Raw genomic sequence first — 54,455 nt, 5'->3', positions numbered from 1 at the left:
CGGCGGCAGCGTCGGCCAGACCCTGCTCGACGCCGCCTCCCACGCCTACACCCTCGCGATCACCCCGGCGTTCCTGCTGGCCGGCGTCCTGGCCGTGGCCGCCGCCGCGACCACGTGGACGCTGATCCCGCGCGACCTCCAGCCGACCGAGAACCACTGACCCGGTTCGGGACGAAGCACTACGAGGCCGCGTACGCCCACAGCGCGCGCATCTGTTCCGGCGGCGTCGGGCCGGTCATCTCCAGCTGCGTCAGCAGGATGGTGGTGGCACCCGTCGACGGGACGATGTGCGCGGCCGTGCCGGACCCGCCGATCCAGCCGTAGCGGCCCAGCACGTTCCACGGGTCCTTCGGCGTGACGTCGACCGAACCGCCGAAGCCCCAGCCCTGGCCTTCCAGGAACAGCTCGGCCCCGGCCCGCTGGGCCGGGGTCAGCCAGTCGGTGGTCATCAGCCGCACCGACTCGGGGGCGAGCACCGGGCCGCCCCCGTCGAGCAGCATCCGGGCGAAGCGGAAGTAGTCGTCCGCCGTGGACACCAGCCCGCCGCCGCCGGACGGGAAGACGGGAACGGAGCTCCACTGCCCGTCGGGGGCGTCGACGAGTTCGAGGCCGCCGTCCGGGCCGGTGCGGTACAGGTGGGTGAAGCGGCCCAGCTGCCCCGCCGGCACCGCGAAACCGGTGTCCGTCATCCCCAGCGGCTCGAAGATCCGCTCCGAAAGGAACTCGGGCAGCGAACACCCCGCCACCCGCGCGATCAGCACCCCCAGAATGTCCGAGCAGGTGTTGTACAGCCAGGCCTCGCCCGGCTGGCGGAGCATCGGGATCCGGGCCAGCGCGGCCATCCAGGCGTCCGGCGCCGCCACCCTCTGCGGTTGCGGCGGACCCTGGAGCAGTTCGGAGAAGAGCGGGGCGACCGCCGGGAGCGAGAAGTCCTGGGGGAAACCCCAGCCCGCGCGGAACGTCAGCAGATCGGCCACGGTGACCGGCCGCGCCGCCGGGACCACGTCGTCGACCGGGCTCTCGGGGGTGCGTACGACCATCGGTTCGGCGATCTCCGGCAGCCAGGGGGCCACCGGGTCGACGAGCGAGAACCGGTGGTCCTCGACCAGGGCCATGACCGCCGCCGCGACCACCGGCTTGGTCATCGAGAAGATCCGGAAGATGGAGTCCCGGACCATCGGGACGCCGCCCCCGGCGTCCGCGCCGCCCACGGCGGCCACCTCCGGCTCCGAGCCGTCGCCCCGGTCCACCAGGGCCACCGCCCCCGCCAGGGTCCCGCTCTCCACGTACGGCTGGAGGATGTCTTCGAGCAAACCTGTCACGAGTCCGCCTTTTCGAGCTCTACGGGGGTGCGCGCCACGGAGTCCCACAGGGCGCAGTGGTGTTCGGCCGATGCGTCCACGGTACGGATTCCAGCGGGCCCGGGCACCAGGGACAGTACGGCGGGGGAGCGCGGCCACCGGGGCGCCGCCCCGGGCGTGTTGGGGTCCCCGGTCGCCGCGAACCGGGTCCAGTAGCCGGTCATCCGCTCCGACAGCGACCGCTGCGCGGCGCTGAGCGGCAGCCCGGTGTCGAAGAGGTAGGGCAGCTCGAAGCCGTGCGAGGCCCCGTAGGGGAAGCCCGCCACCTCGGGCAGCCCGGTGTAGTTCGGCGCGTCCCGGTCGCCGAACCGGTAGTCGTACGTCGCCACGTGCCGCGCCAGCGCCCGGCTGTCCCGCAGCTGCGGGCACAGGAACGAGGCATCGGACAGCACGGCGGCGAAGGCCAGCGCGGGCGTCCGGTACGCCGTCACGGGATAGGCCGCCTCGATCCGGTCGGCCGAAGTCCCGAACGAGGCGCGCAGCCGGGCCCGGTAGGCCCGTGGGTCGCCGACCGGGTAGGCGGCCAGGGTCTGCCCGAGGAAGATCCGCATCTCGTCCCGGTTCGCGCCCTGCACCACCGGGACCCGGGCGAACTCCCCGAGCTCCAGGGCCCGCCGGGGCTCGGTCGGCAGCGGGTCGCCCCCGTAGGACACGAGGGAGAACCGCTGCATCAGCTCGGGCGTCGCCAGCTTCCCGGGGTCCAGACCGCGCAGGCAGGCCGCCGCATCGGCGGCCGCGGGCCGGTCGCAGCCGAGCCGGGCGGCCGCCGCCGAGCCTTCGGAGAGGGTGCGTTCCTGCGGTACGAACGGCGTGTAGGCGCCGAGCCCCGGCAGGAGGGCCCGTGCGGGCATGGTGGTGGAACAGGAGCCGCTCTGCACGATCGCCCGGTGGAAGAGACCGGCCGAGGCGGGCGAGACGAGGTGCGCGCAGACGCTGAGGGCGCCGGCGGACTCGCCGAAGAGGGTGACCCGGTCCGGATCGCCCCCGAAGCGGGCGGCGTTCGCCCGGACCCAGCGCAGCGCGGCCCGCTGGTCGGCGAGCGCGAAGTCGGGGGCGCCACCGAGGGCGGGATGGGCGAAGAGGCCGAAGACGCCGAGGCGGTAGTTGACCGTGACGACCACCGCGCCGCCATCGGCGGCGAGCCGCCCCGGCCGGTACAGATCGCCCGCGCCGTTGAGGAACCCGCCTCCGTGGAACCAGACCATGACGGGGCGCCGGGGCGTGCCGTCGGGCGGGGGACCGCCGTCCGGAGCGCTGGCGCCCGGAGTGGTGCCGTCCGGAGCCGTGCCGTCCGGGGCGGTGACGTTCAGGAACAGGCAGTCCTCCGAGCCGCTCGGACCGCCCGGTCCCACCGGCGGCAGCTGGACGCAGCGGGCCCCGGGCGCGCCCGCGTCCCGTACGCCCGACCACGGCGCGGCGGGCTCCGGAAGCCGCCAGCGCAGCGGGCCGGTCGGCGGCGCGGCGTAGGGGATGCCCTCGAAGGTGCGGTACCCGGCCGCCTGCCGCCCCCGTACCGCCCCGCGATCGGTGTCGACCACGGGCCGGCCGCCGCCGTCATCGGCGGCAGCCGCCCCGACCGCGCCCGGGGCGGCGACGGGCAGGAGCACGGTCAGCGCCAGGGCCACGGTAAGGACCGGCAGGAGCGCCAGGAGCGCGGCCCGTCCCGCGCTCCGCCCGGCCGTCGCCATCAGCGCGTCCTCGTCAGCACGCCTCGTACGAAGGCCGCCTGTCCCGCGTGCTGGAGGTCGTCGGCGATCACGCTGACCAGGCGTACGCCCAGGGTCACCGGCGGATCCCACCGCTCGTCGACCACCCGGTCCAGGTCGGCGGCGCCCAGCCCCCGCAGGAACCGCAGGGTCTGCGCGTGGACGGCGTCGAAGTACCCGAGGAGCAGGTCCCCGGAGCTCACCCGCACGGTCCCGGCCTGGTGCGCGGTGTGCCCGTACCCCGTCGATCCGGCGGGCAGCGGCAGGGCGAACCGGTCGTCCCATCCCTCCGCGTGCCAGACCTGTTCCCAGCCGGCCGCGTCCGCCACGTGGTCGTCCTGGATCCGGGCCAGGTGCCAGACGAGCCAGGTGACCGAGTTCGCGCCCGCGTCGATCCGCGCGTCCAGCTGGGCGGCGCCCAGGCCTTCGACCGCCTCGTGCACCACGCCCTGGATCCGGCCGAACGCGTCGGCCAGTACCTCCGTACCCTTCATGCCCCCACCATGCACACGACAGGCGGCGGCAGCCCCCGCGGCGCCGCGGGGGACCCCCGTTTGCCCGCCCCGAATGGCGCAGCGCGGGGAGGTGGCGCTGAATGTAACAAAGCGTGCGCTTCCCATGACGCACGATGACCGGCGTGCGATGTGTAGACCCGCGCGTCGGCGAACGGAGCTTTCCATGAATGACCCGATCACGCTCGCCGCGACGGAGTACGAAGAACCGCGCGGGCTCCCCGACACCACGGAAATCTGGCCGCCGCCGGCCGAGTGCGCCGAATACGCCGAACCCGACGAGGACACGGCCGCCTCCGAGCCCGCTCCACACCTGGAAGCGGACCCCGGGCCCGGGGACCGCGACGCCCCCCGGGAAGGGTCGGGGTCGACGTCCGCACTCACCGTCCTGGAGGCCGCCGCCACCGGCCGGCCGGTCAGCGAGGTCACCGCGCTGGTCAGCCTCCTGAACGACTCCGGCCAGCACCCCAACCCCGGACACGCGGCGCTGCGCGCGGCGGCCGTGGCCCGTCCCGTCCACGAGGTCCGCGAGATGGTCACCCTGCTGGGCGAGCCCCCGCACGAGAACGTCGAGGCCGACATCACCCTGAAGGCCGCCGCCCTCGGGCGGCCCATCGAGGACGTGGCCCTGCTGGTGAGCATCCTCGGAACCGGCGAACAGGCCCCGTACCGCCCGGCGGAGAGCGGGCCGCGCGACCCGGGAGCTCCGGACGACCCGCGCGACCCGGGCCGGACCGCCGTCCACCGGCCGCCCGCTCCCGTACCGGTCCCGCCCCGGGTTCCGCCCGGGCCCCGGCCGCCGGCGAGGCCCGCCGGGGGCGCGCTGCGCCACGTGCTGCGCTGGCCGGTGGCGCTCGCGCTGCTGGTCTGCGGCGCGCTGCACGTGCCCGCCGATCCGGCGGGCCTGTTCTCCGGCGACCCCGGCGGGCCGGTCGCCCTGGCCGTCACCCTGCTCTGCCTGACCGCCGGAGCCCTGCTGGCGGTACGGGACACGGCCTGGGCCTGGCGGGCCGGAGCGGTGATCGCGATGGCCGTCACCGCGCTCCATGTGGTCGGCGGAGCCGTGGAGTTCGACCCGCTCGCCGGAGCGGTCGGCGCCTCCGTGAGCTGGGCCGGTGTCACGGCGGTGCTGAGCGCGGCGACCGGAGCGGTCCTCGCGGGTCTGGCCCTGCAGTACCGTCCGGCGGCCGGACCGGTGGACGACGCCTGACCCTGGCCCCGAGGGGTCCGGGCGGCATCCCGTGGGATCGCCGCCCGGACCCCTTCGCCGTTCCGCGGAATCGGACCGGAAGGAATCGGACCGGAAGGAGACGCACGATGGACCCGGTGGCGGCGCTGGAGCGGATCGCCTTCCTGCTGGAGCGCGCCCAGGAACCGACGTACCGGGTCCAGGCCTTCCGCACCGCCGCCGCGGCGCTCGTCCGGCTGGGGGAGGGCGAGGTGGCCGAGCGGGTGGCGGCGGGCTCGCTGGAATCCGTGAAGGGCATCGGGCCCAAGACGGCCCAGGTGGTCCGCGAAGCCCTCGCCGGGTCCGTTCCCGCGTACTTGCAGGGGCTGGAGGACAAGGTCGCGGCGCATCCCGAAGGGCCGCCGCCGAGCCCCGGGGCCCTCGCCCTGCGCGCGGCCCTGTGCGGCGACTGCCACATGCACTCGGAGTGGAGCGACGGGGGCGCCCCGATCGAGGCCATGGGCCGGGCCGCGGCCGCCCTCGGCCACGACTGGGCCGTGCTCACCGACCATTCGCCGAGCCTGAAGGTCGCCCGCGGGCTCTCGCCGGAGCGGCTGCGCGAACAGCTGCGGACCGTGGCCGAACTCAACGCCGCCTGGGCCCCGTTCCGGCTGCTCACCGGCATCGAGTGCGACATCCTGCCCGACGGCTCCCTCGACCAGGAGCCCGAACTCCTCGCGGAAGTGGACCTGGTGGTCGGCTCCGTCCACTCCAAACTCCGGATGGAAGCCCCCGCCATGACCCGGCGGCTGATCGCCGCCGTGCGCAACCCGCACCTGGACGTCCTCGGCCACTGCACCGGGCGGCTGGTCACGGGGAGGACCCGCCCCGAGTCGGAATTCGACGCCGAGGCCGTCTTCGCGGCCTGCGCCGAGTCCGGCGCCGCCGTGGAGATCAACAGCCGGCCCGAGCGGCTCGACCCGCCGCGCCGGCTGCTTCGGCTCGCCGTCGCCGCGGGCACCTACTTCGCCATCGACACCGACGCCCACGCCCCGGGCCAGCTCGACTGGCAGATCACCGGCTGCGAACGCGCCCTGGAATGCGGGGTACCGGCCGACCGGATCGTCAACACCTGGTCGGCGGCCGACCTCCTCACATGGACCCGGACCCGGGCGCAGCCCCGTCCCCGTTCCCGCCCCCGGACCCGCCGTCCGTCTCCCGGGACGCCGTGAGCGTGAACAGCGCCCCGTCCGGATCGCTCAAGGCCACCCAGCGCTCGGTCCCGCTCTCCCCGAGATCCGACACCGTGCGCCCGCCCAGCGCCTCGGCCGCCTCCACGGCCGCCTCCAGCGCGGCCACCCGGAAGTGGACGTGCCAACGGGGCCGGGTGTAGGGGCTGTAGGCGGCCGCCTCCACGGGACCGCTGTCGAGCCGGGCCACCGCCTCCCCGCCCTGGCGCAGCACGACCTGGTCCTTCTCGTACGCGACCTCGCAGCACCCGGCGCGGCCGGTGGCCCACTCCAGGACCTCCCCGTAGAAGATCGCCGACTCGAAGGCGTCGCGGGTACGGAGCTCCAGCCAGGCCGGCGCGTATCCCGCGCCCACCCGCCAGCCCGCAGACACCTGGCCCTCCCAGATCCCGAACACCGCCCCGTCCCGGTCCGCCACCAGGGCCGCGCGGCCCCCGGACTCGAAGGAGACCGGGCCCACCGCGACCGTGCCGCTGCGCTCCCGCACCCGGCTCACCGCCACGTCCGCGTCGTCGACGGCGAAGTACGGGGTCCAGGCCACCGGCACGCCCAGATCCCCGGCCAGCGCCCCGATCCCGGCCACCGGCACCCCGTCCAGCTCGGCCACCGAGAACGCGTTGCCGAGGCGCGCGGGCCGGAACCGCCAGCCCGCGACCGCACCGTAGAACCGCTGTGCCGCACCGAGATCGCGGGCCATCAGGCTCACCCAGCACGGCGCCCCGAAGACGTCCCTCGTCGAAATCTCCACCGCTTGTTTCCGCCCTTCGCCGGGGCGCGGTCCGCTCGCGCCGTCCGGACACAAGCCTTGCGCCCGGTTCCCCGGCGCGGCCCGCAGGCGCGCCACCGGGACCACCGGCCGTGGGCCACGGAAATCCCGTTGGCGGCACCCGGGCGGGCTCCTAGGCTTCGGAGCATGACGATCATCGGTTCACAGGACGTGGACACCGCGGTATCCCTCTGCACGAAGGCGCTCCAGGAAGTGGCCCATCTCGACTGGACGGTGCCGGCCGCCGGACTGGAATGGAGCTGTTACGACACCGCCGTCCACGTGGCCGAGGACTTCACCGCCTACGCCGCCCAGCTCGTGGTCGGCGCGAGGGAGGGCTACGTCCCGCTGGAGGTCCGCGCCGACGAGGGCACCACCCCCGACGGCCTCATCGAGGTGATCACGGCGACCGGAGGCTTCCTGTCCGCCGTCACCGCCGTCGCCCGTCCCGAGGCTCGGGGGTGGCATCCGTACGGGAACGCGGGCGCCGACGGCTTCGCCGCGATGGGCATCGTCGAGGTGCTGCTGCACACCCACGACATCCTCGTCGGCCTCGGAGTCCACGGCTGGGAGCCGGGCCCGGAACTGCCCCTGCTGGTCCTGGACCGGCTCTTCCCGCACGTCCCGCGCGGGAACCACGCCTGGCGGACCCTGCTGTGGGCCACCGGACGCGGCGAACTCCCCGGACTGGCCCGCAAGACGGTGTGGCGCTGGTACGGCGACCCGGTCGCGGCCGAACGCGTACTGCTCTGCCCCGTCTTCCCGGTGATCGCGGCCGACCTGGCGGCGGGCGGCACCGGCGGCTTCGACTGGGCCGAGGACGGCCCCGCCGACGGCACCCGGCGAGCCGCCGGCTCGGTGGTGAAGGCGCACGAGGAGGGAAGGTACCGGCGGGGCTGGACCCCGTACGTCATCGTCCGCGCGAGTGACCGGCGGGCCATCGGGGGCATGGGCTTCCACGCGGCCCCGGACGCCGACGGCCGCTCCGAGATGGGCTACGACCTCGTCCCCTCGGCGCGCGGCAACGGCTACGCCACGGAGGCACTGAAGGCGCTGACGGGCTGGGCCTTCCGGCAGCCGGGCCTCACCCTGCTGGTGGCCGAGGTGGACGAGGACAACGCCGCCTCCCACGCCGTGGTCCGGCGGGCCGGTTTCACGGAGACCGGCTCCGGGGAAGGCACCGTCCGGTACGCCCTGCGCTCGGCCGGGGTCTGAGCGGTCCCGGCGGTCCGGGGCGGCCCGCCCGCGCGGGCCGCCCCGGCTGAGCGGGCTGCCCTGGCTGAGCGGGCTGCCGCCCAGCCTCCGCCGCTCCGATCCGGAAAGCAGGTCCCGCCGTGGTGAGTTCCCAGGTCCCCGTGATCGATCTCGGACCGTGGCGCGGCGGCGGGGCCGAGGAGCGCCGCCGCATCGCCTCCCGGGTCGACGACGCGCTCCAGGCGGCCGGATTCCTGCTGGTGACCGGGCACGGCGTCGACCCGAAGCTGCCCGAGCGGATCCGCGAGGCGGCGCGGGAGTTCTTCCGGCTCCCGGCCGCCGCCAAGGCCCCGTACGCCGTGTCGGTCGGCGGGCGCGGCTGGCTCGGCCCCGGCGCGGAGGCCAACAGCTACGCGGAGGGCGCCGCCTCCCCGCCCGACCTCAAGGAATCGTGGTCCTGCGCGGCCGAGGACCCGACGGGGATCCCCTCCGTGGACGCGGAGTGGTTCCGGCCCAACGCCTGGCCGGCCGAGGTCCCTGCGCTGCGACCGCTCGCGGCGGAGTACCTGGCCGCGATGCGCGGGCTCTGCGACGAGCTGCTGGAACTGCTGGCCGCCGCGCTGCGCCTGGATCCGGACCACTTCACCCGGCACACGGGCCACCCGACCTGGGGTTTCAACGTCAACTGGTACCCCGGAACCGAGCTCGTCGGCCCCCCGCTCCCCGGCCAGTTCCGGATCGGCGCGCACACCGACTTCGGCACCGTCACCGTCCTGGACCGCCAGCAGGGCGCGGGCGGGCTCCAGATCCACACCGACGCCGAGGGCTGGCAGGACGCCCCGTACGATCCGGCCGCGCTCACGGTGAACATCGGCGACCTGATGGCGCGCTGGACGGGCGACCGGTGGCGGGCCGGCCGCCACCGGGTGCTGCCCCCGCCCGCCGACGCACCGGCCGAGGAGCTGATCTCGCTGGTCTACTTCTACGAGTGCGACCCCCATGTCCGCGTGGAGTCCCTGCCGGCTCCCATCGGCCGGATCACGCACGATCCGGTCGACTCGCACGCCTACCTGAGGGCGAAGCTCGACGCGATCACCGTGCCGGGAGAGGCGGAGGCCTAGGCACGGCCCACCCCGATTACCCGATGACGGGAGCGTTCGGCAGGATGTGCACATGACCGAGATCCGCACCCCCCGCCTCCTCCTCCGCCGCTGGTCCGACGACGACCTCGTCCCCCTGTCGGAGATCACCGCCGACCCGGAAGTGATGCGCTGGATCGGTGACGGAGAGACCCTCGACCTGGAGGAGACCGCCGAGCTCATCGAGGCCTGGGAGGACGAGTGGGACGAGGAGGGCTTCGGGATCTTCGCCGTCGAGCTGCTGGCCTCCGGCGAGCTGATCGGCGCCGTCGGCCTGTCCATGCCGTGGTGGCTCCCCGAGGTCCTGCCGGCCGCGGAGATCACCTGGCGCCTCGGCCGTTCCTTCTGGGGCCAGGGCTACGCCTCCGAGGCCGCGCACGCCACGCTGGAGTTCGCCCTCCAGGACCGGGGTCTCGACCGGGTCGTCGCCGTCAACCGGGCGGGCAACGACGAGTCGGAGAACGTGATCCGCAAGCTGGGCATGACGGCCGAGAAGGACGTCTCGGCCCCGGAAACCGGCGCGCTGCTCAACATCCACGGGATCGACCTCACGGAGTACGAGGCCTGAGCCCGGCCCCCATCCGGCACGCCGCCCCCACCCGCACACCCCCGCGCCGCCCGCGTCAGCCGATCGGCTGACCCGGCTGTCGGCCGCCGAGCGGAGCGCGTGGCCCGTCCCGCGCGGTGAGGATGGGTACGGGGGAGCGGGCGCACCACCGGCCCCGCCCCCGGAACCGAGAGGGGCAGCCATGCCGGAGCACGACCGCCAGAGCCGGCGACGGGGCTCGCGTCCGCTCGCGCAGCAGCGCGCACGAGGAACCCGTGGCGCCCTCGCGGCCCTCGCCGCGGTGCTGCTCCTCGGCGCCTGCGCCCAGACCGGCGCGGCGCCGGCACCGGCCGCGGCGTCGGCGTCGGCCGCCTCCCCGCTCCCGAAGGCCTCGGCCACCCCCGAAGGCACCCTGCTGGTGGCCGACTTCGGGGCCGACACCGTTACCTTCGTGGACCCGGAGCGCGGCTCCGTCGGCTCCGTCCCCGTCGGCAGGGCCCCGTACGGCCTGGCCGTCGGCGCGGACGGCCGGGCCTGGGTGGCCACGGCCGAGGGGGTCGCCGTCGTGGACACCCGTACGCGGACCAGGACGGCCCGCATCCCCTACCGCACCACCGGCACGGGACCCGTCACCGGCGGCGAGTACCGGGGCGGCGGCATGGGCATCGCGCTGTCGCCCGACGGCGCGCACGCGTACGTGGGCGTCAACGTTCCCGGGACCACCGGTGTGCTGGAGGTCATCGACACGGCGAAGGTCGAGGTGTCCGCCGTGGTCCCGGTGGGCCGGCGGCCCTTCGACGTGGACGTGTCGCGCGACGGCTCCGAGGTGTACGTCACCGGCCACGATTCCTTCGACGTCACCGTCGTTCCCACCGGTTCGATGCGGCCGCGCCGGATCGAAGTGGCCCCGTACGGGACCGGGGGCGGGCTCGGGTCCTGGCTGAAACCGCACTACGCCGCCGTGCGGCCGACGGACGGAATGCTGCTGTTCCCCTTCGAGGGCGAGCGGCTGGCCGTCGTGGATCCGCGTACGGGCCGCACCACGATCGAGAAGCTGACGGCCGACACCCACCAGCACGGGACCACGGTCACCGCGGACGGCCGGCTCCTGGTGGTCGGCACGGGCGCCGTGGAGCCGGGGAAGGGCAAGGGGCCCTCGCTCACGGTCCGTTCCCCGGACGGCTCGGAGCGCGTGTACCCGCTGGACGGGCCGCACGAGGACGTGGCCGTGTCCCGGGACGGGCGCACGGCCTACGTCACCGGGGGCTACACGCGCGACGGTTACTGGAACGGCATCACGGTCGTGGACCTGGACGGCGGGAGCAGCCACCGGCTCGCGGCGGGCTCCCGGCCGCTGGGCATCGCAGTGCTGTGAGCGGCCCCAGAGGTGTCAGCCCGCGCAGGTGTCCAGCATGGTCGACAGCATCTTCTTCTCAGGGTCCGTGACGGTCAGGCCGTACGTGGACTTCACCGTCGTCCACGCCCGCCCGTACTGACACCAGGCCGCCTTCGACGGCGGCTGCCACAGGTCGGGGCTCTGGTCGCCCTTCGACCGGTTCGAGGACGCGCTGACCGCCAGCAGCTGGGGACGGGTCAGATCGTTGGCGAACGCCTTGCGCTTGTCGGCGTCCCAGCCCGCGGCGCCGGAGCGCCAGCCTTCGGCGAGGGGCACCATGTGGTCGATGTCCATCTTCGAGGCCTCGGTGACCACGACGTCGTCGTAGAGGCTCTTCCACGTGCCGGACACCGCCTTGCACTCGGAGTCCCGGGCGACCTTGACGCCGTCGCGCTGGAGGACGACCTCGCGGGTGTCGCACTTGTTCCCCTGGTCCACCCAGTGCGTGAACTTGTCCCGGCTGTAACCGGACATGGTCCCGGGCGGGGCCACCTTCAGCGCGGCCAGCTGGGTCCGGGCGACGGACACGGAGACCATGCCGGGCAGTACGTCCCCCGAGGCGGGCTTCCCGCCGCCGGGGGCGGGGGACGGGACGCGGGACTTGGCGGACGCGGAGGCGCCCGGCTTCGCGTCCTTGGCCGGGCCACCGGTTCCCGTACCGGAACCGGAACACGCGGCCGTGCCGAGCAGCAGAGAGACCGCCAGCACCACACCGGACAGCCGTATCTGACGTCCCATAACCCCACCCCGAACCTGCCGCGCACGATGTCCCGGGAAGCCTACCCATTTCGGACGGTCCGCGAAGCCATGCGGCGCGCCGGACGGAGACAGTGAATCCGCCCTCGGGCAGAGCCGGATGGCCTGCGCGCGATCGGGTCCGGCGCAATCCCCCTGACGGGTGAACGGAGTTGGGATCCGGCGTGCGGGCGCTGTCATCATGCGAGCCTCCGCCGATCCGGGAGGAAGGAAAGCCGATGATGTCGTGGTCCGTGCGACCCGTCGTCGCCGCGGCCGCCGCGGCCGCCGTGGTCATGCTGGGCACCGCCGTCTGGGGGGCGTGGGAGACCTATGACGCGCCCGAGCTGGCGGCCGGGGACCGGCCGTGCACCGACCCGTGGACGAAGCCGGAGTACATCGTGCGCGCGGCGCGCGACGTGGTCGTCGCCACCGTCTCCGGCCGGACCCCGTACCCGGACGGCCAACTGCTCTCGCTGCACGTGGAGAAGACCCTCAAGGGCGTCGTTCCCGCCGAGGTCAGGGTCGGCCAGCCCGCCGGCCTGTCACCGGAGGCCGAGCCGCTGATCCAGCCCTTGGAGCCGGGCAGGCGCTACGTGGTCTCCCTGGTTCCGGCCGAGGCCTACGGCGACGGGCTGGTCTGGGGCGCCGTACGCACCGACGACGACGCCGAGCCCGACGGGGACGCCGGAGGAGCCACCGGGACCGAGGAGATCTGGCGCGAGGCGGTGGGCCGCTCCGAGGAACCGCCGGTCTGCGAGGACGTACTGGTCGTCGGCTGACCCCACACCTACGCGTTAGGGGCGCCCGCGCGGCCGCGCAGCCAGGCATCGAGCACGGCGAAGTCCGCCTCCCCGAGACCGGCCCGGGGATCCACCCGGTGCAGGAGGGTGGCGGGCGCGCACCCAGAGCCGGTCACGGCCCCGGATCCGGCCGGACGGCGGTTGCCGGAGGGAACCGCGGCTACCGTGGATCCCTCTTGAGGGGCAAAGGGGGGATGGCCATGACGAAGACTGCGGTATCCCGGACGGGGCGGACGGCTCTGGCCGGGCTGGCGGCGCTGCTGTGCGCCACGCTCGCGGCGTGCGGCACCGTACGGGCGGGGGAGGCGGCGGGGCCGGCCCCGGCGGCGAAGCCCAGTCCGGAGATCTGCGATCTGGACCGGACGGCGGGCGGCGGCGGGGGAACCGGGACGGCCACCGGCAAGGCCGCCGCAACGGCCACCCCGGACATCCCGACGGAGGAACAGACCGGCAGCAGCTACGCGGGCCCGCCCACGGATCAGCAGACGGGACCCCCCGATCCGCCGACCGACCAGGAGACCGGTGCCTACGCCGGACCTCCGACCGACCGGGACACGGGACCCCCCGACCCGCCGACCGACCGGGACACCGGTACGCCGGACCCGCCCACCGATCACGACACCGGCACCCCGGGCCCGCCCACCGACGGGAGCCCCGCGCCCTCCAAGCGCCCCGGCATCACGAACGGCGCCGGCCCCTGCGGCGCGGCCGGCTGGTTCGACATGACGGCGGACTTCGCCGCCTACTTCCCGGCGCACAGCGGGAAGTGGGCCGACGGCATGCCGCCGGACGCCATCGGCGAGGTCCGTGTCCGGAAGGTGCGCGGGGCCTGTCTGGCGGAGCTGTCCATCACCAGCGCGAACGTGGGCAAGGGCCAGGCCGAGGACGCGCGCGCCTTTGCAGGGGTCTTCGCGGCCTGGCGCCACGAGGTGTACGGGGACAATGGCGAGCTCACCGTCCGTGACTTCGCGACGTCCTCCGTCATCGTGACCGAGTCCTGGTGAGACTGCAGTGAGACCCCGGTGAGACCCCGGTGAAACCCATAGTCCGGCTTGGGTAAGCCATAAGGCAGGGTTATAGGGTCATAAGCCGGGGGTGGGTGCTGGGTTAGGCTCGCCTCAGTTTAGGGTTCCCTTGATCGAGTTGTTTCGTCGTTCGAAGGGAACCCAGCCATGCCTCGCCCCCTGCGGGTAGCAATCGTCGGTGCCGGCCCCGCCGGCATCTACGCAGCCGACGCCCTGCTGAAGTCCGAGGCGGCCACCGACCCGGGTGTGTCCATCGACATCTTCGAGCGGATGCCGGCTCCCTTCGGCCTGATCCGCTACGGCGTCGCCCCCGACCACCCGCGCATCAAGGGCATCATCACCGCCCTCCACCAGGTGCTCGACAAGCCGCAGGTCCGCCTCTTCGGCAACGTCGACTACCCGAACGACATCAGCCTCGACGAGCTGCACTCCTTCTACGACGCCGTGATCTTCTCCACGGGAGCCACCGCCGACCGCGCGCTGACCATACCGGGCGTCGACCTCGACGGCTCCTACGGCGCCGCCGACTTCGTCTCCTGGTACGACGGCCACCCCGACGTCCCGCGCACCTGGCCGCTGGAGGCCGAGAAGGTCGCCGTCCTGGGTGTCGGCAACGTCGCCCTCGACGTCGCCCGCATCCTCGCCAAGACCGCCGACGAACTGCTCCCGACCGAGATCCCGGCGAACGTCTACGACGGCCTCAAGGCCAACAAGGCGCTCGAAGTCCACGTCTTCGGCCGCCGCGGCCCCGCGCAGGCCAAGTTCAGCCCGATGGAGCTGCGCGAGCTGGACCACTCGCCGAACATCGAGGTCATCGTCAACCCCGAGGACATCGACTACGACGAGGGTTCGATCACCACCCGCCGCTCCAACAAGCAGGCGGACATGGTCGCGAAGACCCTGGAGAACTGGGCGATCCGCGACATAGGCGACCGCCCGCACAAGCTCTTCCTCCACTTCTTCGAGTCCCCGTCCGAGATCCTCGGCGAGGACGGCGCTGTCGTCGGCCTGCGCACCGAGCGCACCGAACTGGACGGCACCGGCAACGTCAAGGGCACCGGACAGTTCACCGACTGGGACGTCCAGTCCGTCTACCGCGCCGTCGGCTACCTCTCCGACGAACTGCCCAAGCTCCCCTGGGACGTCGCCTCGGGCACGGTTCCGGACGAGGGCGGCCGCGTCATCGAGGCCGGCGAGCACCTGGCGTCCACGTACGTCACCGGCTGGATCCGCCGCGGTCCCATCGGCCTGATCGGGCACACGAAGGGCGACGCGAACGAGACCGTCGCCAACCTCCTCGCCGACCACGCGGACGGCCGCCTGCTCACCCCGGCCACGCCGGAGCCGGAGGCGGTCGAAGCCTTCCTCAACGGGCGGCAGATCCGCTTCACCACCTGGGAGGGCTGGTACAAGCTCGACGCCGCCGAGAAGGCGCTGGGCGAGCCGCAGGGGCGTGAGCGCGTGAAGCTCGTCGAGCGCGAGGACATGCTCAAGTCGAGCGGGGCGTAGCCCAGAAGTCCGGCCGGGATCCGCGAGGTTGCGGGTCCCGGCCGGCGCGTTCCCTCGTACGGGAGAACGTGGAAACTCGTCGGCCCGGGGCGGAATGCCCGGCGCCCGCGGGAGGTTCGGATCATCGCGATACCCGACCACCCTGGACGCACGGGAGAGCTCATGAAGATCGGCATCATCGGCGCGGGCAACATCGGCGGCAACCTGACCCGGCGCCTCACCGCCCTCGGACACGAGGTGGCCGTCGCCAACTCGCGCGGTCCCCAGACCCTGACGGCCCTCGCCGAGGAGACGGGAGCCGTCCCGGTCACCGTCGCCGAGGCGGCCCGCGGGGCCGAGGTCGTCGTCGTCACGATCCCGCTGAAGAACATCCCGGACCTGCCCGCCGGACTCTTCGACGGGGCGGCGCCCGGCTTCGCCGTCATCGACACGGGGAACTACTACCCGCGCCAGCGCGACGGCCGGATCCCCGGCATCGAGGACGAGGGCCTCACCGAGAGCCGCTGGACCGAGGGCCACCTCGGCCACCCCGTCGTCAAGGCCTTCAACGGCACCTACGCCGAGGACATCCTGGACCGGCCGCTCGACGCGGGCCACCCGGACCGGCAGGCCCTGCCCGTCGCGGGCGACGACGAGGCGGCGAAGAAGACCGTACGGGCCCTCATCGACGAACTCGGCTTCGACAGCGTGGACTCGGGCGGCATCGACGGCTCCTGGCGCCAGCAGCCCGGCACCCCCGTCTACGGGCTCCGGGCGGGCACGCAGGCCGTGGTCAAGGCGCTCGCCGAGGCCTCGCCGGAGCGCCCGGAGGACTTCCGGGGCTGACGGCCCGCCGGTCCGGGGACGCCGGAAGTCTGACGGAAGTCTGACGGGAGCCCGCGAACCCTGGCCGCCGGATGCGGCGGGTGGTCGAATCGGCACGTGAGCAGAGAACAGCACGCCGATCCGGACCCCCCGCCCGCCTCCGGCGGCCCCGGCCACGATGGCCCCGACACCGAAGGCCCCGACCCCGACCCCGACGGCCGTGGTGCCCCCGTCGGCCGGCGGCTGGTCCTCGGCATGGTGGGGCTCGGCGCCCTCGGCCTGGCCGCCGGGCCGCGACTCCAGAGCGGGTTCGACGCGGTGCTCGGCTCGGCCGCCACCAAGGACCCCACCGGCCTCACCGGACTGCTGCCGGGCGGTGGCGGATTCCGCTACTACTCCGTCGCCTCCTCGGTCCCCGAACGGGGCCCGGCGGACTACCGGCTCACCGTCGACGGCCTGGTCGATCGCCCGGCCTCGTACACCCTCGACGCGCTGCGCGGCCTGCCGCAGACCCGGGTGGTCCGCGACGTCCAGTGCGTCACCGGCTGGCGGGTGCCCGGCACCCCCTTCGAGGGGGTTCCGCTCTCCCGGCTGCTGGACGCCGCCGGAGTGCGGCCGCAGGCCCGCGCGATCCGTTTCACCTGCTTCGACGGCACCTACACCGAGAGCCTCACCCTCCCGCAGGCCCGCCGCGAAGACGTCATGGTCGCCCTGAGCATGCAGGACAAGCCGCTCGGCCACGCGCACGGCGGCCCCGTCCGCCTCTACGTGGCTCCCATGTACTTCTACAAGTCGGCCAAGTGGTTGTCCGGCATCACCCTCACCGAGGACGTGAAGCCCGGCTACTGGGAGGAGCTCGGCTACGACGTCGACGCCTGGGTCGGCAGATCGAACGGACGCCAAGATGCTCCTACGGTCTGAACGCGCGGGCGGGGCGGGCCGGGAGCCCCGCGAGCACCGGGTGCGCCGCTTCAGCGCCGCCGAGCGCTGGATCCACTGGAGCACCGCCGCCCTCGGGGGGCTGTGCCTGGTCACGGCCGGCTGCCTCTACCTGCCGCCCCTGGCCGAACTCGTCGGCCGCCGCCACCTGGTGGTCACCCTCCACGAGTGGTCCGGGCTGCTGCTCCCGGCCCCCGCCCTGCTCGGGCTCGTCTCCCGGGCCTTCCGCGCCGACCTGCGCCGGCTCAACCGGTTCGGCCCGCACGACCGCACCTGGCTGAGGTCCGCGCTGCGCCGCGACCACCGGAGGACCGCCCGCCCGGCGGGCAAGTTCAACGCCGGGCAGAAGCTCTACGCGAGCTGGAGCGCGGGGGCGGCCCTGGTGCTGCTGGGCACCGGCCTGCTGATGTGGTTCACCGGCCTGGCCCCGCTGCCCTTGCGGACCGGCGCGACCTTCGTCCACGACTGGCTGGCCATCGCCGTGACGGTGGCCATCGGCGGCCACGTCATGAAGGCCCTGGCCGACCCGGAGGCCCGTCGCGGCATGCGCACCGGTTCGGTGACGGCCGACTGGGCGCGGCGGGAACATCCCCTGTGGCGCCCGCCGCCGGCCGCTCCCGCCGCTACTCCTGCGGAACCGCCGCGTCCAGGGCTGCGGTGAGCCGCCGCAGGCGGTCCTGGAGGTCCCTGATCTCGCCGAGTTCGAAGCCGGTCGCGGCGGCGATGCGCCGGGGCACCTCGACGGCGCGGGCACGCAGCTCCGTACCGGCCCCGGTGAGGCGCGCGTGCACGGACCGCTCGTCCGCCGTGCTGCGCTCGCGGATGATCAGGCCGGCCGCTTCGAGCCGCTTGAGCAGCGGGGAGAGGGTCCCCGAGTCCAGGCGCAGGTGCTGGCCGAGCTGCTTGACCGGCATCTCCCCGTGCTCCCAGAGCACCAGCATGACCAGGTACTGCGGGTAGGTCAGCCCGAGATCCTTCAGGACGACGCGGTAGAGGCCTCCGAAGGCGCGGTTCGCCGCGCCGAGCGCGAAGCAGATCTGGCCGTCGAGGCGCAGGAAGTCCTGGTCGGGGAGGGTGTCGCGCGGCTGCTCGGTCATGGGGGCCAGTGTACTCGGGGTGCCGTGTCGACAACTAAATTGTGCACAACTGAATTGTGTGTCATATTGATGGAGCGAGGCCGACGACCGACGGCCCCGCCTCCGCCCCGTGAGAGGAACACCCGAGATGGACGCGATCTACACCGCCGTCGCCACCGCCAATGGACGCGAAGGCCGCGCCGTCAGCTCCGACGGACAGATCGACCTCGCGCTGGCCATGCCCCCGGCCCTCGGCGGGAACGGCCTGGGCACCAACCCCGAGCAGCTCTTCGCGGCCGGCTACGCGGCCTGCTTCGCCAGCGCCCTCGGGCTGGTCGGCCGGCAGGCCAAGGTGGACACCAGCGAGGTCTCGGTGACGGCGGAGGTCTCCATCGGCAAGGACGGTGCGGGCTTCGGGCTGGCGGTCGTGCTGCGGGTGGAGCTCCCGGACTCCCTGGCGGGCGAGACCGGCACCCTGCTGGTCAAGCAGGCCCACGAGGTCTGCCCGTACTCCCGTGCCACCCGCGGCAACATCGAGGTCGAGCTCGTCGTCGAGTAGGCCGGGCAGGCCGCGCGGACCGACCGGGTCCCGCGGCCTAGGCGCACCGCCGGAGCGGCCGCCCCCACCGTCAGCCCGCCGTGCCCGTGGCACGCGCGCCGCGGACGGCGAGGGCGGCCGCTCCGGCGTCGGTCAGCCCGCCGTGCAGGCGCAGCCGGGCCAGCCCGCCGTCCGGGTACACGTCGAGCCGGGCATGGGTGGCGAGGACCGGCGCGGCGAGCGGCAGCCGGTGCGGACTGTCGGGCTCCAGGCGCGTGCGCGGGAGCACCTCGCGCCACTCTCCGGCCTCGCCGTCCTCGGCGTCCTTGACGGACAGCGACACCCAGCCGGCCGCGTTCCCCTTGAGGTTGGCGGTGTCCACCTCCACGGCGCGGATCTCGCACTGCCCGGCGAGCCGGTAGACGATCCAGTCGTTCCCCTCGTCGCGGCGGCGCCGGGTCTCCCACCCGTCGTCCTGCTTCTGTGACAGGCCGGGCATGATCGTGTTGCCGGGGGAGGAGTAGAACCCGTCCGAAGCGTCCTCGACGGCCCCGCCGTTGACGACGCAGGCCACGTCCACCGTGCCGAGCAGGGCCAGCCACGCCGGATCGGGCAGCACCTCGCCGTGGACCCGGAGGCGCGCGATGCCCCCGTCGGGGTGCTGGTTGACCCGCAGGTGCGTCCACCGGGCTTCGGAGTCGACCGTGATGCCGTTGGCGGCGTGGCCGCGTACGGGGGTGCGGGGCACGATCTCCACCCAGGCGTCCTCCCGGGCGAGCAGCTCGGCCACCGAGGGGGTCCCCTCGAAGGTGGCGGCCTGGACGCTCACCTGCTGCGGGTGGTTGCCGCGGAAGTGCGCGGTGTCCACGACGATCCCGCGGACGACTCCGGGGGCGCCGAGCCGGATCAGCGCCCAGTCGTGATCGCGGTCCGCCGGAAAGGGCTCGTCGGCGCCGGCCCCGCGCCGTCGCCGGGTCTCCCAACCGTCCATGGTCTTGCCCTTGTTGCCGTAGGCGTGCACGTCGAAGACGGCCGGGGTGCGCAGCAGGAGGTTCTCCCGATCGGCGAAGAACTCGTCGTTGGCGGCGACGACCCCCGCTCCGAGGCGGCGGTCCGCGAGGTCGGTGAGGTGGGAAAAGGGGAAGGTGGCGCCCCGGTAGTCGGCGTAGGGGTCGCCGGAGGTGTAGGGGGCGGCGGCGAAGTCGGTGGTCTCGACGTGCATGCGGACGGGCCTTCTTTCCTTGTAGGGGAAGGGAGTTGGGGGGAGTGCCTCGACTCTCGCCCATCCTGATCGCCCAGGTCCATCGATTGTTTTCGATCGTTCCTTTCAGTTCTGGCGAAAGGTGCAGGTCGGTGACCCCTCCAGAGTCAATGCGGCATCTGCTAGGTGAGACAGGCTGTTCGCCCAGTAGATGAGCGGCAAAAGGACTGTTACAGTCCGCATGCGCGACTCTTGATGAGGGAGAAAATTTCATGGCAAAGACAGTTCTGCGGCGCGCCGTCGCAGGAAAGTCACTGGTCGTCGGCGCCCTGCTGGCCCTCCTGGTGCCGGCCACGGCGTACGCCAACACCGTGGGCGTCACCGTGAAGACCCCGGGCGCCACCTCCGGACCCGCGGCCACCTTCGCCGAGATCTCCACCCACGCAGACTGCTCCTCCGGCCTCATATCCGGTGGCGGCATCAACCAGGCCATCGGCACCGGTACTTCGTCCAACGGCAACAAGGTCAACGGCACTTCGCCCAGCTCCGACGGCAGCACCGAGTACCTCGGCTCGACCGGCGTCGTCGGCACCGACGTCACGCACTGGCTGGGCATCGGCGGAAGCGGCGGCGCGGTGAACGCCTCGTTCTCCAGCACTCCCTACGCGATGTGCTTCACCAGCAACCTGATCAACCACACCCAGGTGGTGATGAACAAGATCGCCGGACCCATCTCGGCCTCCACGGTGGGTCTGGTCACCGCCACCTGCCCGGCCAACACCCGCCTCCTCGGCGGCGGCGCCCGCATCACCCCCGGCGCCGTCGGCAGCCTCAAGCCGATCGCCTCCTTCCCCACCTTCAACAACGCCGGGCACGACTACGGCCAGAAGGCCGCCGCGGACGGCGAGACGAACCCCGACTCCTGGACCGCGGTCGGCTGGAACGGCGGGGGCGGCGGCACCGACAACGCCACGTACGCCTACGCGATCTGCAGCGGCAACAACATCGACATCAGCGGTACCACCGTGAAGGTCCGCTTCAGCGAGGTCAGCGGCCCGACCTCGGCGACCTCGGGCGCGACCGTGACGGCCGCCTGCGGCGGCAACGACGGAAAGCTGATCAGCGGCGGCGCGGCCATCAGCGGCGGCTCCGTGACGACCACGGACTTCACCGGACCGGGCTCGCCCGGCGACCACCTCAACGGCAGCTTCCCCAGCGACTCCGGCGGCACCCCGGTCGGCGACGGGACCACCACGGCCGCGTACTGGACGGCCTCCACGCACACCGGCGGCGGCAGCTCCCCGAGCACCTACTCCGAAGCCTGGGCGCTGTGCGCCAACGACGGAGTCTGAGCAGCCCCATGACGAACCCCGAGAGCACCAGGACGATGACCACAAACATGACCAGACTCAGACCCGGCCGCAGCCCGTACGCCGTCTCCCGGGCGGCGGTGACCCTCGGCGCGGCCGGCCTCCTCGCGGCCCTGCTGGTCCCCCTCGCCGCGGCGGCGGACCCGGCGGACGCCACCGCCGGCCCCTGCGGCCCGGCCGGAGTCTTCACCAGCTCCCCGCCCACCTGTACGTACGCCACCGCGGGCACGGACGTCTTCACCGTCCCCGCGGGCGTCAGCGCCCTCACCGTCGACCTGTACGGGGCCGAAGGCGGCAGCGCGGCCGGATACGTCGTCCCGAGCCCGCCGAACGACGGCGCACCCGGCGGCCTCGGCGGCCAGACCCACGCGACCCTGGCCGTAACCCCCGGCCAGACCCTCCAGATCACCCGGGGTGGAGTCGGCAGCTCCGGCACCTCCCGGCACGGCGAGTACGCCCGGGTCGGCGGCTTCGGCCACGGCTCCGGAGGCGGCGGCGCCCACGGCGGCGGAGGCTCCGGCGGCGGCGCCACCGACCTGCGCACCGGCGGCTTCGGTCCGGCCGAGCGGATCCTGGTGGCCGGCGGCGGGGGAGGCGCCGGCAACGGCGGCCCCCTGCTGCACGGCGGCAACGGCGGCGGGCCCGCCGGGGAGAACGGCGGCGACGGCGGCGGCCCCGAGGGCTCCGGCATCGGCGGCACCGGCGGCACCCAGACCCAGGCGGGCACCGGTGTCCGCACCAACCCGGTCGGTGCCCCGGGCGGCAACGCGGGCGACATCGACCAGAACACCGGCCTGCCCAACCCGGGCAGCGGCGGCACGGGCGGCAACGGCGGCCGCGGCGGCAACGGCGGCGGAGGCGGTGGCGGCGGCTGGCACGGCGGTGGCGGCGGCTCCGGCGGCGGCAACCCGGGCAACTTCTACGGCGCGGGCGGTGGCGGCGGCAGCGGCTACGCGGCCGCGGCGGACGCGGGCGTCTCCGAAGCCACCCTCCTCCCGGGCGTCCAGCACGGCAACGGCAAGGCGGTCATCTCGTTCCGCTTCGCCACGTCGACCTCGCTCGTCGCCGACACCACCACCCCGCTGTTCGGGCACGCCGTCACTCTGACGGCCACCGTGGATTCGGCGAACCCCCTCGCGGCCACCCCGGGCGGCAGCGTCACCTTCTCGGACGGGAACACCTCGCTCGCGACCGTTCCCCTCGAAGCCGGAAAGGCCGCCTTCACCACGAGCGCGCTGCGTCCCGGCCTCCACCCGATCAGCGCCTCGTACACCCCGGACGCCGACCACACGGCGAGCACGACCGGTCAACCGGCCGAGGTCACCGTCGGATTCAGCAGGCCCTGCATCACGACCGCCTCCCGCGGCCCGCTGACCGTGGCCGCCGGACAGGCGGTCTGCATCGGCCCCGGCGGCAGCCAGAGCGGCCCGGTCACCGTCCGGCCCGGCGGCGCGCTGGCCGTGTCGAACGGACAGATCACCGGCCCGGTGTCCGCCGACGGAGCGCTCGCCGTCTCCGTCTGCGGATCGCGGGTGACCGGCCCGCTCAGTGTCCGGACCACCAGCGGCTCCGTGCTGATCGGGGCGGGCCCCGACGCGCAGGCTCCTGACTGTGCGGGCAACACCATCACGGGACCGGTCTCCCTGGTGGGCAACACCGGAGGCGTGGAGTTCTCGGCCGACCGGGTCACCGGACCGCTGGGCTGCGAGGCCAACGACCCGGCGCCGCACGTCAGCGACGTCACGGTCGTCGGACCCCGGTCCGGCCAGTGCCGGTGAGGCCTGACGGCCCGACGGCCCGACGGGCGAAGCCCCGTAGCGGCACGGCTCCGTAGGCCGTAAGCCGTGGGGCGGGGAGGCGGCCGACACCGCTTCCCCGCCCCACGCATGTCAGCAGACCGTCAGAACGTACGGTCCAGCAGCGCGAACAGCTCCGCCCAGTGCCGTTCGTCCGCGGCGGCGTCGTAGTAGACGGTATCGGCCAGGGTGAATCCGTGCGGCGCGCCCTCGTACACCTCCGCACGGTGGCGGACACCGGCCTCGGACAGGGCCTTCTCCAGCCGGTCGATCTGCTCGGCGGGCAGCGACTCGTCCTGGTCGGCATGGCCGAAGTACAGCTCCGCCGTGATCCGGTGCGCGAGCAGGTGCGGGCTGTCCGCCGTGTCGGCGGCCAGGAATCCGCCGTGGAATCCGGCCAGGGCGGCCACCCGCTCGGGGTACGTGCCCGCCGTGAGCAGACCCAGCCGGGCGCCCAGGCAGTACCCCACGATCGCGGCCGGCCCGTCGGCGACCACCGGGAAGGCGGCGAGCCAGTCCAGATAGGCCGGTGCGTCGCGGATCACGAGCTCCGGGGTCAGGGAGTCGAGGACCGGACCGACCCGCTCGAACAGCTCGGGCTGCCGCTCGAAGTCGACGAACTCGGGCAGCTCGAACACCGGTGTGCGCCCGTGGCGGTGGAAGAGGTTGGGCAGCAGGACGACGTACCCGGCCGCCGCGATCCGGTCCGCCACCGACTTGATGTGCGGACGCACCCCGAGGGCGTTCATGTACAGCAGGACCCCGGGATGCGGGCCTTCTCCCTCGGGCTGGACCAGGTAGGCGTCGGCCGCGCCGTCCTGAGTGGTGATGTCCACGGTTGTCCGGCGTACCTCGTGAGCGGTGGTCATGGCCGTCCCCCTCTTTCGTATGGCAAGGGCGGCAGAATACCGTGATCGACGAGTCATACCAGAGTGTCCGGAAATCGCCCCCTCCGTGCGTCAACTGCCGTCTTACTGTAGTCCGATGCCAGTAGTGGACATCAGTGCCAGTGCCGAGGACTTCAACGCCGACCCGTACTCCTACTACGCGAGACTCCGTGAAGCCGGACCTGTCCACCAGGTCATCGTCTCCGCCGACGAGTTCGAGCCGAGCTGGCTCGTCGTCGGCCACGAGGAAGCGCGCCAGGCACTCAACCACCCCGCCCTGTCGAAGGACTGGCAGAACTCGGGGAACTTTCCCGACGCGCTCGTCGTCGCCGTCAACTCCAACATGCTGGAGTCCGACCCGCCGCACCACACCCGGTTGCGCCGACTGGTCGCACGGGAGTTCACCGGCCGCCGCGTGGAAGGCATGCGCGCCCGCGTCCAGCAGATCACCGACGGACTGCTCGACACCATGGCCGCCCGGCCCGAACGCACCGCCGACCTGATCGAAACCCTGGCGTTCCCGCTGCCCATGACGGTGATCTGCGAGCTGCTCGGCGTCCCCGACCTGGACCGCGACCGCTTCCGCACCTGGTCCAACGCGGTCGTCGCCCCCGCCCCCGGCGCTCCGAGCAACACCGCGCACCAGCAGTTGGGCGGCTACCTCACGGAGCTCATCGAGGCCAAGGCCAAGGAGCCCGGCGAGGACCTGCTCAGCGCGCTGATCCGGACCCGCGACGAGGACGGCGACTCCCTCTCGCACGACGAAGTGATCGGCATGGCCTTCCTGTTGCTGGTCGCGGGCCATGAGACCACCGTCAACCTGATCTCGAACGGTGTACGGGCCCTGCTCGCCCACCCCGCCCAAATGGCCGCGCTCCGTGCCGACTTGGACGGACTCCTCGACGGGGCGGTCGAGGAGATGCTCCGCTACGACGGCCCCGTGCAGCACTCCACCTACCGCTACGCCCGCGAGGCCCTGGAGCTCGGAGGCACGGTCATACCGCAGGGGGCCACCGTGCTCGTCTCCCTGGGCGGCGCCGACCGCGACCCCGCGCGCTTCCCCGGGCCCGACACCTTCGACATCCGCCGCGCACCCCACGGCCACCTGGCCTTCGGACACGGACTGCACTTCTGCATCGGCGCCCCGCTGGCCCGGATGGAGGGCCGCATCGCGATCCGCTCCCTGCTCGAACGCTTCCCCGGCCTGGCCGAGGACCCGGCGGCCGGACCGCCCGCCTGGCGTCCGGGCAGCCTGATGCGCGGCGTGAGCCGGCTCCCGCTCCGCTGGTAGCGCGCGGCCCGCGCCCTGCTCCCGGGCCCCCGGACGGGGAGGGGGTTCCGACTCCGGGATAATGATCGGCGGTGCGGGCCGGGCCCGTACCGCAAGCCGAGAACGACCCGAGATGGAGCCCCCGATGGACGTACGTCACTTCGAGCGGATCACCGCGTTCATCGAGGCGCGGCTCACCCCGCTCTTCGCCGAGGAGACGGGCAGCGAGAACGGTTTCGCGATGGACGACACCTCCCGCGCCCTGCGCGCGCTGCGCAACGCCGCGCTGGAGGCCTCGGTGGCCAAGGGGCTCATCGAGCAGCGGGACGCGGCCGAGCCCGCGGTCCGCCGGGTCATCGACCAGGCGGTGGAGCACCACTGGGACGTGCTGCGCGGCATCGCCCGCCAGTGGGAGGACCACACGGACTTCGCCCGCGAGTTCAAGCGCCACGCCTGGGAGCTCGACGAGGCCCCGGCCGCCGCTCCCGCCCGGTAGCAGCCGCGGGGACACCCCCGCCGGCCCTGACGGCGGCGGGGGCGGCAGGGGCGGAGGTGGGGGTCAGCGCAGGTCCATGCCCGGGTCGTCGATGACGCGTTCCTTCTCGCTCTGTTCCTGGAGGCGGCGGGCCTTGTCGCGCAGCCGCCGGCTCTCTTCGGGGTCGGTCGACCGCCGGGCCGCCTCGTTCAGCTCCTGGGCCTTGTCGCGCAGCTGCTGGGACCGGCCGTGGGACTCGCCTGCACTCATGATCACTCCTGCGTGCCGTGGGGGGACAGCGGGCGGATTTCAGCGAACCAGCCACGGGCCCGGAGCGCATCTCGAAGCATCACGCACGGTGACAACCGGCTACCGCAGGGACACGGGACGCGGGTCCCGTAACCGTCAGGCGTTGGGGTCGAAGGAGATGCCGGCCGGTTTGGCCTTGGCGAGGTGGGCGTTGAACTGCCCGTCCTTGATCCCGAGGAGGGCATGGCCGAAATCGGCCTGGCTCAGCTTGTCGCGCAGACCTGCGGGGTAGCCGTTCCAGCCGACCAGGGTCGGGAACTGCCAGGTCCCCTTGTGGTTCTCCGGCGGCTCGTCGTTGGAGTTCGCGGCGCGGAAGCAGTGCGTGCCGATTCCGTCCTTGTGGTAGACGACCTTCGCGTGGGTGCCGTCGAAACGCATCTGCGAGCGGTCGTGGACCACGAAGTTGCCGTGGGCGGAGGTCGAGACGTAGGCGACCTGGTTGTCCCGCACCCACACCACGACGTGCTCCCAGTCGTGCCGGTGCCCGGCGCTCCCGGGGCCGAGCGAGACCTGGTCCTTCTCGAAGTAGAGCGCGTACATGATCGCGCACCAGCCGTTGTTGCACTTCTCGCGCGAGTAGCCGTTGGTGTTGTCCAGGTCGGAGAGGTCGCGGCAGTTGCCGTTGACGTCCCCTCCCAGCTTGAGGCCGGGGGCGATCGTGCCGTCCGGGCCGATGGCGGGGCTGGAGTAGCAGCCGTCCTGGTCGTAGTCGAAGGCGGGCTGGAAGGTCTGCTCCAGCCCGTCCGCGTTGCCGGGCAGGGCCCGGGGCGGAGCCGCGTACGCGGCGGTGGGGAGGGCCAGGACGAGCGCGGCGGCCCCCGCCGTGGCCGCGAGCAGGGTTCTGCGGGTCATTGCGTCCTCCTCATCGGTCGCACGGGCAACACCCGTGCGGGAATGCGGAGTTCAGCTTTCCGGGCTTCCGCCCCCCACGCCAGGGGGGCGGAAGCCTGCCGTGGCCGGGAACAGCCGTCAGTGGCGCTCGGGGAGGTCCGCCTCGGCCGGGGCGAGCGCGAAGCCTCGTACGGCGGTGGAAGCGGTCGGACCTGCCGGAGTGGACAGAGCGGCCGGACCGGCGGGCTTCTTGCCGCAGAAGGCAGCCTCCAGGGTCCCGCCCAGGGCGGTGTTGGCCTGGCCCCGGTTGGAGGTGTTCGCCATCGCGGAGAGCGCGCGGCTGCCGTCGCGGGTGGTGAAGCTGTACGTGTAGAAGCCCTGCACCGTGCCCGTGTGTCCGTAGACCTGGGTGCCGCACGAGAGGTCGTACCGGCGCAGACCCAGCCCGTAGAACCGGGTGTTGGTGGTGTCGGTCGGGCTCACGGTGAGCATCGTGTCCAGCGTGCCCGGCCGCAGCAGCTTGCCGCGGACCAGGGCGGACATGAAGGTGCTGAGATCGGCCTCGTTCGAGATCATCGCGCCCGCGGACTGCGCCCAGGACACGGTCTGCTCGGTGGAGTCGACCAGCGGTGCGCCCTCCTCGTCCGGGTGGAGGTAGCCGTTGACGTGCGGGCCCTTGATGGCCGTGCCGGGGTGGACGTAAGAGGTGTCGCGCAGCTTCAGCGGCTTGATGATGCGGCGCTCGTACTCCTTGGCCACCGGCTTGCCGGTCAGCTTCTCGATCAGCATGCCCACGACGACGAAGTTCGTGTTCGAGTACTTGTACGCCACACCGGGCTCGGTGGTCCTCGGTTCGGCGAGCGAGAGGCCGACGAGCTCCTGGTACGTGAACACCTTGTTCCGGACGGCCTCGAAGCCGGGAACGGTGTGCTCGAACATCGCGTTCGTGTAGTCCGCCAGACCGCTGCGGTGGCTCAGCAGGTGGCGCACCGTGATCCGGTCGTCGGGCAGCAGGCCCGGCAGGTAGCTGTTGACCGGCTTGTCCAGCTCGATCTTGCCCTCGTCCACCAGCTGGAGCAGGACGACGGCGGAGAACGTCTTGGTGACGCTGCCGATCCGGAAGCGGGCCTTGGGGTCCATGGCCGCGCCCGTGCTCCGGTCGCTGACCCCCTCCACCCTGGTCTGGACCCCGTCCGGACCGGTGAAGCGGGCCATCGCGCCGGGCGCTCCGGCCGCCGTCGTGTTGCGCAGCGCCTGCGTCAGCGCGTCCAGATCGGGCGCGACCGGCCCCGGTGCCGCCGGTCCGGCTACGGAGACGGGCGCCGCGGCGGCGGCCTGCGCGGCGGTGGCCGGCAGCACGCCACCCGTGATCACGGCGAGCAGGGTGGCGCTGACGGCAAGGCGTCGCTGGTGGGACGAAAGGCGCACGTTGGTCCTCGACTTGATGGGCAAAGGCGGAGATTGGCCGGGTAAGGCCGTTTCAGAGCCTACAAACGATCATCGGCGGGTAGGCGCGTATTTGAGCCAATCTGCCCCTCGGGAGTGGCTTACTGAAATTTCCGTCAGCTCCCGGGCTTCCGTGCGTGCCCGGGAGGGTCGAGTCGGCACTGCGTCGCAGGTGGTGGGGGTGGAGCTTGCGGATCGGCGCTCACGGGCGGGGGCCGCGCCCCACTGTCGCCCGTCTTATCTGTACGGAACACCCGACTTGAGCATTGACTGAAATTTACGTCAGTCTCTACGGTGGGCCCAGCTTGATCGGCTTTGAAGGGGCAAGGCGGCCGAACGGCCGTATGGATGCCCGTACATGGGAGATTAAATGGGAACAATTCCCTCACAGGCGCTGGATTCAACACCTCCTGCGGGCATCGAAATGCACTCGATCGACTGGGTGCCCCTTGAGGAACGGCACGGCAAACCTGCGAACGTCGGTGCCATCTGGTTCGTCGGCAGCCTCAACCTCACGGGCCTGGCCACCGGTGTCGTGACGCTCTCCATGGGGGCCTCGCTCGTCTGGACAGTGATCGCCACCGTCCTCGGCTCGCTCTTCGGCACGTTCTTCATGGCGTTCCACTCGGCCCAGGGCCCCCAGCTGGGCCTGCCCCAACTGGTTCAGTCGCGCCCGCAGTTCGGGTACCTGGGCGCCGCGTTCACCGTGTGGGTCTTCGCCCTGGTCAACTACGTGGCCTTCAACACCTCCGATGCCCTGCTGTCCGGACAGGCCCTGAACACGCTCACCGGGATCCCCAACTGGCTCGGCTATGTGCTGGCCGCCGCGGTGGCGGCCGTGATCGCCCTGTTCGGATACGAATGGATCCACCGGCTGAACAAATGGCTCACCTGGCCCTTCGTCGCGATCACCGCGGCGATCACCGCGGCGGCCCTGTTCGGCGGAGGGCTGCCGGACGGCGTCTGGGACGCCGGCCCGTTCGACCTCGCCCCGTTCATGCTCGTGTTCGTCTTCGTCGCCGGCTTCCAGCTGGGCTGGGCGCCGTACGTCTCGGACTACTCGCGCTACCTCAAGCCCGACGTTCCCGTGCGCAGCACCTTCTGGTGGACCTACCTGCCCAGCGCGATCTCCGGGATCTGGGTCTTCGTCCTGGGTGCCGTGGTCTCGGCAGCCGCACCCAAGGGCGCCGACCCGGTGACCGCCCTGAAGCTGGCGGCCGACCGGCTGTTCAGCGGGTTCGGCACGGTTGCCGTCGTCGTCCTGCTGGTCGGGCTGCTCTCGATCATGGCGATCAACCAGTACGGCGGCAGCCTCACCATGATCTCGATCGTGGACTCGTTCCGGCCGGTCAAGCCGACGCGGATCATCCGGGTCGTGACGATCGGGATCATGCTGGTGGCCGTCGGGGCGGTCTCCACCCTCGTCGGCATCGATCAGTTCAACTGGTTCTTCGCCAACGTGGTGGTGGTGCTGACGTACCTGTTCATCCCGTGGACGGCCATCAACCTGGTCGACTTCTTCTTCGTCCGGCGCGGCCAGTACGTGGTCAAGGAGATCTTCAACCCTCGCGGCATCTACGGCCGATGGGGATGGCGAGGGAATCTCGCCTACGGGATCGGTCTGGCCTGCATGGCTCCGTTCATGGTCATCACCGGCCTCTTCGTCGGGCCCGTGGCGGACGGCCTCGGCGGCGTCGACTACTCGATCTTCATCGGCCTGCCGGTGGCCGGCGGCCTCTACTGGCTCTTCGCTCGCAGCCTCGATCTGGCCGCCGAACGCCGGATGGTCCAAGAGGAGGGGCTGCTGGCGCCACTCCACTGAGCCTAGGGGGACCGGCCCCGGCAGGCGCCCGCGGAGTGACCTGGGGCCCCGGGCACCCCAGGCGCCCCGGGTGCCAGCCCCGTGCGGCAGATTTCCGCCAGCCGCGCCCCGGGGTCCGGGTTCCACAGCCGTACGGTGCCGTCGTTGCTGCTGCTCGCGACCGTCAGGCCGTCGGGGGAGTAGGCGACGCCCCACACCGCGTTGGTGTGGCCCGACAGGGCGGCCCGGAGCCGGTGCCCGGCCACGTCCCACAGCCGCACCGTTCGGTCGTTGCCGCTGCTGGCCAGGGTCCGCCCGTCGGGGGAGAAGGCGACGGCCCGCGCGGAGCCGGTGTGCCCGGTCAGGACGGCGGTCTCACGGCGCCGCTCCGCGTCCCAGAGCCGGACCGTGCCGTCGTTGCCGCTGCTGGCCAGCGTCCGCCCGTCCGGGCTGAACGCGACGGCCCGTACCGCCCCCGCGTGCCCGGTGAGCACGGCCGGCGGGAGGTGCCCGGTCAGGTCCCACAGCCGTACGGTCAGATCGTCCCCGGCGCTGGCCAGGGTCCGCCCGTCGGGGCTGAAGGTGACGTCGTTGGCGAAGTCCGTGTGCCCGGTGAGGGTGGCGAGGGTGCTGTGGCCGGCGGGGTCCCACAGCCGCACGGTGCCGTCCGCGCCGGCCGAGGCCAGGGTCCGGCCGTCCGGCGAGAAGGCCACCGAGAACACCGTCCCGTCGTGCCCGGTGAGCGTGGCGAGGGCGCCGCGTCCGGCGGTGTCCCACAGGCGTACGGTGCCGTCGCCGCCGGCCGAGGCCAGGGTCCGGCCGTCCGGCGAGAAGGCCACCGAGAACACGGTTTCGGTGTGTCCCGTGAAGGTCTTCAGGACCCGGCGTCCGGCCACGTCCCACAGCAGCACCGTGTGATCGGCGTCGGCCGTGGCCAGCAGCTTCCCGTCGGGGCTGTACGCGGCGTGCCAGACCTCGGTGAAGGGACGCGCCGTCAGCACCGGCCCGCGCAGGTCCCACAGCACCACGGACTGGTCGAACGCGGCGGTGGCCAGCAATCCGCCGGCGGGGTCCACGGCGACCGCGAGCACGTAGTCGGTGTGCCCGGCGAGGGTCGCGACCGGCCGCCCGCCGCGCAGGTCCCACAGCCGGGTCGTACCGTCGCCGCCCCCGCTGACCACGGTCGTGCCGTCCGGGGTGTAGGCCACGGAGTTGACGTCGTCGCTGTGCCCGGCCAGCGTGGCGACCGTCTCCCGTGCGGCCACGTCCCACACCCGTACGGTCCGGTCGACGCCGCCGGAGGCGACCGTCCGCCCGTCCGGGGCGAAGGCCACGCCCAGCACCTCGCCGGTGTGCCCCTCCAGCACGGCGAGCGGGAGCGCCCGCGCCGTGTCCCACAGGCGTACGGTCCGGTCGGCGCCGGCCGAGGCGAGGGTCCGGCCGTCCGGCGCGTAGGCCAGCGCGTCGACCCTTCCGGTGTGCCCGGTCAGGGTGGCGGCCTCGCGGTGGTCGCCGGCCGCATCGCGCAGCTGCACGGTTCCGTCCACGGCCGCCACCGCGAGGGTGCGGCCGTCCGGGGCGAAGGCCACCGCCCTGGCGCCCGTCGTGCTCGGGGGCAGCATGGCCGCCGGGCCGGCCCCGGTGGTGGCCCAGAGCCGGACCGGGCCGTCGGTGGAACCGGCCGCCAGCGTCCGCCCGTCGGGGCTGAAGGCGACCGTGCGCACCCGGCCGGGCGCGGTGAACACCGCGAGGGTCCGCCGGTCGGCCACCCGGCGCAGCAGGACCTTCCCGTCGGAGCCGCCCGTCGCCAGCAGGGCGCCGCCCGGGGCGAAGGCCACCGCGTTGACCGGCCCGCCGTGCCCGCCGAGCCGGGCCAGGAACGGCTGGGCCTGGGTGCTGAGCAGGGCGCCGCGCGCCTCGGGCGTGGCCTCGGCGCGGTACGCCTCCCCGGCGAGCAGCATCGAGGCCTCGGGCTGTCCGGCGGCCAGCGAGAGGGACCGTGCGGCGAGCGCCTGCGAGCGGGCGGTACGTTCCTGGCCGAGCGCCCCCGCACGCTGCTGGTAGGCCACGCCGCCCGCGGTCAGCGCCAGTACGAGCAGGACGACCAGGGTGGCCAGCATCCGCTGCTGCAGGCGGACTTGGAGCCTGGCCTGGCGGAGCCGGCCGTCCTCCGCGGCCCGGCCGGCCCGGAGGAACTCGGCCTCCCGCGGGGCCAGCCGGCCACCGCCGTCGAGCTCGTCGGCCCAGGCGCGGGCGGTCGCGGCGGCGAGGCGGGAGCCCCGGTAGAGGACGGACGGGTCGCGGCCCTCGCGCACCCAGTCCTCGGCCGCCTGGGCCAGCTGCTGGTGGACGAGCAGCCCGGCCCGGTCGGCGTGGATCCAGTCGCGCAGCCGTGGCCAGGCGTGCAGCAGGGCCTCGTGGGTGATCTCGACGGTATCGCTGTCCGCGGTGATCAACTGGGCCCGGACGAAGGCGTCGAGGGCGGCTGCCGTCCGGCCGGTTCCGTCCTGCTCCAGCAGCGCGGCCCGGCCCGCCCGGCGCCGGGTGGGTCCCGCTCCGTCGGCGATGTGGACCAGCCGCACGAGGAGCCTGCGGATGGTCCGCTGCTCGGCCGGATACAGGCCGGCGAAGACCTGCTCGGCGCGCTGCGCGACGACTCCCTGGATACCGCCCGCGTGCTCGTATCCCGCGACGGTCAGCGTGGAGCCCTCGCGCCGCCGCCAGGTGGCCATGAGTGCCTGGGACATCAGGGGCAGGGCGCCGGAGGGCGCATCGCCCGCGTCCCGCAGGAGCAACGGCACCAGCCCCGGTTCCAGGGTGAGTCCGGCGAGCTCCGCCGGGCGCGTGATCGACTCCCGCAGCTCCGCCACGGACATCGGGGGCAGGACGAAGAGCCCGTCGGTGAAGACGGCGGCCAGCCCGGGGAGCTCCAGACAGCTGGCGGAGAAGTCGGCCCGCACCCCGAGCACCACGAGGGCGGGGTCGTAGCCGGTCACCGAGGGCCGGGATCCGGCCACCGCGCAGAGCACCCCGACGAAGGCGTGGCGTTCGTCCTCGTCGACGCAGAGGGTGAAGAGCTCCTCGAACTGGTCGACGATCAACACCGGCCGCACGGTCGGCAGATGCCGCGCGCCGGCCCCCGGCCCGGCCCCGGCCACCGCCCCGGACCCGTCCGACAGCCGGTGAACGGCTTCGAGCAGCAGCTCCGGCCGGGCGCGCAGCGTTTCCGGGGTGACGCCGGTATCGCCGCCCACCGCTTCGGCGGTGGCGTCGAGCAGCTCCCGCAACGGGTGCGCGGTGGGGGTGAACCTGACGACGGGCCAGCCGTCGGCTCCCGCCACCGGGAAGGCGCCGCGCCCGAGGGCCGGTACCAGACCGGCGTTGAGCAGGGAGGACTTGCCGACGCCCGACCTGGCGAGGAGCAGCAGCGGCCCGTGGCCGAGGCGTTCGTAGGCCCGTTCGACGAGGGCGGCCGTGGCGCGCTCCCGACCGAAGAACCACTCCTCGTCACGCGGGGTGAAGGCGGCCAGGCCGCGGTACGGGCACACGCCGTCCGACGGCGGTCCGGACGGGGACGCCGCGGCCCCGGGCCCCACGGGCCCCTCGCTCTCCGGTACCAGCCGCAGGAGTTCGCCCTCCGCCCCCAGGACCCGGTCGCAGCTGCGCGCGACCTCGGCGGTGACCGGCTTGACGCCGGTCTCGATCTTGCTCAGGTAGCCCTTGCTGTAGTGCGTCCGGCGGGCCAGGTCGGCGAGCGAGAGACCGCGCTCGACCCGTAGCCGCCTCAACTGGGCGGGAAAGGGCACCGCGGTGTCGTCGGCCGGATCGCCCAAGGCATCCCCCAAGACATCCCCCGTGGCGCGGTGGCCCAGGTCGTGAGAGGCGGATGTCCAGGCTAGCGCGGGGGTCTGACGGCCTACCGGCCATTCGTGCGGCGCGGCGTGAAACGGGGGTGTTCCGGAGCCGTCGAGCGGCCGGCTCCGGAACGTTCTTGCGGACGGGCGAACGAATGAGCGGGCGAGCGGGTGGGCGTGTGTCCGGCTACGGCCGGTTGAGGGTGATGGAGTTGATCGGCCCGAGGTCGGCGTAGACCCCGGTGCCCGCGGCGATGGGGTTCCCGCAGTTGGCACCGTTGGAGCCGTAGCACAGGCTGGCCGAGGCACCGCCCGTCTGGTTGTTGAGCACCCAGTGGTTCCCGAACTGGTTGCTCAGGTTGTGCGCCCCGTAGCTGTAGTAGATCTGGCTCGGCTTGACGGCGGGGTTCTGGTTCTGGGGATAGACGCAGACCGCGCCGTCCGGGCAGCCGGCCCACGCATCGGCCGGGTGCGCGCCGGCCGGGCCACCGAGGGCCAGAACGGCGGCCGTGGCGGTGGCGAACGCGGCGGCGCCGCGGATCATCTTGCGCATGATGTCCCCTTGTGGGTCTTGGCTCCTGCTGACGACCTCAGCCTGTCCCCGGCGGACCGGGGGGTCGACGGGTTTCCCGTTGCCGATCAGCTGCCCGCCGAGGGAAACCGCCCCTGACCAGCGAGATCGCGCAAGCGGAGGCAACCCTGCCGCGGCCCCTTCGGCCCAGCGGGGGTGAGGCCTTCGGGCGAACGCGCTGCGCGGCGCGCGGAGCGGGCACCGCCGGGGTGATAGCCGTGGTGACCAACACACCTCGGAGGTGCGGCCGCACATGACCAGGCGACTCCTGAAGCGGCCGCCGCGGCGCCCGGCCGCCCCGCGTCGCGGCGACGGCCGCGCCGATGCGGCCCGTACGGGCTCTGCGGCCCGCACACCGGTGTCCCCCGTCCTGCGCACGGCGGCCGCCTACGCCTGGCGGCTGCTGGTCGTCGGCGCGGCGGCCTACGGGGTCTTCGCGCTGCTGGGACGGTTCCACGAGATCGCGCTGGCCGTCTTCCTGGGCCTGGTGGCTGCCGCGATGCTGCGCCCCCCGGCCGGGCTGCTGGCCCGGCTGATGCCCAGGCCGCTCGCGGTGGCGTCCACGCTGATCGTCAGCGCGGTCCTGGTGCTCGGCGGGCTCGCGCTGGTCGGGGAGGCGGTGGCGGGGGAGTGGCCCTCACTGGTGCGGGAGTTCAGGGACGGGCTGAGCCGGATCCAGGACTGGCTCGCAGGTCCCCCGCTGCGGCTGGACGCGCACGTGCTGGACGATTTCCAGTCCCGGATCGGCTCCTACCTCTCCAGCCACCGCTCGACCCTGATGAGTACGGTGCTGAGCGGGGCGGGGCGGGTCGTGGCGGTGTTCACGGTGGCGGCCCTCGGGCTGTTCTGCTCGGTCTTCTTCATCCACTCGGGCGACCGGCACTGGAACTGGTTCTGCGAACAGCTGCCGGAGGGCGCGCGCGACCGGGTGGCCCGCGCGGGGGAAGCGGCCTGGCGGACCTTCACCGGCTACACCCACGGCATCGTGCTCGTGGCCGCGACCAACGCCGTGCTCGTGGGCATCGCGCTGTTCGCCCTCGGTGTGCCGCTGGCGGTCCCGCTCGCGCTGCTGGAGTTCGTCGCCGCGTTCGTCCCGCTCATCGGCTCCCCGGTGGCCCTCGGGGTGGCCGCCGTCGTCGCCCTGGCCACCAAGGGGCCGCTCGTGGCGGCCCTGGTGGTCGCGCTCATCGTGGTCATCGGCCAGATCGAGGGGCATCTGCTGCATCCCCTGGTGATGAGCTGGGCGGTACGCCTGCACCCCATGGTGGTGGCCCTGTCGGTGGTCGCCGGGGCCATCGCCGCCGGGATCGTGGGGGCCGTGGTGGCGGTGCCGGTGATCTCGGTCGCCTGGTCGGTCCGCCAGTCCTTGCACGACGGCCGCGCCCGCTGACGTACGGCTCAGCCCAGGTGGTGGAGCTGCGCGTAGCGGGTGGCGGCGACGCGGTCGCGGGAGCCGGTCTTGGCGAAGATGCGGTTGATGTGGGTCTTGACCGTATTGGCGCTCAGGAACAGGTCCGCCGCGATCTCGGAGTTGCTCCGGCCCCGGGCCAGCAGGGTCAGGATCTCGCCTTCGCGCGGGGTGAGTCCGTCCGGGAGCGCCGGGGCGGGCACGGTGCCGGGTACGGGTACGGGTCCGGCCTCGGGCGCGGGTGCCGGCGGGCGGCCGGCGGCGGCCAGCAGGGTCGCCTGGACCTGTGGGTCCAGGACGGTGTAGCCGCCGGCCGCGCTGTGCAGCGTACGGGCGATGTGATCGCGCTCGGCGTCCTTGGTGAGATAGGCGCGGGCGCCCGCGCGCAGGGTCTCCAGGACGGAGTCGTCGTCCGCGTACGTGGTCAGCACCACGACCGCGACGGACGGGAAGCGGGCCGTGAGCCGCCGGGTGGCCTCGGTGCCGTCCATCACCGGCATGTGCAGGTCCAGCAGGATCGCGTCGGGGAGGTGCTCGGCGACCTGGTCGAGGGCCTCCTGGCCGTTGGCGGCCGTGCCCACGACGCGGATGTCGTCGAGCAGGTCCAGCATGATGGCCAGCCCCTCGCGGATGATCGCCTGGTCGTCCGCGACCACGACGCGCAGCGGGGCTGCGGGGCTCGTCGTCGGACCGCCCGTCGGACCGCCCGTCGGGCCGGTCATCGCGGGACCCCGGCGGTGACCGTCCACTCGCCGTCCTCGACGCCCGCGGTCAGGGTGCCGCCGACGAGCAGGAGCCGCTCGCGCATGCCGGTGAGCCCGAAACCGCCGTCGACGGTCCTGAATCCCGGCTTCCCGGCCTCGCCCCCGCCGTCGCCGCCGCTCCCCGAGCCAGCGGGGCCCTCGCCGAGGGGGTTGCGGACGGTCAGGGTCACGGCGTGGTCCTCGTAGCTCAGGGTCACTCCCACCGGTCGGCGGGGAGCGTGCTTGGCGGAGTTCGTCAGGGCTTCCCCGGCGGCGCGGAGCAGACACAGCACCTGCTCGGGCGGGAGCGGCGCGGGGACGCCCTCGACGGCCAGGGTGACCGGGTCCGCGTGCGCCTGCCAGTGGGCCTCGGCCATCCCGGCCAGCGCCTCGGGCAGGGGCGGGAGATCGCTGCGCAGGGCATGGACGGCCCGCCGGGTCTCGGTCAGCCCCTCGGTGGTCAGCCGCTGGGCGGTGGCCAGGATCTCGTCGGCCCGCCGGGGCTCTCCTCCGGCGAGCAGGGCACGGGCCGTCTGGATCTGGATGCCGAGGGCGCCCAGCGAGTGGGCCAGGACGTCGTGGATCTCGCGGGCGATACGGGCCCGCTCGTCCAGGACCGCGGTACGCCCCTGCTCGGCCCGCAGCTCCTCGGCCTGGGCCAGCAGGATGACGTTCTGCTCGGCGCGCATCCGCTGCGCCCGGCGGTTGTGGCCCATGAGCAGCCCCATCAGCAGCAGGAGGGGGAAGCCCAGGAGGATCCCGCGCTCCGAGCCGTTCACCAGCGCGCCGGCGACGACCGCGAGGACCCCCGCGCCGGTGACCGCCCAGCCGGCCGGCGGATCGGTCTCGCTGCCCGCCGCGATGACGGCCATCCCGGCCAGGCCCAGGAGGGCCGCGCTGTTGGGATAGGGGCTCGCGAACCCGCCGGCCACGGCCATCCCGGCGAAGGCCACGGGCAGCAGCGCGGAATCGCGCGCGCCGTGGGCACCTCCCCGCACGTCCAGCAGGGCCCAGAGCGCCAGGAAGACCCCGCAGAGCACGTAGGCGCTGACCACCACCAGGCGGGCGGAGCGGTCGGCGCCGGACGTCGGGTAGAGGACCCCGGCGCCGATGGCGACGAACGCGGCCGACCGGATCAGCCAGGGCACGGTACGCAGCACAGGGCCACGATACGGGCGGGCCGCCGGTCCGGGCCTCGGCAAGGCCCGGACCGGCCGCCCGGTGGGGTTACTTCCGGTACTCACGGTGCCCGCCGCGCGCACGCCCGGACGGACGCGCGGCCTGCCGGCCGAGCAGCGAGACGACCGCGGAGTCCGGAGCGGGGAAGGTGGAACCGTCCTTCTCGGGGGCGAACGGCACCGGACCGGCCAGCACGCGCGTGGCGATGACCACGGCCTGCCCGACGCGGTTGACGCCGAGCATCAGCAGCAGCGGAGCGGTGGAGGCGGCGAGCCGGGCGTCCAGTCCGTGCGCGATCACCATGACGGCGATCCGGGAGGCGATCAGCGCCGCCCACCACCACAGACCCCACGCGGGCATCCGCGACCACAGAACCCCCTCGCGCTCCTCCAGCACCGTCGCCCCGCCCTGCCCGATGCCGACCGCCAGGGCCACGAGGGCGCCGACGGAGAGGCAGGCTATGTCGACCACGGACGGGTGGATTCCGCTCCTGGCGAGGCTGACGGCGCCGACGACCGTCAGGACCACCGGCATCACGATGAGCCGCTTGCCCCGCAGCGGCGAGCTCCGGAGCTGGCGCTTGATCACGTACGCGACCACCATCAGTGCCAGCAGGACTTCCAGCACACCATTCATCAGGACTCCTCGGTGGAGGGCGGGCGGGCTGCCCCGGTCCGCTCCGGTTCCTCCAAGCTAGGAGCGCCCCCGGCGGCGGGCGTCACCCCCTGCGGCGAGGCCAGGGGTGATCCCGGCGGGCCGGCGTAGTACCCGGGTGTGCCCGTGCACCGGCGCGTGCGCCGGCCGGCGCGCCGGCGCGGGTACCGCCCCGCGGCGAAGCACGGTACAACTGCTGTGCGAAGAGGGGGCTGGGATGCGGCGGGGGATGACCGAATGGTTCCTTGGCGCGGCCGACGGGGAGATACGGGCACTCGAAGAAGTGCCCGGCATCGACCCGGAGCGGCTGCGCGAACTGTGGTGCGCGGAACCGGAGCTGATGCTCCGCCTCGACCAGCTCCACGCGGCTTCGCAGCGGGCCTTCGAACGCCGGACGCGCGCCGCCGTCACCGAGGACCTGCTCCGCGCACTGCGCGCGGTGGCCCAGGGCGCGGACGTCGCCCGGCTGGACACGGCGGTCGCCCTCGCCGGAGCCCGGCTGGAAGCCGATGTGGCCACCGCCGGATCGCGCGGCCTGAACACCGGTCTGACCGCCGGGATCCTGGTCAGCCCGGTGGTGCTGATGGTGGTCTTCGCGCTGGGGGAGTGGGTGCCCGGACTCTTCGGCATCGACTTCGGCTGCCAGGAGCAGCAGGCCCTGATCCATGCCCTGGTGTGCTTCGCGGGCGGCGCGATGGGCGCGGTCTTCAGCGTCATCATCCGGCTGCGCGACCCCCAGAAGCTGATCCGCACCCGGGCCGGGCACGGCAACCTGGCCGCCGACCCCGTCCAGTTGGCCCAGAACCTGCGCCAGGAGGGCTGGTACCGCGTGGTGGTGGGCTGGTTCCTGGCCACCTCGCTCTTCCTGCTCGTCAGCGGCGGCATCCTCACCGTCCTGACCCCGCCGCTGTCCCCGGCCGAACTGTGCGGCCCCGGCCCGCTCACCGCCGCCGGGCACGAGGCCCTGGTCAAGGCGTGGTTCTTCTGGGGCGCCATCGGTTTCCTGGCCGGGCTCAACGAACGCTGGGCCCACGGCCTGCTGCGCCACCCCTCGACGCCCCGGGACCCGGACCATCCCTTGATCAGCCCTTGATCGAGACGATCTTGCGTGTGGCCAGGTCCGCCTGGACCTGGATCTCGGTGGTGGATCCGCCGCCCCAGGTGAGGGTGACGGTGGCGTTGGTCTTGCCCGTGCCGCTGCCCGTGGAGTCGACCTTCCACTGGAGGGGCACGTTCTGGGCGCGCAGCACTCCGTTGGCGTGGTTCGTCTCCTCCCACTTCTTCAGCTCCTGCTGCAAGGGCTTGGAGAGGTAGGAGGCGCGCAGCCGGTCCATGGTCTTGCCGTCGCCGTCGTACACCGCGTCGATGTACGCACCGTAGAAGTCGGCGATCCGGGTGAAGGCGGCCTCCGGGCTGCCGGACACGGACGGCGCGGCCGCCACGGAGACGGAGACGGGGACGGCGGAGGCCGGGGCCGGCGCGGAGGCGGCGGTCGCGAAGCCGCCGGTGACGACGGCGAGGGCGAGCGCCGCGGTGACGGCGGTGGCCCCGAGGGCGAGAGCGGCCGTGCGGTTGGCGGTTCGGGTGGGGCTCGTGGTGGGCGTGGTGGACGCGGCGGGCGTGGTGGGCGTGGTGGACGCGGCGGGCGTGGTGCGCGTGGTCGCGAACGAGAACATGGTCGGTACCTTTCCCGGTGCTGACGTACGTGCCCCACACGACGCGACGAAGGCCGCCGCCGGTTCTCGGAATGCGCGAAACGGCCGAATCGCGGCGGTGGCTACCGGCAGACAGGGGGGTGCACAAGCGTTTACCCTGGGGGGTAAACACACGTACACCCCCCATCGGGCCATTGTTGGGAGCACCATGCCGCCCGCCGAGATACCCACGCTCAGCGCCCGTCACCGCCTGATCGTTCCCGTCCTCGCGTTCTGCGGTGCGGTCGTTGCCGTCATGCAGACCCTGGTCGTCCCCCTGCTGCCGCACATCCCCGACCTGACGGGCAGCGGTCCGGCCGCCGCGGGCTGGCTCGTCACCATCACCCTGCTCACCGGCGCGGTCTTCACGCCCGTACTCGGCCGGGCCGGCGACATGTACGGCAAGCGCCGCGTGCTCCTCGCTTCGCTCGGGGTGCTCACCGCGGGCTCCGTGATGTGCGCGGTCACCTCCGACATCGGCTGGCTGATCGGGGGCCGCGCCCTCCAGGGAGCCGCCCTCGCCGTCATCCCGCTCGGCATCAGCATCATCCGCGACGAACTCCCGCCGGAGCGCGTCCTCCCCTCCATCGCCCTGATGAGCTCCACCCTCGGAATCGGGGCCGCGATCGGGCTGCCGGTGGCCGCCCTGGTCGTCGAGAACTTCGACTGGCACACCATGTTCTGGGCCTCCGCCGCCCTCGGGCTGCTCGACGTCCTCCTCGTGCTGTGGATCGTCCCCGAATCACCGCTGCGCGCCGCGGGCCGCTTCGACGTACCCGGCACCCTCGGCCTCGCCGTCACCCTCGTGGCGCTGCTCCTCGCGATCACCCAGGGCGCGGACTGGGGCTGGACCTCCGTGCCCACCCTCGCCCTGCTCGCCGCCGCCCTGGTCGTCGGCGTGCTCTGGGGCCGCTACGAGCTGCGGACCGGCTCCCCGATGGTCGATCTGCGCGTCTCGGCCCGGCCCGCCGTCCTGCTCACCAATGTCGCGGCCCTCCTCATCGGCTTCTCCTTCTACGCGAACTCCCTGGCCACCGCCCAGATGGTGCAGGAGCCGACGAGCACCGGGTACGGGCTCGGCGCCTCCATCGTGGTCAGCGGCCTGTGCCTGCTGCCCGGCGGGCTGGCCATGGTCGTGCTGTCACCCGCCTCGGCCCGGCTCTCCGCCGCGTACGGGCCCCGGTCCGCCCTCGCCCTCGGCGCGGCCGTCATGGCACTGGGCTACGTGGTCCGCTTCTTCACCAGCCACACCCTCTGGCTGATCGTGGCCGGAGCCACGGTGGTTTCCTGCGGCACGGCCCTGGCCTACTCGGCGCTGCCGGCGCTCGTCATGCGGGCCGTGCCGGTGACCGAGACCGGGGCCGCGAACGGCCTGAACACCCTCATGCGCTCCGTGGGCCAGGCCTGTTGCAGCGCCGTCGTCGCGGCCGTACTCGCCCACGTGACCTTCCTGGCGGGCGGACGCAGCGCCCCCACCCTGCACGCGTACCTGCTGATCTTCCTCATCGCGGCCGGCGCGGCGCTCGCCGCGCTGGCGGCCGCGCTCAGCCTGCCCTCGGGCGGAAGGCCCGGCACCACCGGCACCACCGGCACCACCGGCACCACCGGCACCACCGGCAAGCCCGGTACGGTCGCGGTGACGCAGTCCGCGCCCGCCGCCCGGGAGACCACATGACCACCGCCGAGGAATCCGGCGCCGACACCGACACCGACACCGACTCCGCCTACGACTCCGACACGGACACCGGGACCGGCCGCGAAGCCATCGTGCGCGCCGCCCGCAGGGCGTTCACCCTGCGCCCGTACGCCGAGGTCACCCTGCGCGGCATCGCCGCCGAGGCCGGGGTCAGCCCGTCCCTGATCGTGAAGCGGTTCGGCAGCAAGGAGCGGCTCTTCAACACCGTCGCCGATTTCCAGCCGGCCGCCGACGCACTGTTCTCGGCGGCCCCGGCCACGCTGGGCCGGCACCTGGTCCTGACCATGCTCCGGCTCCGCGACGAGCTGCGCGGGGACCCGCTGCTGCGGGTGGTCTTCTCCCTCGGCATCGACGACGAGCGCACCCTGCTGCGCGAACGCTTCCGCGAGCAGGTCACCGCACGGCTCGCCGACTCCCTCGCCGGGCGCGACCGGGAGCTGCGCGCCGAGCTGATCGCGGGCCAGCTCCTGGGCCTGGGCGCGACCCTGAGCCTGCACCGCCCCGACGGCGCGGGAACCCGTACGCCGCCGGAGCGGCTGGCGGATCTGTACGCGCCCGGACTCCAGGGGCTCATCGACGGCGCGGCCGGACGGCACGACCGGGAAGAGCCGGTTAGCGTCGTGGGATGAGCAGCGAAACGCAGAGCTTCGAGATCCTGCTGGTGCCCGAGCACGTGGTGGAGGGGTCCAGCGACGACGCCGTCAGGTCGGCCGTGGTCGCGCCGACCGGCCAGAGCGGCGCCTCCGGGTATCCCCGCTACTCCGGGGACGGGATGGTGGCCGACATCGATCCCGTCACCCGAACGGTCGAAGCGCTCCTCGTGGACGGCTCGGAACTCGACTACGGCCTCAAGCCCATCCTGCACCCGGAAAACTGACCGGCGCCGCCCGCTACTCGAAGCGGGTGGTGTCCCCCGCGCCCCGGCGGACGATCTCGGCTTCGCCGCTGGAGAAGTCGATGACGGTGGTGGGCAGCGTCCCGCACTCGCCCGAGTCGACCACCATGTCGACGACGTGGTCGAGCCGGTCCTTGATCTCCCAGCCCTGGGTCATCGGCTCGGTCTCGTCCGGCAGCAGCAGCGTGCTGGACAGCAGCGGCTCGCCGAGCTCGGCCAACAGGGCCTGGACCACCACGTGGTCGGGGATGCGGACGCCGACCGTCTTCTTCTTCGGGTGCTGGAGCTGGCGCGGCACCTCCTTGGTCGCCGGGAGGATGAAGGTGTAGCTGCCGGGGGTGGACGCCTTGATCGCGCGGAAGACGTCGTTGTCGATGATCACGAACTGGCCGAGCTGCGCGAAGTTCTCGCACACCAGGGTGAAGTGGTGGCGGTCGTCGAGCTGCCGGATGGACCGGATCCGGTCGACGCCTTCACGGTTGCCCATCTTGCAGCCCAGCGCGTAGCAGGAGTCCGTCGGATAGGCGACGAGCCCGCCGGAGCGGATGCTGTCGGCGATGCTGCCGATGGTCCGGGGCTGGGGGTTATCGGGGTGTACGTCGAAGTACTTAGCCATCCGACGAGCCTACGGGATCCAGGGGTTCCGGCATCCGGACCGGGAGGTGTGATCATAGGAGGCTGCGCCCGGGAACGGAACGGCGCTCGGGACCATCTGGATCGTTGTGACTCTGACAAGCAATTCGCTCTTCTTCACGACCCTCATCATCACGGCGTTGATGTTCGGGGCAGTCGTATGGCTGTGGCCGCGCCTGGCGCGGCAGGGATGGCGCCAGGTCCTGGGCCGGATCGGCCTGGTCCTCGTCGTACAGGTGCTCACCCTGTCGTCCATCGGCCTCGCGGCGAACAGGAGCTTCCTGATCTACGGATCATGGGCGGAGCTGGCCGGACGGGAGAAGCCGGCCGCCGTCAGCCAGGACGCCGGCGGGACCTCCGCCGTGAAGGTGATCGACCGGCAGAAGCCGGACGTGCCCGGCGGCTCGAACAAGCACGTGGGCGGCGAGATCGAGAAGATCATGATCCAGGGGGAGCGGTCCCAGATCGCCACCCCGGCCTACGTCTACCTGCCGCCCGAGTACTTCCAGAAGGGGAACGAGAAGCGGGTCTTCCCCGCGACGGTCGTCATGACCGGCTTCCCCGGCACCGCGGAGAACCTGATCCACGGTCTGCGGTACCCGAAGACCGCGTGGAGCCTGGCGAAGCAGAAGAAGATGAACCCGATGATCCTGGTGCTGATGCGGCCCACCGTGGCCCCGCCGCGCAATACCCAGTGCATCGACATCAAGGGCGGACCGCAGACCGAGACCTTCTTCGGGAAGGACCTCCCCAAGGCCCTCACCGGCGCCTACCGGATCGGCTCCTCGCCCCGGAGCCTGGGTGTCATGGGCGACTCCACCGGAGGCTACTGCGCGCTCAAGGTCGCGCTGGAGCACCCGGAGGCCTACTCGGCGGGCGTGGGCCTTTCCGCGGACTACGCGCCGGAGGTGGACGGGGACTCCGGTGACCTCTTCCACGGGAACGCCGCCGAGGAGAAGCGGTCCGACCTGCTGTGGGCTCTGGACCACCTGCCCCAGGGCAAGACCTCCTTCCTCGTCACCACCTCGCTCCAGGGGGAGTCGAACTACCGGCCGACCCAGAAGTTCATCGAGAAGGTGAAGGCCCCCGCCCGGGTCTCCTCGATCACCCTCGACCACGGCGGGCACAACTTCAAGACGTGGAACCGCGAGATCCCGCCGTCCCTGGAGTGGCTCAGCACCCGCCTCACCACCGAGTAGCGGGTACGCCGGTCACACGGCCGTCAGCGTGGCCGGGGTCGGACCGTCGGGGCGGACGGTGATGCTGTACGCGGCCTTCTCCGGGACGGAGCGGAAGGCCGGGGTGTACGCGGGCAGCAGGTGTTCGAGCAGCACGGTCGACTCGCGCAGGGCGAACTGGAGGCCGAGGCACGCGCGCGGCCCGATGCCGAAGGGCACGTACCCGCCCGCCACGGCCGGCCGGCCCCCCGGAGTGGTGAACCGCCGCGGGTCGAAGCGCTCGGGGTCCGGCCACAGCCCGGGGTCGCGGTGGGCGAGGTAGGGGCAGACGACCACATCGGTGCCCGCCTCGACGGCGTAGCCCGCCAGGGTGTCGTCCTCGACGGCGTGCCGGGGCAGGATCCAGGCGGACGGGTACAGCCGCAGCGTCTCGCTGACCAGCGCCTGAACGGCCTCCCGGCGCTCCGGCGAACCCTCGCCGCCCGCCGCGAGGGCCTGGTCGCGGGCCTCCGGATGACGGTCCAGCAGCAGGTACAGCCAGGTCAGGGTGGTGGCGGTGGTTTCGTGACCGGCCACCAGCAGGGTGACCAGCTCGTCGCGGATCAGCCGGTCGGTGTACTCGGGCCGCTCGGCGGCGGCCCCGACCAGCAGATGCAGCAGCCCCGGCCCGTCGGGCCCGGCGGGGCCGCGGCGAGCGGCGGCGATGGCCTGCTCGGCGACGGCGTCGATCCTGGCCAGATCGGCGGCGACGGCGTCGCCCGCGCCGGCCTCCCCTCCGCCCTCGGAACCGGCGGGCAGCGTCGGCAGGGCGGCCACCACGGCCGCGACGGCGGCCAGCTCGCGCTCGGTGTCCTCGTCCAGGGGGTGCCCGGTCAGGGAACGCCAGATGGTGTCGAGGGCGAAGCGCCGTATCTCCTCGCCGACGTCCAGGACTTCACCGCTACGGGCGTACGCGGCCCAGCGCCCGGCCGTGGTCCGCGCGGCCTCGGCGATCCGCTGCTCGTAGCGGCGCATCCCGGTCCCTGTGAACTGGGACTGCAGGAGCCGCCGCTGCCGCTGCCAGGCCTCGCCGGTCGCGGCGAGCACACCGTCGCCGATCAGCAGGCGGGCGCGGTGCGAGCGCTTGACGTACCGCTGCGGACGCAGGGCCAGCACGTGCTGGATGGCCTGCGGCGCGGTGACCAGCACGGTCGGCCGCTCCCCGGCTCCGCCCCCGGTCCCGTCCCCGAGGCGGAACGCGCCGACGCCGCCGAGCTGCCCGCACACCTGGGCCAGCAGCTCGACCAGTTCGCCCCCACCCGCGCGCCACCGCTCCACCACGGCGGGATCCAGCTCGGGAACCGCGGGCCCGAGCGGGGCCGGAGGGCGGTGTTCGGGACTGGCTTCGACGGCCATCGGGTTCCCCTGTTCGTCCGCTGCGTCTGCTCCCGCCGGTCCTACCACCCGAGCGGCCCCCGCAACCATCCCCAGCGACCCCCAACCACCCACGAGCCCCCCCGGCGTCCGCTGGGCCGTGCGGGTGTACCCCCCGGCCCGCCTCCGGGGCGGGGCCGGACACGGACCCTTGGATGGGGTGGTCCGGGGGATCGCGGTCAGGGGGCCGGGCCGCGCGATCGGGAAGACACCGGCTCCAAAGGAGTGGAGATGAGACCGTTGGCCGCAGAGGGGGCATGGGCCGCACTGCGCCGCAGCCAGACCGGTCTGCTGCTGGCCGCGGTGCTGGTGGGCGCCGGGGCGGGACTGGGCGCGGTGGGCTTCCGATGGCTGATCGAGGGCGTCACCAAGGTGCTGTCCGGGCACGACGACTACTCCTCGGCGGGCCACGCCGCCAACCCGTACGTCCCCTGGCTCGGACCGTACTTCGTCCTGCTCGCACCCGTGGTCGCGGGCGCGGTCTACGGACCCCTCGTCTACCGCTACGCCAAGGAAGCGCGCGGCCACGGCGTACCCGAGGTCATGTACGCCGTCGCCCGCCAGGGCGGCCGGATCCCGCCCCGGGTCGCCGTGGTGAAGTCGATCGCGTCCGCCCTGTGCATCGGCGGCGGAGGCTCGGTCGGCCGCGAGGGCCCCATCGTGCAGATCGGCTCCGCCCTCGGATCCACCGCCGGAGCGGTCCTGCGCATGGACGAGGAGCGGATGCGGCTGCTGGTCGCCTGCGGAGCGGCCGGAGGCATCGCGGCCACCTTCAACGCACCCCTGGCCGGCGTGTTCTTCGCCATGGAACTGATCCTGCGCGACTTCACGGCCCGCGGCTTCGGCATGGTGGCCGTCTCCGCCGTCACCGCCAGCGTGATCGGCCGCGCGGCGCTCGGGGACGAGCGGTTCCTGGACCTGGCCCCGGTGGGCGTGGACCACGTGACCGCGTACGCCCTGTACGTACTGCTCGGCGCGGTGGCCGGAGCCGTCGGGGTGCTCTTCACCAAGGTCCTGTATTGGGTGGAGGACGTCTGCGACGCCGTGTGGCGCGGCCCCGAATGGCTCCGCCCGGCGGCCGGGGGCCTCCTGCTCGGCGCCATCCTGCTCGCGCTGCCCGAGATGTACGGGGTCGGCTACCCGGTCCTCGGCAAGGCCGCGGTGGGCGGGTACGCCGTCGGATTCCTGCTGGTGCTGCTCGTCGGCAAGATCATCGCGTGCAGCGTCACCATCGGAATCGGCGGCTCGGGCGGCGTGTTCGCGCCCAGCCTGTTCGTCGGGGCGATGCTCGGCAGCTCCTTCGGGCAGACGATGGACCACCTCGCGCCCGGAGTGACCGGCTCGGCCATGACCTACGCGGTCATCGGCATGGGCGCGGTCTTCGCGGGGTCGGCCCGCGCCCCGATCACCGCCGTCATCATCATCTTCGAGCTGACCGGCGAGTACGGGATCATCCTGCCGCTGATGGCCGCCATCGCGGTCGCCACCGGAGTCAGCCACGCGCTCAGCCGCGATACGGTCTACACGGCCAAACTTCGCCGCCGCGGGGTCGATCTCGACCTGACCGGCCCCGCCGCGATCGAGGTACGCGCGGCGATGGGCCCGCCGCCGGCCCCGCTGACCCCCGACACCGGCCTGCGCGAGGCCGCCACGGCAATGATCGCGGCGGGCGCGGCCCGCCTCCCCGTCATCGACGCCCACGGCCACTACCAGGGCTCGGTAGCCGCCCGGTCCCTCGCCGAAGCCCTGCGCAAGGGCACGCCCGGGGAGCACTCCATCCAGTCGGTACGGGACCACCCGCCGAACCTGCTCGCCGGCCAGTCCCTGGAGGAAGCCCTCCCCCTGCTCGCGGCGAGCGAGAGCGAAGGACTCGCGGTCCTGGACGAGGAGGGCCGCCACCTCCTGGGCTGGATCTCCCACCGCTCCGCCCTCCTGGCCCTCCACCCCCAGCCCTGACCCCGCGCCGCGCCCATCCCGGTCCTCCATCGCGGAGTGGGTACGGTCAGGTGGCCGGGAGGTGTTGTTGTGCCCGGCGGATTATCTCGGTGCGCTGGTCGGCCCGGAGGGTGCCGGGGCAGGCGTGGCCGCCCCAAGCGGTGCCGCCCATGGCGTGTGTGCCCAGGCCGGGCCGGTGCGGGCTGTCGCTGATCGAGAGCGGCCAGCCGTGCGCGCCCGCGCCCCACACGTAGATGCGGGAGACGGCGTCCACCTGGGCTTCGGTCAGCGCCCGGGTGGTGAAGCCGGAGGTCTCGACCGAGGCCCAGGAGCCGTTTCCGTCCACCTGGGCCCAGGCGCGGTCGAGCACGGAGACGTACTGCTCCGTCTCGCCGCTCTGCGAGACCCAGAAGTGGGAGGAGGCCTTGATCCCGGGGGTGCTGAACCGCTCGTGCAGGGAGCCCTCGCCCTCCTGGACGTGGAGGACGAGCCCGCGTTGCGCGTCGCGCTCGCCGACGACGAAGTTCCGCTCCAGCGGCTTTCTGATCACCCCGGGCATCCAGCCGGAGGCCGTGGAGGCGGTGGACGAGGCCAGGGGATCCCCGGAGGGAGCGCGGTCATCGCCGGGCCGGCCTGGCCCGTCGGCCCTGTCGGGCCTGGCGGCCAGCAGGGTGCCGGCGGTCGCGACGAAGAGCAGTGCTCCGCCCCTGGTCAGCAGGCGTCGCCTGCCCGGATTCGAGGGGGCGGGTTTCCTGTGGTTCATGAACGGTATCCGGCTTCCTGAAGGGCCTCGCGCGGGGGAGAAGCGATTCTTCGGTCTCCGGATGATGGGGATGTGATGGCCAGGTGATCGTTTGATGACGGGCGTGAACCCGCCCGATCGTGACGAAATGGTCATCCTGTGCGCATTGCTCGCGCACATGGGCTACGGAGACTGGCCGCTGATCGAGAACGGCACGAGCAAGGCGGTGTACGGCATGACGGCGGTACCGGTGAAGGGCGAGAAGCCCGACGCGGCGGCGACGACGGTGACGGCGTCAGTGTTGGACGGGGGCCCGGCCGCGCCCGCCGAGCCGACCGTCGCGGCCGGTACGCCCGACCTACCCGGGCCGAGGACATCCCCGGAGCCCGCCCCGGAAGCGTCCGCCGAGGCGCCCGCCGCAGGGGCCGTCCCGGATTCGGACGAGGTGACCACCGCGGAGCCCGACCTGGAGCACGTCGTCCCCGAACCCGGGGCGGAGCTGGCATCGGGGCCCGACTCCGAGAACGCTCCGGAGCCGGGGCCGGGGCCGGGGCCGGGGCCGGGGCCGGAGCCGGAGCCGGAGCCGGTCTCGGACTCGACGACGCCGTCGGAGTCGTCGTCGGCCACGGTGTCGGAGCCGGTCGCTGATCCTGGGTCGGAGTCCGGCCCGGTGCCGGACCTGGAGCCCGCGTCGGGGCCCGACACCGAGAGCACTGCGGAGCCGGAGGCGGACTTGGAGTCGGACTCGAAGCCGCCGTCGGAACCTTCGCCGGCCTCGGCGTCGGAGCCGGTCGCGGATCCCGCCCCGGAGACCGCCCGGGCGGCGGGTTCGGAGGTCGTGCCGGAGTCGGACGCGGAGCGGACGAGTACCTTCGTCGCGCTCAAGGCGCTGGACGAGGGGCCGGCCCTGCCCCTGGCTGTGCCCGTGCCCGCAGCCGCGCCTGTCCCCTCCTGGGCCGCTGCACCGGGAGCCGCGCCGGATCCAACCCCCGCGCCCGCCCCCTCCTGGGCCGCCGTACCGGGAGCCGGGTCGGATCCTGTCCCCGTTCCCGGGCCGCAGGCCATGCCGCCGCTCGACCTTCTCGCGCAGCTCACCAACACCCCGCCGCCGCCCGAGACTCCGGCCCGGACCGCCGCGCGCCGGGTCCGGATCTGGGTGCCGCTGCTCCTGCTGCTGGCCGCCGTGCTCGCCGTCGTACAGGCGCTGCGCCCGGTGCCCGCGGCGGCACTGGTCAGCGGGGACGCCGCGGCGTCCGTCACCCTCGACGGCCGTTTCGACGTGCCCTGGCCCGAGAAGGGGCAGGCCGCCGTACGGGTGGCGGGCGCGGGCGACGTGGGGACGTTCGGGGAGCAGAAGCCCGTGCCGACGGCCAGCGTGGCCAAGGTGATGACGGCCTACGTGATCCTCAAGAACCACCCGCTGAAGAAGGACGAGGCCGGCCCGTCGATCGCGGTCGACGACAAGGCGGTCGCGGACGGCACGTCGGACAGCGAGTCGCGCATCGAGAACCTGACGACCGGCACGCGGTTCAGCCAGCAGGACATGCTGAAGATGCTGATGATCCCCTCGGGCAACAACATCGCCCGGCTGCTCGCCCGTTGGGACACCGGCAGCGCCGACGAGGCCGCGTTCGTGGAGAAGATGAACGCCGAGGCCAAGGCGCTCGGCATGGACTCCACCACCTACACGGACCCGAGCGGGCTCGACGCCAAGACGGTGAGCACCGCCGTCGACCAGCTGAAGCTGGCCGAGGCGGTCATGCAGATCGACGCGTTCCGCGCGATCGTGATGCTGCCCAGCGCCTCGATCTCCGGCCTTCCGACGCAGCTGATCAACAACAACGGCAACCTGCTGCTGTCCGGGCTCAGCATCAAGGGCATCAAGACCGGCTCCAGTTCGGCGGCCGGCGGAACGCTGATGTGGGCGGCCTACAAGACCGTGGGCGACAAGACCCCGATGATCCTCGGCACCATGCTCGACCAGCACGTCACCGGGGCCGATCCCAACGGCGCCAACAGCCTGGTCCTCGTCAAGGACAACAGCAGGAAGGTCATCGAGGCCGTCCGCGAGGCGCTGACATCGGCCGATGCGGTCAAGAAGGGTCAGGTCGTCGGCTACGTGGACGACGGGCTCGGGACCCGTACCCCGGTGGTGGCCACCAAGGACGCGGCCGCCGTGGCCGTGCCGGGGCAGAAGGTCGGTCTGACCCTCGCCGCCGGTGAGAAGGACATCCCGCACGGGGCGAAGGCGGGTACGGAGATCGGAGAGCTCACCATCGGCACCGGGCCCGGCGCGCAGAAGATCCCCGTGGCACTGCGGACGGACCTGTCCGGCCCCTCCCTCGGCGCGAAGCTGACACGCCTGCGATGACGAGACGACACGGCACGGGGCGAGAGGAGATGGGCATGGAGAACCGGCAGACCACGTCGAAGGCCCCGCGCCGCACGGCGGCGACCGTGGCGGTGGCCTTGGCCGCCGGAGCGCTGTCGGCCTACATCGCGGTGGCCGGGGACGGCGACGGGCTGACGGTCACCGTCGCGAGCCGCTTCGCTTCCGGCTACGTGCCCTACATCGTCATTGTGTTCCTCGTGGCGGCCACCGCCCCCACCGCCCTGCACGCCGTGGCACGGGCGGTGGTCTCCCAGTTGATCATGGTGTGGGGCTACTACACGTGGGGCCCGATGACCTCCTTCGCCAACACGCCCAACAAGGCCATGCATTACGCGGAGAAGTGGTCGATGGTCGCCCTCACCGCCGTGCCGCTTGCCGCGCTGTGCGCCTTCGCGGTGGGCTGGGCGATCCGCAGCCTCCTCATCGGGTCGGGCGGCGCCGGATCCCGGGTGGCATCCGGCAGGCAGAACCCCTGAAGACTGCCGGTCTCCGGCAATGTGCGGCGCCCCGGTGCTTGTCACCATGGCCGAGGGGGATCCCGGGCCGCACCAGGCCGGGGACGGGGGAGGGGACGCAAGGTGGACGAGTTCCGTGATGCCGCGCTCGGCTTCCCGGCCGCGTTGTTCACCGCCGCGCTGATCGTGGTCGTCGCCTTCTGGCTCCTCGTCCTGCTCGGCGCGGCCGACCACGGCGGCTTCCACGGGCACGGGCACGTACACCTGCACGGGGGCGGGCACGGGCACGCCGGATCCGGCAAGGGCGCCCGTAACGACGCGCAGGGCATCGGCGGGGTGCCCGTCACGGTCGTGGCCTCGCTGCTGATCACGATCGCGTGGTTCATCAGCTTCACCGGATCCGTGCTCGTCCGCCGCTCCGGCGTCGCCGGAGTCGCGCGGACCGCCCTGGATCTCGGGGTGCTCGCCGCCGCCCTGCTGCTCGCCTGGGGTGTGACCCGGCTGCTGGTACGCCGCCTGCGCGCGCTCTTCCCCGACCACCCGCCGCCGTCCCGGCTCGACTTCATCGGGCTGACCTGCACGATCCGTACCGGATCGGTCTCCGGGCGGTTCGGCCAGGCCGAGGTCGCGGCGGAGGACGGGTCCACCGCCGTGGTGCAGGTCCGCCAGCAGGGACGGGACGTGCTCGGCTCCGGGAGCACGGCGCTGCTGTACGCGTACGACGAGGAGGGCGAGTTCTTCTGGGTCGCGCCCTACGACCCGGCGCTCGATCCCCGTACCGCCGGCTGAGCCCCCGAGCTCCGGGCCGGACTCGCCGGACTCCCCGAGCTCCGAGCCGCCCTCGCCGAACCCAACGAACCTCATCGCACCTTCATCGCAAGGACGTCACCATGGATGCCATCTCCCTGGGCATCGGCGTACTCGTCGCCGTTGTCCTGCTCCTCGCCCTCGTGCTGCTGCTGGTGGTCAGCAGGCTGTTCCGCAAGGTGGAGCAGGGCCGGGCCCTGATCATCTCCAAGACGAAGCGGGTCGACGTCACCTTCACCGGGGCCGTCGTCCTGCCGGTGCTGCACAAGGCCGAGTACATGGACATCTCGGTGAAGACGATCGAGATCCGCCGGACCGGGCGGGAGGGGCTGATCTGCCAGGACAACATCCGGGCCGACATCCACATCAGCTTCTTCGTCCGCGTCAACAAGACCGTCGAGGACGTCATCAAGGTCGCCCAGTCCATCGGAACGGCGACCGCCAGCGACAAGGTCGCCATCCAGGACTTCTTCGCCGCGAAGTTCTCCGAGGCGCTGAAGACCGTGGGCAAGCAGCTCGACTTCGTCGATCTCTACACCAAGCGCGAGGAGTTCCGCGACCGGATCATCTCCGTCATCGGAACGGACCTGAACGGCTACCACCTCGACGACGCGGCCATCGACTTCCTCGAACAGACCCCGATGACCCAGCTGGACGCCGCCAACATCCTTGACGCGCAGGGCATTCGGAAGATCACCGAGCTGACGACCATCGAGCACGTGCGGACGAACGAGTTCCAGCGCACGGAGGAGAAGGAGATCACCCGGCAGAACGTCGACGCCCGCGAGACCATCCTGGAACTCGAACGGCGCCAGGCGGAGGCCGAGATCAAGCAGCGCCGGGAGGTCGAGACGCTGCGGGCCCGCGAGGAGGCCGCCACGGCCAAGGTCCAGGAGGAGGAACGCCTGGGCGCCCAGGGCGCGTTCCTGCGGACCGAGGAGCACCTCGGGGTGCAGCGCGAGAACCAGGCGCGCGAGATCACGGTCGCGCAGAAGAACCGCGAGCGCGTCATCGCCGTCGAGAACGAGCGGATCGAGAAGGACCGCATGCTCGAAGTCATCGCGCGAGAGCGGGAGACCGCGCTCTCCTCCATCGCCAAGGACAAGGAGGTGGAGGCGGAGCGCCGCGAGGTCGCCGAGGTGGTGCGGGAGCGGATCGCGGTGGACCGCACGGTCGCCGAGCAGGAGGAGTCGATCAAGAAGCTCCGGATGGTCGAGGAGGCCGAGCGGACCCGGCAGGCCGTGGTCATCGCGGCCGAGGCGGAGGCGCAGGAGCGGCTGGTCAAGGACATCAAGGCGGCCGAGGCGGCCGAGTCCGCGGCCGTCCACCGGGCGGCGGAGCAGCTGACCCTCGCCGAGGCCCGGCTGAAGTCCGCCGATCTCGACGCGCGGGCCAAGCTGCGGCTGGCGGAGGGAGTGCAGGCCGAGTCCGCCGCCGAGGGGCTGGCGGCCGTACAGGTACGGGAGAAGGAGGCCGACGCCATCGAGAAGTCCGGCCGGGCCGAGGCCCAGGCGACGGAGGCGCGGCTGAAGGCGGAGGCCGAGGGCATCCGCGTCAGGGCGCTCGCGGAGGCCCTCTCGATCGGCGAGAAGCTGAAGGCGGAGGCGCAGGGTCTGACCGAGAAGGCGGCCGCGATGGCCGCGCTGGACGAGGCCTCGCGCGGTCACGAGGAGTACCGGCTGCGACTGGCCGCGGAGAAGGAGATCCGGCTGGCCGGCCTCGAAATGCAGCGGGGGCTCGCGGAGGCGCAGGCCATGGTGGTCGCGGCGGGGCTGGAGAAGGCCGAGATCAGCATCGTGGGCGGGGACTCGGTCTTCTTCGACCGCCTGGTCTCCTCCATCTCGTTCGGCAAGAGCATCGACGGATTCGTCCAGCACTCCGACACCGCGCGGAGCCTCGCCGGATCGTGGCTGGACGGCACCCACGATTTCACCGAGGACCTCACTCGCGTACTCGGCTCGCTCTCCACGGCGGACATGCAGAACCTGACGGTCTCGGCGCTGCTGGCGAAGCTCGCCCAGGCAGGAGGCGCGACTACCCCCGCGTCCCCCGGCGCCGCCACGGCCCCCTCCGCCCTCAACGGCTCGACCAGATCCTGACCCAACTGACCCACCTGCCTCCGGGCCGGCCGGGCCCCACCGGGACCGGCCGGCCCCCGACCCGCCGGCGCAGCGCCCCCGCAGGAGTCGCACATGACCAGCACGTCCCCCCTGGACGCGGGCACCTACGAGGTGCTGCGCGACCGGGGGGGCGCCCCCGCCCCGGAGGGGGGGGGGCGGGGCGGGGGGGGCACACCCCCCCGCGCGGGGGGCGGTCGCGAGGCGGGCGCGCCCCGCCGGCGCACCCCGCCCG

52 protein-coding genes (1 of these 52 only partly in view) are annotated in these 54,455 nt (G+C 73.1%); 30 read left to right on the top strand and 22 right to left on the bottom strand.

From position 1 onward, the window contains the following. Positions 1 to 160, top strand: the final stretch of a protein-coding gene (locus tag ACFXDJ_RS05200; RefSeq protein WP_384657361.1) for an MFS transporter. 1,364 nt of this gene lie to the left of the window's left edge; only the last 160 of its 1,524 coding nucleotides appear in the window; the start codon falls outside the window, past its left edge; the stop codon is at positions 158 to 160. Between the two features lie 19 nt (positions 161 to 179). On the opposite strand, the gene ACFXDJ_RS05195 is transcribed toward ACFXDJ_RS05200, so the two are convergent. Genes ACFXDJ_RS05195 through ACFXDJ_RS05185 form a run of 3 tightly spaced genes read right to left on the bottom strand, consistent with a single transcriptional unit; the run spans position 180 to position 3,561 of the window. Further along, positions 180 to 1,322, bottom strand: coding sequence for a serine hydrolase domain-containing protein (locus ACFXDJ_RS05195; RefSeq protein ID WP_384657358.1), 1,143 nt, complete (start codon positions 1,320 to 1,322; stop codon positions 180 to 182). Further along, entirely contained in the window at positions 1,319 to 3,049 is a 1,731-nt protein-coding gene (locus tag ACFXDJ_RS05190; RefSeq protein WP_384847840.1) for a carboxylesterase/lipase family protein, read from the bottom strand. Before ACFXDJ_RS05190 ends, ACFXDJ_RS05195 begins: the two co-directional genes overlap by 4 nt. Then, the gene (locus ACFXDJ_RS05185) at positions 3,049 to 3,561 is read right to left on the bottom strand and encodes a DUF664 domain-containing protein (protein WP_384664120.1); all 513 of its coding nucleotides are present in this window, start codon (positions 3,559 to 3,561) and stop codon (positions 3,049 to 3,051) included. The genes ACFXDJ_RS05190 and ACFXDJ_RS05185 overlap by 1 nt, the downstream gene beginning before the upstream one ends. 184 nt (positions 3,562 to 3,745) lie before the next feature. Between ACFXDJ_RS05185 and ACFXDJ_RS05180 the strand changes: the two genes are divergently transcribed. Together ACFXDJ_RS05180 and ACFXDJ_RS05175 are read left to right on the top strand one after the other, a co-directional pair. Beyond that, entirely contained in the window at positions 3,746 to 4,789 is a 1,044-nt protein-coding gene (locus ACFXDJ_RS05180) for a hypothetical protein (protein WP_384664122.1), read from the top strand. A gap of 107 nt (positions 4,790 to 4,896) precedes the next feature. Further along, positions 4,897 to 5,979: a PHP domain-containing protein gene (locus tag ACFXDJ_RS05175; protein ID WP_384661054.1), complete on the top strand. Its 1,083-nt coding sequence runs from the start codon at positions 4,897 to 4,899 to the stop codon at positions 5,977 to 5,979. On the opposite strand, the gene ACFXDJ_RS05170 is transcribed toward ACFXDJ_RS05175, so the two are convergent. Next, positions 5,900 to 6,694, bottom strand: coding sequence for a VOC family protein (locus ACFXDJ_RS05170; RefSeq protein ID WP_384661057.1), 795 nt, complete (start codon positions 6,692 to 6,694; stop codon positions 5,900 to 5,902). The genes ACFXDJ_RS05175 and ACFXDJ_RS05170 overlap by 80 nt on opposite strands. Positions 6,695 to 6,910: 216 nt before the next feature. Between ACFXDJ_RS05170 and ACFXDJ_RS05165 the strand changes: the two genes are divergently transcribed. The 4 genes from ACFXDJ_RS05165 to ACFXDJ_RS05150 all read left to right on the top strand — a co-directional run bounded on the left by ACFXDJ_RS05165 (position 6,911) and on the right by ACFXDJ_RS05150 (position 11,018). Beyond that, positions 6,911 to 7,978, top strand: coding sequence for a GNAT family N-acetyltransferase (locus ACFXDJ_RS05165; protein WP_384661051.1), 1,068 nt, complete (start codon positions 6,911 to 6,913; stop codon positions 7,976 to 7,978). 119 nt (positions 7,979 to 8,097) lie between these two features. After that, the gene (locus tag ACFXDJ_RS05160; RefSeq protein ID WP_384661048.1) at positions 8,098 to 9,078 is read left to right on the top strand and encodes an isopenicillin N synthase family dioxygenase; all 981 of its coding nucleotides are present in this window, start codon (positions 8,098 to 8,100) and stop codon (positions 9,076 to 9,078) included. Positions 9,079 to 9,130: 52 nt separating this feature from the next. After that, positions 9,131 to 9,664 carry a GNAT family N-acetyltransferase gene (locus ACFXDJ_RS05155; protein WP_384661045.1) on the top strand — a complete coding sequence of 178 codons (534 nt, stop codon included), beginning with the start codon at positions 9,131 to 9,133 and terminating at the stop codon, positions 9,662 to 9,664. Between the two features lie 181 nt (positions 9,665 to 9,845). After that, positions 9,846 to 11,018 (top strand): hypothetical protein, encoded by a 1,173-nt coding sequence (locus ACFXDJ_RS05150; protein ID WP_384661042.1) that lies wholly within the window; start codon positions 9,846 to 9,848, stop codon positions 11,016 to 11,018. Positions 11,019 to 11,033: 15 nt separating this feature from the next. On the opposite strand, the gene ACFXDJ_RS05145 is transcribed toward ACFXDJ_RS05150, so the two are convergent. After that, entirely contained in the window at positions 11,034 to 11,777 is a 744-nt protein-coding gene (locus ACFXDJ_RS05145) for an HNH endonuclease family protein (protein WP_384661039.1), read from the bottom strand. A gap of 236 nt (positions 11,778 to 12,013) precedes the next feature. Here ACFXDJ_RS05145 and ACFXDJ_RS05140 point away from each other — a divergent pair, with 236 nt between their 5' ends. Continuing rightward, positions 12,014 to 12,556, top strand: a complete 543-nt coding sequence (locus ACFXDJ_RS05140; RefSeq protein WP_384661036.1) for a hypothetical protein — start codon at positions 12,014 to 12,016, stop codon at positions 12,554 to 12,556. Between the two features lie 8 nt (positions 12,557 to 12,564). Here ACFXDJ_RS05140 and ACFXDJ_RS05135 read toward each other — a convergent pair whose 3' ends face one another. Then, positions 12,565 to 12,693, bottom strand: coding sequence for a hypothetical protein (locus ACFXDJ_RS05135; protein ID WP_384661033.1), 129 nt, complete (start codon positions 12,691 to 12,693; stop codon positions 12,565 to 12,567). Positions 12,694 to 12,777: 84 nt separating this feature from the next. Between ACFXDJ_RS05135 and ACFXDJ_RS05130 the strand changes: the two genes are divergently transcribed. The 5 genes from ACFXDJ_RS05130 (at position 12,778) to ACFXDJ_RS05110 (ending at position 17,515) form a co-directional block, all read left to right on the top strand. After that, positions 12,778 to 13,581: a hypothetical protein gene (locus ACFXDJ_RS05130; RefSeq protein WP_384661031.1), complete on the top strand. Its 804-nt coding sequence runs from the start codon at positions 12,778 to 12,780 to the stop codon at positions 13,579 to 13,581. A 168-nt stretch (positions 13,582 to 13,749) separates the two neighbouring features. Further along, positions 13,750 to 15,111, top strand: coding sequence for an FAD-dependent oxidoreductase (locus tag ACFXDJ_RS05125; RefSeq protein ID WP_384661028.1), 1,362 nt, complete (start codon positions 13,750 to 13,752; stop codon positions 15,109 to 15,111). A 129-nt stretch (positions 15,112 to 15,240) separates the two neighbouring features. Next, on the top strand, positions 15,241 to 15,936 hold the full coding sequence (locus ACFXDJ_RS05120) for an NADPH-dependent F420 reductase (protein ID WP_384847955.1): 696 nt from the start codon (positions 15,241 to 15,243) through the stop codon (positions 15,934 to 15,936). A gap of 234 nt (positions 15,937 to 16,170) precedes the next feature. Beyond that, positions 16,171 to 16,836, top strand: coding sequence for a molybdopterin-dependent oxidoreductase (locus ACFXDJ_RS05115; RefSeq protein ID WP_384663984.1), 666 nt, complete (start codon positions 16,171 to 16,173; stop codon positions 16,834 to 16,836). Continuing rightward, positions 16,820 to 17,515, top strand: a complete 696-nt coding sequence (locus tag ACFXDJ_RS05110; protein ID WP_384663979.1) for a cytochrome b/b6 domain-containing protein — start codon at positions 16,820 to 16,822, stop codon at positions 17,513 to 17,515. Before ACFXDJ_RS05115 ends, ACFXDJ_RS05110 begins: the two co-directional genes overlap by 17 nt. On the opposite strand, the gene ACFXDJ_RS05105 is transcribed toward ACFXDJ_RS05110, so the two are convergent. Continuing rightward, a complete protein-coding gene (locus ACFXDJ_RS05105; protein ID WP_384663981.1) occupies positions 17,478 to 17,951 on the bottom strand; it encodes a MarR family winged helix-turn-helix transcriptional regulator in 474 nt (157 codons plus the stop codon). The genes ACFXDJ_RS05110 and ACFXDJ_RS05105 overlap by 38 nt on opposite strands. A 127-nt stretch (positions 17,952 to 18,078) precedes the next feature. Here ACFXDJ_RS05105 and ACFXDJ_RS05100 point away from each other — a divergent pair, with 127 nt between their 5' ends. Continuing rightward, positions 18,079 to 18,489 (top strand): organic hydroperoxide resistance protein, encoded by a 411-nt coding sequence (locus ACFXDJ_RS05100; protein ID WP_384847837.1) that lies wholly within the window; start codon positions 18,079 to 18,081, stop codon positions 18,487 to 18,489. 70 nt (positions 18,490 to 18,559) lie between these two features. On the opposite strand, the gene alc is transcribed toward ACFXDJ_RS05100, so the two are convergent. Then, positions 18,560 to 19,690 (bottom strand): allantoicase, encoded by a 1,131-nt coding sequence (gene alc / locus ACFXDJ_RS05095; RefSeq protein WP_384847834.1) that lies wholly within the window; start codon positions 19,688 to 19,690, stop codon positions 18,560 to 18,562. A 251-nt stretch (positions 19,691 to 19,941) separates the two neighbouring features. On the opposite strand from alc, the gene ACFXDJ_RS05090 reads away from it, so the two are divergent. Together ACFXDJ_RS05090 and ACFXDJ_RS05085 are read left to right on the top strand one after the other, a co-directional pair. Further along, a complete protein-coding gene (locus ACFXDJ_RS05090; RefSeq protein WP_384663873.1) occupies positions 19,942 to 21,021 on the top strand; it encodes a hypothetical protein in 1,080 nt (359 codons plus the stop codon). A 47-nt stretch (positions 21,022 to 21,068) separates the two neighbouring features. Beyond that, a complete protein-coding gene (locus ACFXDJ_RS05085; RefSeq protein ID WP_384847831.1) occupies positions 21,069 to 22,817 on the top strand; it encodes an Ig-like domain-containing protein in 1,749 nt (582 codons plus the stop codon). Between the two features lie 122 nt (positions 22,818 to 22,939). Here ACFXDJ_RS05085 and ACFXDJ_RS05080 read toward each other — a convergent pair whose 3' ends face one another. Beyond that, on the bottom strand, positions 22,940 to 23,704 hold the full coding sequence (locus tag ACFXDJ_RS05080) for a dienelactone hydrolase family protein (RefSeq protein ID WP_384660981.1): 765 nt from the start codon (positions 23,702 to 23,704) through the stop codon (positions 22,940 to 22,942). A 115-nt stretch (positions 23,705 to 23,819) separates the two neighbouring features. Here ACFXDJ_RS05080 and ACFXDJ_RS05075 point away from each other — a divergent pair, with 115 nt between their 5' ends. After that, a complete protein-coding gene (locus ACFXDJ_RS05075) occupies positions 23,820 to 25,013 on the top strand; it encodes a cytochrome P450 (RefSeq protein WP_384660984.1) in 1,194 nt (397 codons plus the stop codon). Positions 25,014 to 25,137: 124 nt separating this feature from the next. Next, on the top strand, positions 25,138 to 25,488 hold the full coding sequence (locus ACFXDJ_RS05070) for a hypothetical protein (protein ID WP_384660987.1): 351 nt from the start codon (positions 25,138 to 25,140) through the stop codon (positions 25,486 to 25,488). Between the two features lie 63 nt (positions 25,489 to 25,551). Here ACFXDJ_RS05070 and ACFXDJ_RS05065 read toward each other — a convergent pair whose 3' ends face one another. The 3 genes from ACFXDJ_RS05065 to ACFXDJ_RS05055 form a co-directional block, all read right to left on the bottom strand. Beyond that, a complete protein-coding gene (locus tag ACFXDJ_RS05065; protein WP_384660989.1) occupies positions 25,552 to 25,737 on the bottom strand; it encodes a DUF6381 family protein in 186 nt (61 codons plus the stop codon). A gap of 135 nt (positions 25,738 to 25,872) precedes the next feature. Next, positions 25,873 to 26,628 (bottom strand): NPP1 family protein, encoded by a 756-nt coding sequence (locus ACFXDJ_RS05060; RefSeq protein WP_384660992.1) that lies wholly within the window; start codon positions 26,626 to 26,628, stop codon positions 25,873 to 25,875. A gap of 117 nt (positions 26,629 to 26,745) precedes the next feature. Then, entirely contained in the window at positions 26,746 to 28,035 is a 1,290-nt protein-coding gene (locus ACFXDJ_RS05055; protein WP_384660995.1) for a serine hydrolase domain-containing protein, read from the bottom strand. A 388-nt stretch (positions 28,036 to 28,423) separates the two neighbouring features. On the opposite strand from ACFXDJ_RS05055, the gene ACFXDJ_RS05050 reads away from it, so the two are divergent. Beyond that, positions 28,424 to 29,875 (top strand): purine-cytosine permease family protein, encoded by a 1,452-nt coding sequence (locus tag ACFXDJ_RS05050; RefSeq protein ID WP_384660998.1) that lies wholly within the window; start codon positions 28,424 to 28,426, stop codon positions 29,873 to 29,875. Positions 29,876 to 29,877: 2 nt separating this feature from the next. Here ACFXDJ_RS05050 and ACFXDJ_RS05045 read toward each other — a convergent pair whose 3' ends face one another. Both ACFXDJ_RS05045 and ACFXDJ_RS05040 read right to left on the bottom strand, forming a co-directional pair. Next, a complete protein-coding gene (locus tag ACFXDJ_RS05045; protein ID WP_384847827.1) occupies positions 29,878 to 33,699 on the bottom strand; it encodes a helix-turn-helix domain-containing protein in 3,822 nt (1,273 codons plus the stop codon). A 196-nt stretch (positions 33,700 to 33,895) separates the two neighbouring features. Then, positions 33,896 to 34,261 (bottom strand): hypothetical protein, encoded by a 366-nt coding sequence (locus tag ACFXDJ_RS05040; RefSeq protein ID WP_384847825.1) that lies wholly within the window; start codon positions 34,259 to 34,261, stop codon positions 33,896 to 33,898. 271 nt (positions 34,262 to 34,532) lie between these two features. On the opposite strand from ACFXDJ_RS05040, the gene ACFXDJ_RS05035 reads away from it, so the two are divergent. After that, positions 34,533 to 35,669, top strand: coding sequence for an AI-2E family transporter (locus ACFXDJ_RS05035; protein ID WP_384847822.1), 1,137 nt, complete (start codon positions 34,533 to 34,535; stop codon positions 35,667 to 35,669). An 8-nt stretch (positions 35,670 to 35,677) separates the two neighbouring features. Here the strand turns inward: ACFXDJ_RS05035 and ACFXDJ_RS05030 are convergent, their stop codons facing one another. The 3 genes from ACFXDJ_RS05030 to ACFXDJ_RS05020 form a co-directional block, all read right to left on the bottom strand. Next, positions 35,678 to 36,409 (bottom strand): response regulator, encoded by a 732-nt coding sequence (locus ACFXDJ_RS05030; protein WP_384847819.1) that lies wholly within the window; start codon positions 36,407 to 36,409, stop codon positions 35,678 to 35,680. Then, on the bottom strand, positions 36,406 to 37,590 hold the full coding sequence (locus ACFXDJ_RS05025) for a sensor histidine kinase (RefSeq protein ID WP_384847817.1): 1,185 nt from the start codon (positions 37,588 to 37,590) through the stop codon (positions 36,406 to 36,408). Before ACFXDJ_RS05025 ends, ACFXDJ_RS05030 begins: the two co-directional genes overlap by 4 nt. 67 nt (positions 37,591 to 37,657) lie before the next feature. Further along, complete coding sequence (locus ACFXDJ_RS05020) at positions 37,658 to 38,245, bottom strand: hypothetical protein (RefSeq protein WP_384660594.1); 588 nt, start codon at positions 38,243 to 38,245, stop codon at positions 37,658 to 37,660. A 247-nt stretch (positions 38,246 to 38,492) separates the two neighbouring features. On the opposite strand from ACFXDJ_RS05020, the gene ACFXDJ_RS05015 reads away from it, so the two are divergent. Next, positions 38,493 to 39,356: a hypothetical protein gene (locus ACFXDJ_RS05015; protein ID WP_384660591.1), complete on the top strand. Its 864-nt coding sequence runs from the start codon at positions 38,493 to 38,495 to the stop codon at positions 39,354 to 39,356. Here the strand turns inward: ACFXDJ_RS05015 and ACFXDJ_RS05010 are convergent. Beyond that, a complete protein-coding gene (locus ACFXDJ_RS05010; RefSeq protein WP_384660588.1) occupies positions 39,346 to 39,939 on the bottom strand; it encodes a hypothetical protein in 594 nt (197 codons plus the stop codon). The two genes, ACFXDJ_RS05015 and ACFXDJ_RS05010, sit on opposite strands and share 11 nt — an antisense overlap. 187 nt (positions 39,940 to 40,126) lie before the next feature. Here ACFXDJ_RS05010 and ACFXDJ_RS05005 point away from each other — a divergent pair, with 187 nt between their 5' ends. The 3 genes from ACFXDJ_RS05005 to ACFXDJ_RS04995 are packed head-to-tail and all read left to right on the top strand — an operon-like array spanning position 40,127 to position 42,530. After that, complete coding sequence (locus tag ACFXDJ_RS05005) at positions 40,127 to 41,632, top strand: MFS transporter (protein WP_384847814.1); 1,506 nt, start codon at positions 40,127 to 40,129, stop codon at positions 41,630 to 41,632. Beyond that, positions 41,629 to 42,282, top strand: coding sequence for a TetR family transcriptional regulator (locus ACFXDJ_RS05000; protein ID WP_384660582.1), 654 nt, complete (start codon positions 41,629 to 41,631; stop codon positions 42,280 to 42,282). Before ACFXDJ_RS05005 ends, ACFXDJ_RS05000 begins: the two co-directional genes overlap by 4 nt. Further along, a complete protein-coding gene (locus ACFXDJ_RS04995; RefSeq protein WP_384660579.1) occupies positions 42,279 to 42,530 on the top strand; it encodes a hypothetical protein in 252 nt (83 codons plus the stop codon). Before ACFXDJ_RS05000 ends, ACFXDJ_RS04995 begins: the two co-directional genes overlap by 4 nt. A 13-nt stretch (positions 42,531 to 42,543) precedes the next feature. On the opposite strand, the gene ACFXDJ_RS04990 is transcribed toward ACFXDJ_RS04995, so the two are convergent. After that, positions 42,544 to 43,164: an L-threonylcarbamoyladenylate synthase gene (locus ACFXDJ_RS04990; RefSeq protein ID WP_384660576.1), complete on the bottom strand. Its 621-nt coding sequence runs from the start codon at positions 43,162 to 43,164 to the stop codon at positions 42,544 to 42,546. Between the two features lie 106 nt (positions 43,165 to 43,270). Between ACFXDJ_RS04990 and ACFXDJ_RS04985 the strand changes: the two genes are divergently transcribed. Further along, entirely contained in the window at positions 43,271 to 44,380 is a 1,110-nt protein-coding gene (locus ACFXDJ_RS04985; protein WP_384660573.1) for an alpha/beta hydrolase, read from the top strand. A gap of 12 nt (positions 44,381 to 44,392) precedes the next feature. On the opposite strand, the gene ACFXDJ_RS04980 is transcribed toward ACFXDJ_RS04985, so the two are convergent. Then, a complete protein-coding gene (locus ACFXDJ_RS04980; RefSeq protein ID WP_384660571.1) occupies positions 44,393 to 45,754 on the bottom strand; it encodes a cytochrome P450 in 1,362 nt (453 codons plus the stop codon). Between the two features lie 249 nt (positions 45,755 to 46,003). On the opposite strand from ACFXDJ_RS04980, the gene ACFXDJ_RS04975 reads away from it, so the two are divergent. Then, entirely contained in the window at positions 46,004 to 47,728 is a 1,725-nt protein-coding gene (locus ACFXDJ_RS04975) for a chloride channel protein (RefSeq protein WP_384660569.1), read from the top strand. A 46-nt stretch (positions 47,729 to 47,774) separates the two neighbouring features. On the opposite strand, the gene ACFXDJ_RS04970 is transcribed toward ACFXDJ_RS04975, so the two are convergent. Together ACFXDJ_RS04970 and ACFXDJ_RS04965 are read right to left on the bottom strand one after the other, a co-directional pair. After that, positions 47,775 to 48,470 carry an N-acetylmuramoyl-L-alanine amidase gene (locus ACFXDJ_RS04970; protein ID WP_384660566.1) on the bottom strand — a complete coding sequence of 232 codons (696 nt, stop codon included), beginning with the start codon at positions 48,468 to 48,470 and terminating at the stop codon, positions 47,775 to 47,777. A 162-nt stretch (positions 48,471 to 48,632) separates the two neighbouring features. Then, the gene (locus ACFXDJ_RS04965) at positions 48,633 to 49,334 is read right to left on the bottom strand and encodes a hypothetical protein (protein WP_384847811.1); all 702 of its coding nucleotides are present in this window, start codon (positions 49,332 to 49,334) and stop codon (positions 48,633 to 48,635) included. Positions 49,335 to 49,512: 178 nt separating this feature from the next. On the opposite strand from ACFXDJ_RS04965, the gene ACFXDJ_RS04960 reads away from it, so the two are divergent. From ACFXDJ_RS04960 to ACFXDJ_RS04945, 4 genes are all read left to right on the top strand, one after another. After that, a complete protein-coding gene (locus ACFXDJ_RS04960) occupies positions 49,513 to 50,820 on the top strand; it encodes a D-alanyl-D-alanine carboxypeptidase family protein (RefSeq protein ID WP_384847809.1) in 1,308 nt (435 codons plus the stop codon). Positions 50,821 to 50,855: 35 nt separating this feature from the next. Next, a complete protein-coding gene (locus ACFXDJ_RS04955) occupies positions 50,856 to 51,317 on the top strand; it encodes a hypothetical protein (protein WP_384663536.1) in 462 nt (153 codons plus the stop codon). A 102-nt stretch (positions 51,318 to 51,419) separates the two neighbouring features. Further along, entirely contained in the window at positions 51,420 to 52,085 is a 666-nt protein-coding gene (locus ACFXDJ_RS04950) for a hypothetical protein (protein ID WP_384663534.1), read from the top strand. A gap of 101 nt (positions 52,086 to 52,186) precedes the next feature. Further along, a complete protein-coding gene (locus ACFXDJ_RS04945; protein WP_384663532.1) occupies positions 52,187 to 54,202 on the top strand; it encodes a flotillin family protein in 2,016 nt (671 codons plus the stop codon). Positions 54,203 to 54,455 lie beyond the last annotated feature (253 nt).

The organism is Streptomyces sp. NPDC059443, assembly GCF_042750105.1.
Lineage (GTDB): Bacteria > Actinomycetota > Actinomycetes > Streptomycetales > Streptomycetaceae > Streptomyces.
The sequence above is the reverse complement of the archived record's forward strand: the minus strand, read 5'-3'. Positions and strand labels throughout refer to the sequence as shown.

Excerpts from the sequence above, each read along its gene's own strand:
- ACFXDJ_RS05190 (WP_384847840.1), bottom strand. The coding sequence starts at position 3,049 with ATGGCGACGGCCGGGCGGAGCGCGGGACGGGCCGCGCTCCTGGCGCTC.
- ACFXDJ_RS05185 (WP_384664120.1), bottom strand. The coding sequence starts at position 3,561 with ATGAAGGGTACGGAGGTACTGGCCGACGCGTTCGGCCGGATCCAGGGC.
- ACFXDJ_RS05180 (WP_384664122.1), top strand. The coding sequence starts at position 3,746 with ATGAATGACCCGATCACGCTCGCCGCGACGGAGTACGAAGAACCGCGC.
- ACFXDJ_RS05175 (WP_384661054.1), top strand. The coding sequence starts at position 4,897 with ATGGACCCGGTGGCGGCGCTGGAGCGGATCGCCTTCCTGCTGGAGCGC.
- ACFXDJ_RS05170 (WP_384661057.1), bottom strand. The coding sequence starts at position 6,694 with ATGGCCCGCGATCTCGGTGCGGCACAGCGGTTCTACGGTGCGGTCGCG.
- ACFXDJ_RS05165 (WP_384661051.1), top strand. The coding sequence starts at position 6,911 with ATGACGATCATCGGTTCACAGGACGTGGACACCGCGGTATCCCTCTGC.
- ACFXDJ_RS05155 (WP_384661045.1), top strand. The coding sequence starts at position 9,131 with ATGACCGAGATCCGCACCCCCCGCCTCCTCCTCCGCCGCTGGTCCGAC.
- ACFXDJ_RS05150 (WP_384661042.1), top strand. The coding sequence starts at position 9,846 with ATGCCGGAGCACGACCGCCAGAGCCGGCGACGGGGCTCGCGTCCGCTC.
- ACFXDJ_RS05145 (WP_384661039.1), bottom strand. The coding sequence starts at position 11,777 with ATGGGACGTCAGATACGGCTGTCCGGTGTGGTGCTGGCGGTCTCTCTG.
- ACFXDJ_RS05140 (WP_384661036.1), top strand. The coding sequence starts at position 12,014 with ATGATGTCGTGGTCCGTGCGACCCGTCGTCGCCGCGGCCGCCGCGGCC.
- ACFXDJ_RS05130 (WP_384661031.1), top strand. The coding sequence starts at position 12,778 with ATGACGAAGACTGCGGTATCCCGGACGGGGCGGACGGCTCTGGCCGGG.
- ACFXDJ_RS05125 (WP_384661028.1), top strand. The coding sequence starts at position 13,750 with ATGCCTCGCCCCCTGCGGGTAGCAATCGTCGGTGCCGGCCCCGCCGGC.
- ACFXDJ_RS05115 (WP_384663984.1), top strand. The coding sequence starts at position 16,171 with ATGGTGGGGCTCGGCGCCCTCGGCCTGGCCGCCGGGCCGCGACTCCAG.
- ACFXDJ_RS05110 (WP_384663979.1), top strand. The coding sequence starts at position 16,820 with ATGCTCCTACGGTCTGAACGCGCGGGCGGGGCGGGCCGGGAGCCCCGC.
- ACFXDJ_RS05105 (WP_384663981.1), bottom strand. The coding sequence starts at position 17,951 with ATGACCGAGCAGCCGCGCGACACCCTCCCCGACCAGGACTTCCTGCGC.
- ACFXDJ_RS05100 (WP_384847837.1), top strand. The coding sequence starts at position 18,079 with ATGGACGCGATCTACACCGCCGTCGCCACCGCCAATGGACGCGAAGGC.
- alc (WP_384847834.1), bottom strand. The coding sequence starts at position 19,690 with ATGCACGTCGAGACCACCGACTTCGCCGCCGCCCCCTACACCTCCGGC.
- ACFXDJ_RS05090 (WP_384663873.1), top strand. The coding sequence starts at position 19,942 with ATGGCAAAGACAGTTCTGCGGCGCGCCGTCGCAGGAAAGTCACTGGTC.
- ACFXDJ_RS05085 (WP_384847831.1), top strand. The coding sequence starts at position 21,069 with ATGACCAGACTCAGACCCGGCCGCAGCCCGTACGCCGTCTCCCGGGCG.
- ACFXDJ_RS05080 (WP_384660981.1), bottom strand. The coding sequence starts at position 23,704 with ATGACCACCGCTCACGAGGTACGCCGGACAACCGTGGACATCACCACT.
- ACFXDJ_RS05075 (WP_384660984.1), top strand. The coding sequence starts at position 23,820 with ATGCCAGTAGTGGACATCAGTGCCAGTGCCGAGGACTTCAACGCCGAC.
- ACFXDJ_RS05070 (WP_384660987.1), top strand. The coding sequence starts at position 25,138 with ATGGACGTACGTCACTTCGAGCGGATCACCGCGTTCATCGAGGCGCGG.
- ACFXDJ_RS05065 (WP_384660989.1), bottom strand. The coding sequence starts at position 25,737 with ATGAGTGCAGGCGAGTCCCACGGCCGGTCCCAGCAGCTGCGCGACAAG.
- ACFXDJ_RS05060 (WP_384660992.1), bottom strand. The coding sequence starts at position 26,628 with ATGACCCGCAGAACCCTGCTCGCGGCCACGGCGGGGGCCGCCGCGCTC.
- ACFXDJ_RS05050 (WP_384660998.1), top strand. The coding sequence starts at position 28,424 with ATGGGAACAATTCCCTCACAGGCGCTGGATTCAACACCTCCTGCGGGC.
- ACFXDJ_RS05040 (WP_384847825.1), bottom strand. The coding sequence starts at position 34,261 with ATGCGCAAGATGATCCGCGGCGCCGCCGCGTTCGCCACCGCCACGGCC.
- ACFXDJ_RS05035 (WP_384847822.1), top strand. The coding sequence starts at position 34,533 with ATGACCAGGCGACTCCTGAAGCGGCCGCCGCGGCGCCCGGCCGCCCCG.
- ACFXDJ_RS05030 (WP_384847819.1), bottom strand. The coding sequence starts at position 36,409 with ATGACCGGCCCGACGGGCGGTCCGACGGGCGGTCCGACGACGAGCCCC.
- ACFXDJ_RS05020 (WP_384660594.1), bottom strand. The coding sequence starts at position 38,245 with ATGAATGGTGTGCTGGAAGTCCTGCTGGCACTGATGGTGGTCGCGTAC.
- ACFXDJ_RS05015 (WP_384660591.1), top strand. The coding sequence starts at position 38,493 with ATGACCGAATGGTTCCTTGGCGCGGCCGACGGGGAGATACGGGCACTC.
- ACFXDJ_RS05010 (WP_384660588.1), bottom strand. The coding sequence starts at position 39,939 with ATGTTCTCGTTCGCGACCACGCGCACCACGCCCGCCGCGTCCACCACG.
- ACFXDJ_RS05005 (WP_384847814.1), top strand. The coding sequence starts at position 40,127 with ATGCCGCCCGCCGAGATACCCACGCTCAGCGCCCGTCACCGCCTGATC.
- ACFXDJ_RS05000 (WP_384660582.1), top strand. The coding sequence starts at position 41,629 with ATGACCACCGCCGAGGAATCCGGCGCCGACACCGACACCGACACCGAC.
- ACFXDJ_RS04995 (WP_384660579.1), top strand. The coding sequence starts at position 42,279 with ATGAGCAGCGAAACGCAGAGCTTCGAGATCCTGCTGGTGCCCGAGCAC.
- ACFXDJ_RS04990 (WP_384660576.1), bottom strand. The coding sequence starts at position 43,164 with ATGGCTAAGTACTTCGACGTACACCCCGATAACCCCCAGCCCCGGACC.
- ACFXDJ_RS04980 (WP_384660571.1), bottom strand. The coding sequence starts at position 45,754 with ATGGCCGTCGAAGCCAGTCCCGAACACCGCCCTCCGGCCCCGCTCGGG.
- ACFXDJ_RS04975 (WP_384660569.1), top strand. The coding sequence starts at position 46,004 with ATGAGACCGTTGGCCGCAGAGGGGGCATGGGCCGCACTGCGCCGCAGC.
- ACFXDJ_RS04970 (WP_384660566.1), bottom strand. The coding sequence starts at position 48,470 with ATGAACCACAGGAAACCCGCCCCCTCGAATCCGGGCAGGCGACGCCTG.
- ACFXDJ_RS04960 (WP_384847809.1), top strand. The coding sequence starts at position 49,513 with ATGCCGCCGCTCGACCTTCTCGCGCAGCTCACCAACACCCCGCCGCCG.
- ACFXDJ_RS04955 (WP_384663536.1), top strand. The coding sequence starts at position 50,856 with ATGGAGAACCGGCAGACCACGTCGAAGGCCCCGCGCCGCACGGCGGCG.
- ACFXDJ_RS04945 (WP_384663532.1), top strand. The coding sequence starts at position 52,187 with ATGGATGCCATCTCCCTGGGCATCGGCGTACTCGTCGCCGTTGTCCTG.